Source organism: Streptomyces sp. NPDC001732 (assembly GCF_053596315.1).
Genome location: NZ_JBSFFY010000015.1, coordinates 1 through 57,671, shown reverse-complemented (window position 1 = coordinate 57,671; position 57,671 = coordinate 1). Strand labels below are relative to the sequence as shown.

The 57,671-nt window shown below is 70.9% G+C and carries 46 protein-coding genes and 2 pseudogenes; 30 read left to right on the top strand and 18 right to left on the bottom strand.

The window, feature by feature from the left end; all coding sequences use genetic code 11:
* The first annotated feature begins 285 nt into the window (after positions 1-285).
* The 6 genes from ctaD to ACWCXX_RS17345 all read left to right on the top strand — a co-directional run bounded on the left by ctaD (position 286) and on the right by ACWCXX_RS17345 (position 7,274).
* Complete coding sequence (ctaD, locus tag ACWCXX_RS17370; RefSeq protein ID WP_451128182.1) at positions 286-1,980, top strand: aa3-type cytochrome oxidase subunit I; 1,695 nt, start codon at positions 286-288, stop codon at positions 1,978-1,980.
* A 50-nt stretch (positions 1,981-2,030) separates the two neighbouring features.
* Positions 2,031-2,390, top strand: coding sequence for a hypothetical protein (locus ACWCXX_RS17365; protein ID WP_397797916.1), 360 nt, complete (start codon positions 2,031-2,033; stop codon positions 2,388-2,390).
* Positions 2,391-2,762: 372 nt separating this feature from the next.
* Entirely contained in the window at positions 2,763-4,172 is a 1,410-nt protein-coding gene (locus tag ACWCXX_RS17360) for a hypothetical protein (RefSeq protein WP_451127997.1), read from the top strand.
* 22 nt (positions 4,173-4,194) lie between these two features.
* Positions 4,195-4,461: a hypothetical protein gene (locus ACWCXX_RS17355; protein WP_450311397.1), complete on the top strand. Its 267-nt coding sequence runs from the start codon at positions 4,195-4,197 to the stop codon at positions 4,459-4,461.
* Positions 4,462-4,831: 370 nt separating this feature from the next.
* The gene (locus ACWCXX_RS17350; protein WP_451127995.1) at positions 4,832-5,455 is read left to right on the top strand and encodes a lasso peptide biosynthesis B2 protein; all 624 of its coding nucleotides are present in this window, start codon (positions 4,832-4,834) and stop codon (positions 5,453-5,455) included.
* 1 nt (position 5,456) lies between these two features.
* Entirely contained in the window at positions 5,457-7,274 is a 1,818-nt protein-coding gene (locus ACWCXX_RS17345; RefSeq protein WP_451127993.1) for an asparagine synthase-related protein, read from the top strand.
* Here the strand turns inward: ACWCXX_RS17345 and ACWCXX_RS17340 are convergent.
* Positions 7,258-8,457 (bottom strand): hypothetical protein, encoded by a 1,200-nt coding sequence (locus ACWCXX_RS17340; RefSeq protein WP_451127991.1) that lies wholly within the window; start codon positions 8,455-8,457, stop codon positions 7,258-7,260. The two genes, ACWCXX_RS17345 and ACWCXX_RS17340, sit on opposite strands and share 17 nt — an antisense overlap.
* Before the next feature lie 582 nt (positions 8,458-9,039).
* Between ACWCXX_RS17340 and pcaDC the strand changes: the two genes are divergently transcribed.
* Genes pcaDC through ACWCXX_RS17325 form a run of 3 tightly spaced genes read left to right on the top strand, consistent with a single transcriptional unit; the run spans position 9,040 to position 11,813 of the window.
* Positions 9,040-10,317: a bifunctional 3-oxoadipate enol-lactonase/4-carboxymuconolactone decarboxylase PcaDC gene (gene pcaDC, locus ACWCXX_RS17335; RefSeq protein ID WP_451127989.1), complete on the top strand. Its 1,278-nt coding sequence runs from the start codon at positions 9,040-9,042 to the stop codon at positions 10,315-10,317.
* Positions 10,318-10,329: 12 nt separating this feature from the next.
* Positions 10,330-10,986, top strand: coding sequence for an MBL fold metallo-hydrolase (locus ACWCXX_RS17330; RefSeq protein WP_451127987.1), 657 nt, complete (start codon positions 10,330-10,332; stop codon positions 10,984-10,986).
* A gap of 47 nt (positions 10,987-11,033) precedes the next feature.
* Positions 11,034-11,813 (top strand): exodeoxyribonuclease III, encoded by a 780-nt coding sequence (locus ACWCXX_RS17325; RefSeq protein WP_451127985.1) that lies wholly within the window; start codon positions 11,034-11,036, stop codon positions 11,811-11,813.
* Between the two features lie 196 nt (positions 11,814-12,009).
* Here the strand turns inward: ACWCXX_RS17325 and ACWCXX_RS17320 are convergent, their stop codons facing one another.
* The gene (locus ACWCXX_RS17320) at positions 12,010-13,185 is read right to left on the bottom strand and encodes a Cmx/CmrA family chloramphenicol efflux MFS transporter (protein ID WP_451127983.1); all 1,176 of its coding nucleotides are present in this window, start codon (positions 13,183-13,185) and stop codon (positions 12,010-12,012) included.
* A 572-nt stretch (positions 13,186-13,757) separates the two neighbouring features.
* Between ACWCXX_RS17320 and ACWCXX_RS17315 the strand changes: the two genes are divergently transcribed.
* From ACWCXX_RS17315 to ACWCXX_RS17295, 5 genes are all read left to right on the top strand, one after another.
* Positions 13,758-14,198 (top strand): DUF6278 family protein, encoded by a 441-nt coding sequence (locus ACWCXX_RS17315; protein WP_451127981.1) that lies wholly within the window; start codon positions 13,758-13,760, stop codon positions 14,196-14,198.
* A gap of 123 nt (positions 14,199-14,321) precedes the next feature.
* Positions 14,322-15,065: an amino acid ABC transporter ATP-binding protein gene (locus ACWCXX_RS17310; protein ID WP_451127979.1), complete on the top strand. Its 744-nt coding sequence runs from the start codon at positions 14,322-14,324 to the stop codon at positions 15,063-15,065.
* Between the two features lie 10 nt (positions 15,066-15,075).
* The gene (locus ACWCXX_RS17305; RefSeq protein WP_451127977.1) at positions 15,076-15,993 is read left to right on the top strand and encodes a glutamate ABC transporter substrate-binding protein; all 918 of its coding nucleotides are present in this window, start codon (positions 15,076-15,078) and stop codon (positions 15,991-15,993) included.
* Between the two features lie 17 nt (positions 15,994-16,010).
* Entirely contained in the window at positions 16,011-16,655 is a 645-nt protein-coding gene (locus ACWCXX_RS17300; protein WP_451127975.1) for an amino acid ABC transporter permease, read from the top strand.
* The gene (locus tag ACWCXX_RS17295) at positions 16,652-17,524 is read left to right on the top strand and encodes an amino acid ABC transporter permease (RefSeq protein WP_451127973.1); all 873 of its coding nucleotides are present in this window, start codon (positions 16,652-16,654) and stop codon (positions 17,522-17,524) included. The genes ACWCXX_RS17300 and ACWCXX_RS17295 overlap by 4 nt, the downstream gene beginning before the upstream one ends.
* Positions 17,525-17,779: 255 nt before the next feature.
* On the opposite strand, the gene ACWCXX_RS17290 is transcribed toward ACWCXX_RS17295, so the two are convergent.
* Positions 17,780-18,988: a L,D-transpeptidase gene (locus ACWCXX_RS17290; RefSeq protein WP_451127971.1), complete on the bottom strand. Its 1,209-nt coding sequence runs from the start codon at positions 18,986-18,988 to the stop codon at positions 17,780-17,782.
* Between the two features lie 230 nt (positions 18,989-19,218).
* The gene (locus ACWCXX_RS17285; RefSeq protein WP_451127969.1) at positions 19,219-19,962 is read right to left on the bottom strand and encodes a hypothetical protein; all 744 of its coding nucleotides are present in this window, start codon (positions 19,960-19,962) and stop codon (positions 19,219-19,221) included.
* Between the two features lie 105 nt (positions 19,963-20,067).
* Between ACWCXX_RS17285 and ggt the strand changes: the two genes are divergently transcribed.
* Entirely contained in the window at positions 20,068-21,876 is a 1,809-nt protein-coding gene (gene ggt / locus ACWCXX_RS17280; protein WP_451127967.1) for a gamma-glutamyltransferase, read from the top strand.
* Between the two features lie 234 nt (positions 21,877-22,110).
* Positions 22,111-22,857: a glycoside hydrolase family 75 protein gene (locus tag ACWCXX_RS17275; RefSeq protein ID WP_451127965.1), complete on the top strand. Its 747-nt coding sequence runs from the start codon at positions 22,111-22,113 to the stop codon at positions 22,855-22,857.
* 127 nt (positions 22,858-22,984) lie between these two features.
* Here ACWCXX_RS17275 and map read toward each other — a convergent pair whose 3' ends face one another.
* A complete protein-coding gene (map, locus tag ACWCXX_RS17270) occupies positions 22,985-23,752 on the bottom strand; it encodes a type I methionyl aminopeptidase (protein WP_451127963.1) in 768 nt (255 codons plus the stop codon).
* A 41-nt stretch (positions 23,753-23,793) separates the two neighbouring features.
* On the opposite strand from map, the gene ACWCXX_RS17265 reads away from it, so the two are divergent.
* Entirely contained in the window at positions 23,794-24,063 is a 270-nt protein-coding gene (locus ACWCXX_RS17265; protein WP_451127961.1) for a helix-turn-helix domain-containing protein, read from the top strand.
* A 111-nt stretch (positions 24,064-24,174) separates the two neighbouring features.
* Here ACWCXX_RS17265 and ACWCXX_RS17260 read toward each other — a convergent pair whose 3' ends face one another.
* The gene (locus ACWCXX_RS17260; protein WP_451127959.1) at positions 24,175-25,275 is read right to left on the bottom strand and encodes a Rieske 2Fe-2S domain-containing protein; all 1,101 of its coding nucleotides are present in this window, start codon (positions 25,273-25,275) and stop codon (positions 24,175-24,177) included.
* Positions 25,276-25,424: 149 nt separating this feature from the next.
* Positions 25,425-25,853, bottom strand: coding sequence for a DUF6223 family protein (locus ACWCXX_RS17255; protein WP_451127957.1), 429 nt, complete (start codon positions 25,851-25,853; stop codon positions 25,425-25,427).
* A gap of 220 nt (positions 25,854-26,073) precedes the next feature.
* On the opposite strand from ACWCXX_RS17255, the gene ACWCXX_RS17250 reads away from it, so the two are divergent.
* Both ACWCXX_RS17250 and ACWCXX_RS17245 read left to right on the top strand, forming a co-directional pair.
* On the top strand, positions 26,074-27,201 hold the full coding sequence (locus ACWCXX_RS17250; protein WP_451127955.1) for a sensor histidine kinase: 1,128 nt from the start codon (positions 26,074-26,076) through the stop codon (positions 27,199-27,201).
* Entirely contained in the window at positions 27,198-27,872 is a 675-nt protein-coding gene (locus ACWCXX_RS17245; RefSeq protein WP_451127953.1) for a response regulator, read from the top strand. The genes ACWCXX_RS17250 and ACWCXX_RS17245 overlap by 4 nt, the downstream gene beginning before the upstream one ends.
* A 90-nt stretch (positions 27,873-27,962) precedes the next feature.
* Here ACWCXX_RS17245 and ACWCXX_RS17240 read toward each other — a convergent pair whose 3' ends face one another.
* On the bottom strand, positions 27,963-29,231 hold the full coding sequence (locus ACWCXX_RS17240) for an aminotransferase class I/II-fold pyridoxal phosphate-dependent enzyme (RefSeq protein WP_451127951.1): 1,269 nt from the start codon (positions 29,229-29,231) through the stop codon (positions 27,963-27,965).
* Positions 29,232-29,553: 322 nt separating this feature from the next.
* On the opposite strand from ACWCXX_RS17240, the gene ACWCXX_RS17235 reads away from it, so the two are divergent.
* Both ACWCXX_RS17235 and ACWCXX_RS17230 read left to right on the top strand, forming a co-directional pair.
* Positions 29,554-30,396, top strand: a complete 843-nt coding sequence (locus ACWCXX_RS17235; protein ID WP_451127949.1) for a nitrilase-related carbon-nitrogen hydrolase — start codon at positions 29,554-29,556, stop codon at positions 30,394-30,396.
* Entirely contained in the window at positions 30,393-31,676 is a 1,284-nt protein-coding gene (locus ACWCXX_RS17230; protein ID WP_451127947.1) for an aspartate aminotransferase family protein, read from the top strand. The genes ACWCXX_RS17235 and ACWCXX_RS17230 overlap by 4 nt, the downstream gene beginning before the upstream one ends.
* A gap of 96 nt (positions 31,677-31,772) precedes the next feature.
* Here the strand turns inward: ACWCXX_RS17230 and ACWCXX_RS17225 are convergent, their stop codons facing one another.
* The gene (locus ACWCXX_RS17225) at positions 31,773-33,659 is read right to left on the bottom strand and encodes an alkaline phosphatase family protein (protein ID WP_451127945.1); all 1,887 of its coding nucleotides are present in this window, start codon (positions 33,657-33,659) and stop codon (positions 31,773-31,775) included.
* A gap of 527 nt (positions 33,660-34,186) precedes the next feature.
* Between ACWCXX_RS17225 and hydA the strand changes: the two genes are divergently transcribed.
* The 3 genes from hydA (at position 34,187) to ACWCXX_RS17210 (ending at position 38,424) form a co-directional block, all read left to right on the top strand.
* The gene (gene hydA / locus ACWCXX_RS17220) at positions 34,187-35,578 is read left to right on the top strand and encodes a dihydropyrimidinase (RefSeq protein ID WP_451127943.1); all 1,392 of its coding nucleotides are present in this window, start codon (positions 34,187-34,189) and stop codon (positions 35,576-35,578) included.
* 146 nt (positions 35,579-35,724) lie between these two features.
* Positions 35,725-36,744 carry a TIGR03842 family LLM class F420-dependent oxidoreductase gene (locus ACWCXX_RS17215; RefSeq protein ID WP_451127941.1) on the top strand — a complete coding sequence of 340 codons (1,020 nt, stop codon included), beginning with the start codon at positions 35,725-35,727 and terminating at the stop codon, positions 36,742-36,744.
* A 129-nt stretch (positions 36,745-36,873) separates the two neighbouring features.
* Complete coding sequence (locus ACWCXX_RS17210; protein WP_451127939.1) at positions 36,874-38,424, top strand: NCS1 family nucleobase:cation symporter-1; 1,551 nt, start codon at positions 36,874-36,876, stop codon at positions 38,422-38,424.
* A gap of 54 nt (positions 38,425-38,478) precedes the next feature.
* Here the strand turns inward: ACWCXX_RS17210 and ACWCXX_RS17205 are convergent, their stop codons facing one another.
* A complete protein-coding gene (locus ACWCXX_RS17205) occupies positions 38,479-39,255 on the bottom strand; it encodes a hypothetical protein (RefSeq protein ID WP_451127937.1) in 777 nt (258 codons plus the stop codon).
* A 267-nt stretch (positions 39,256-39,522) separates the two neighbouring features.
* Between ACWCXX_RS17205 and ACWCXX_RS17200 the strand changes: the two genes are divergently transcribed.
* Positions 39,523-39,876, top strand: a complete 354-nt coding sequence (locus tag ACWCXX_RS17200) for a hypothetical protein (RefSeq protein ID WP_451127935.1) — start codon at positions 39,523-39,525, stop codon at positions 39,874-39,876.
* Here the strand turns inward: ACWCXX_RS17200 and ACWCXX_RS17195 are convergent.
* Both ACWCXX_RS17195 and ACWCXX_RS17190 read right to left on the bottom strand, forming a co-directional pair.
* Entirely contained in the window at positions 39,860-40,954 is a 1,095-nt protein-coding gene (locus tag ACWCXX_RS17195) for a nucleotidyl transferase AbiEii/AbiGii toxin family protein (RefSeq protein WP_451127933.1), read from the bottom strand. The genes ACWCXX_RS17200 and ACWCXX_RS17195 overlap by 17 nt on opposite strands.
* Positions 40,951-41,613: a hypothetical protein gene (locus tag ACWCXX_RS17190; protein WP_451127931.1), complete on the bottom strand. Its 663-nt coding sequence runs from the start codon at positions 41,611-41,613 to the stop codon at positions 40,951-40,953. Before ACWCXX_RS17190 ends, ACWCXX_RS17195 begins: the two co-directional genes overlap by 4 nt.
* Positions 41,614-41,907: 294 nt before the next feature.
* Here ACWCXX_RS17190 and ACWCXX_RS17185 point away from each other — a divergent pair, with 294 nt between their 5' ends.
* Together ACWCXX_RS17185 and ACWCXX_RS17180 are read left to right on the top strand one after the other, a co-directional pair.
* The gene (locus ACWCXX_RS17185) at positions 41,908-43,371 is read left to right on the top strand and encodes an amidase (RefSeq protein ID WP_451127929.1); all 1,464 of its coding nucleotides are present in this window, start codon (positions 41,908-41,910) and stop codon (positions 43,369-43,371) included.
* Positions 43,372-43,484: 113 nt separating this feature from the next.
* The gene (locus tag ACWCXX_RS17180; RefSeq protein ID WP_451127927.1) at positions 43,485-46,193 is read left to right on the top strand and encodes a SpoIIE family protein phosphatase; all 2,709 of its coding nucleotides are present in this window, start codon (positions 43,485-43,487) and stop codon (positions 46,191-46,193) included.
* A gap of 81 nt (positions 46,194-46,274) precedes the next feature.
* On the opposite strand, the gene ACWCXX_RS17175 is transcribed toward ACWCXX_RS17180, so the two are convergent.
* The 3 genes from ACWCXX_RS17175 to ACWCXX_RS17165 all read right to left on the bottom strand — a co-directional run bounded on the left by ACWCXX_RS17175 (position 46,275) and on the right by ACWCXX_RS17165 (position 49,570).
* Positions 46,275-47,339: a lipoate--protein ligase family protein gene (locus ACWCXX_RS17175; protein WP_451127925.1), complete on the bottom strand. Its 1,065-nt coding sequence runs from the start codon at positions 47,337-47,339 to the stop codon at positions 46,275-46,277.
* Positions 47,340-47,586: 247 nt separating this feature from the next.
* On the bottom strand, positions 47,587-48,357 hold the full coding sequence (locus tag ACWCXX_RS17170; RefSeq protein WP_451127923.1) for an alpha-ketoglutarate-dependent dioxygenase AlkB: 771 nt from the start codon (positions 48,355-48,357) through the stop codon (positions 47,587-47,589).
* A complete protein-coding gene (locus tag ACWCXX_RS17165; RefSeq protein ID WP_451127921.1) occupies positions 48,341-49,570 on the bottom strand; it encodes a hypothetical protein in 1,230 nt (409 codons plus the stop codon). The genes ACWCXX_RS17170 and ACWCXX_RS17165 overlap by 17 nt, the downstream gene beginning before the upstream one ends.
* 123 nt (positions 49,571-49,693) lie before the next feature.
* Here ACWCXX_RS17165 and ACWCXX_RS17160 point away from each other — a divergent pair, with 123 nt between their 5' ends.
* Positions 49,694-49,891, top strand: a complete 198-nt coding sequence (locus ACWCXX_RS17160; RefSeq protein WP_451127919.1) for a hypothetical protein — start codon at positions 49,694-49,696, stop codon at positions 49,889-49,891.
* 176 nt (positions 49,892-50,067) lie between these two features.
* Entirely contained in the window at positions 50,068-52,296 is a 2,229-nt protein-coding gene (locus ACWCXX_RS17155) for an MMPL family transporter (protein ID WP_451127917.1), read from the top strand.
* A 245-nt stretch (positions 52,297-52,541) separates the two neighbouring features.
* Here the strand turns inward: ACWCXX_RS17155 and ACWCXX_RS17150 are convergent, their stop codons facing one another.
* Positions 52,542-54,089, bottom strand: a complete 1,548-nt coding sequence (locus ACWCXX_RS17150) for a hypothetical protein (RefSeq protein WP_451127915.1) — start codon at positions 54,087-54,089, stop codon at positions 52,542-52,544.
* A 783-nt stretch (positions 54,090-54,872) separates the two neighbouring features.
* Positions 54,873-56,204 (bottom strand): PP2C family protein-serine/threonine phosphatase, encoded by a 1,332-nt coding sequence (locus ACWCXX_RS17145; protein WP_451127913.1) that lies wholly within the window; start codon positions 56,202-56,204, stop codon positions 54,873-54,875.
* Between the two features lie 536 nt (positions 56,205-56,740).
* On the opposite strand from ACWCXX_RS17145, the pseudogene ACWCXX_RS17140 reads away from it, so the two are divergent.
* Positions 56,741-57,019: pseudogene (locus ACWCXX_RS17140) on the top strand (lytic polysaccharide monooxygenase); the annotation flags it as partial.
* Positions 57,020-57,231: 212 nt separating this feature from the next.
* On the opposite strand, the pseudogene ACWCXX_RS17135 reads toward ACWCXX_RS17140, so the two are convergent.
* Positions 57,232-57,432: pseudogene (locus ACWCXX_RS17135) on the bottom strand (response regulator); the annotation flags it as partial.
* Between the last annotated feature and the right edge of the window lie 239 nt (positions 57,433-57,671).

The following is a 57,671-nucleotide window of genomic DNA, read 5'->3' as shown; positions in this document are numbered from 1 at the left end:
GGCAGCCACCGGGCCGGGTCCCGGGCCGCACCTCTGGACCGGGGCCGGTCGGTGGGGCCGGTCGGCCGCCCGGGGCAGCGGCGAGTGGGGCCGGTCGTCCCGGCGAACGGTGCCCGTCGGTCCCTGGAGGGCCCCGAAGGGCACGGCCAGCATGGTGCGGCCGGAAAGGTCCGGCCCGTCCCCCCTGATCCACCGGACCTTTCCGGCCGCTCCCCTCCGCCCCCCGCGCGGCCGGGGAACGCTCGTGGAACCGCAAGAGCTGGAGGACACGGTCCGGTGGACGCAATGGAAAAGCAGGGCAACAGAGCCGCCCCCGCACAGGGGCCCCTGCCCCCCGGTCCCGGCCGGCCGGGACGCTCCTCCCGCGGGCGGATCGTCGTCTCGTGGCTCACCACGACCGACCACAAGCAGATCGGCACGCTGTACCTCGTCACCGCCTTCGTGTTCTTCCTCGTCGGCGGCGCGATGGCACTCGTGATGCGCGCCGAGCTCGCCCGGCCCGGCACGCAGATCATGTCCAACGAGCAGTTCAACCAGGCGTTCACCATGCACGGCTCGGTGATGCTGCTGCTGTTCGCGATGCCGCTGTTCACCGGATTCGCCAACTGGCTCATGCCGCTCCAGATAGGCGCACCCGATGTGGCGTTCCCGCGGCTGAACATGCTGGCGTACTGGCTGTTCCTCTTCGGCTCGCTGATCGCCGCCGGAGGATTCCTCACCCCGCAGGGCGCCGCCGACTTCGGCTGGTTCGCCTACGCCCCGCTGTCCGACGCCACCCACTCACCGGGAATCGGCGCCGACATGTGGATCATGGGCGTGGCGCTCTCCGGGTTCGGGTCCATTCTCGGGGCGGTCAACTTCATCACCACCATCATCTGCATGCGAGCCCCGGGAATGACCATGTTCCGGATGTCGATCTTCACCTGGAACGTGCTGCTGACCGCCGTGCTCATCCTCCTGGTCTTCCCGGTCCTGGCCGCGGCGCTCTTCGCACTGGAAATGGACCGGAAATTCGGCTCGCACATCTTCGACCCCGCCAACGGCGGCGCGCTGCTGTGGCAGCACCTCTTCTGGTTCTTCGGCCACCCCGAGGTCTACGTGCTGGCCCTGCCGTTCTTCGGAATCGTCTCCGAAATCGTCCCGGTATTCTCCCGGAAACCGATGTTCGGCTATATCGGTCTGATCTCCGCGACGATCGCGATCGCCGGCCTCTCCGTCACCGTCTGGGCCCACCACATGTATGTGACCGGCGGGGTGTTGCTGCCCTTCTTCTCCTTCATGACCTTCCTGATCGCCGTACCGACCGGAGTGAAGTTCTTCAACTGGATCGGCACGATGTGGAAGGGATCGCTGTCCTTCGAGACGCCGATGCTGTGGACCACCGGATTCCTGATCACCTTCGTCTTCGGCGGACTGACCGGAGTCATCCTGGCATCGCCGCCGCTCGACTTCCACGTCTCGGACTCGTACTTCGTCGTCGCGCACTTCCACTACACGCTCTTCGGCACGGTCGTGTACGCGATGTTCGCCGGATTCCATTTCTGGTGGCCGAAATTCACTGGGAAAATGCTCGACGAGCGACTGGGCAAGATCACGTTCTGGGTGCTGACGGTCGGATTCCACCTCACGTTCCTCGTCCAGCACTGGCTCGGGGCCGAGGGAATGCCGCGCCGGTACGCGGATTATCTCGCCGCCGACGGTTTCACCACTCTCAACACCCTCTCCAGCATCGGATCGTTCCTGCTCGGACTGTCGTTCCTGCCCTTCTTCTACAACGTCTGGAAGACCAGCCAGTACGGCAGGAAGGTCACCGTCGACGACCCCTGGGGCTACGGCCGCTCCCTGGAATGGGCCACCCCCTGCCCGCCGCCCCGGCACAACTTCACCGCCCTGCCCCGCATCCGCAGCGAGTCCCCGGCCTTCGATCTGCACCATCCAAAGATCGCCGCACTCGAACTCGACCCCGCCGTGTCCCGCTGACCCATCCGGACCTGCCCCGCAAGCCCCGCCCTCAGGAGAGTGTGCTGCCGATGTCCCACGGTGTTCTGGCGGTCGGGGTCGTCGTGCTCCTCGCGTCCGGCAACGTCTGGTACCTGCCCGCCTATGTCGACCTGCGGGCGGGCCAGGACCGGCCGCGCTCCCGGCGGCCGGCCGCGGCCGCCGTGCTGACCGGGTGGGGGTCGGCGGCCCTCACGCTGTTGCTGCTGCTCATGCCGGTCGCTCCGGTCCTGGCCGCGCTCGCGGCGGTGGCGGGCACCACCGCCGTGGTGTCCCTGGCCGTCCAGGCGCGGTTGCGGCGGGGTCAGGAGCAGCGTGAGGAGGAAGCACGCTGGTCCACGCTCCTTGCGGTACGGACCGCCGGCCGGGCCGGGACCGCCGAGGACGAGTAACGGGTCGCTCCCGCAGGCTCGCGTCGAAGTGCGCACACATGGGCGCCGAGTGGCGGCGGGTGCAAGGCGGAGGGATCCTGTTCCAACAGCGTTTGACAGGCACTGCGCAGCGGCGCGTACTGGAAGAGGGCCTGGGCTACGAGCGCACCGGGCCTCCTGCCCCGAGGCCCGCCGACGGAGCGGACCGCCGACAGGGCGTGCCAGCGGAGTGAGGGACGGTCATGACGCCCCGGGCCGCAATCAGGCCGAAGCCTCCGGCGACCATCCCGGCCCCTGAATCGCCCCACCCGCGTGGCCGAGAGCGGTACAACTCGAACCGGCGGGGAGCATCCAGGGCCCCGACGGCCGGAGGCACGGTCCGATGGAGTCACCATGAAATTGCAGACCAAATTGGCCAATGTCCAAACGTGGCAGGATGATCCCGGCGAGCCGCCGGTCGAGCGCACCCCGATCCAGCGGCAGACGCCGGAGATGGGCAGGCCACCACTGCCTGTAGCCGTCGCAGGAGAAGTGCCCGCAGAGAGCGGGGACTACCCTGGCAGCACCGAGTTCCGCTACTGGGTGGCCGCGGACGCCATGAGCAGAGCCTCCGAATTCTGGGGTCCGCTGATGCCGGTCGGCACCACCTGGAACCGCAACATCGAAAGGGTTCTGACAGCACAGCTGGACAGTGGTGACGATCTCAACGCCTACTATGACGGGCAAGGCGTCCGCTTCTTCAAGCAAAGCGTCGCGGGCGTGACCGTGTACTCCGGCGAGAGCCCCGACGTGGTCTGCCACGAGGTGGGCCACGCCGTCCTCGACGCGCTCCGACCGCAGTTCTGGGGCGTGCTGAGCGCGGAAGTCGGCGCGCTCCATGAGTCGTTCGGAGACATGAGCGCCATCCTGGCCTCGCTCGACGTGGGGGCCGTGGCGGACGAGGTGCTCATCGAGACCCAGGGCAACCCGGCACGCTCCTCGCGACTGTCCCGGCTGGCTGAGCAGTTGGGATGGGCGATCCGCCAGATCGCTCCGTCCGCCGTCGATCCGGACTGCCTGCGCAACGCGGCGAACAACTACTTCTACCGCGATCCGGTCACCCTGCGGCCCAACGAACCCGCGAGCCTGCTGTCGAGCGAAGTGCACTCCTTCTCACGGGTGTTCACCGGAGCATTCCTCGAAGCGCTGGCAGGAATCTACTTCCAGCAGCCGGGCCGCGACGGCAAAGCACTGGTGGAGGCCGGCCGCATCATGGGCAGGCTCCTCGTGGACGCCCTGCTCGCCACCCCGGTGGTACCCGCCATGTACGCGCAAGTAGCCGCTCATGCACTCGCCGCCGACAAGGCCGACTACGACGGAGCGTTCGGCATGGCACTGCGCTCGGCGTTCATCCGCCATGGGATCCTCTCGCCCTCGGACGCGGTGGCTGCCACCGAGGCGGCGCCGCAGCACATGGCGGCAATCACCGGCGCGGCCCCCGGGCACGGTACACAACTCGCCACCATCACGGTGCCCGCAGAACGCTACGGACTCACCGAGTCCTTCGCGGTGACCACACCGGCGGAGCAACCGCGGTTCGCCGTGGCCGGCGCCGATCCGGCCATCGGCTCACTGACCCCGGTGGATCCCGAGCGGTCCGCGGAGACCTTCGTCGAGGACCTTTTCCGGCAGGGCCGTGTGGCCGTGGCCGAAGAATTGCTCACCCCGAGCGCCGCCGTGGTCGACACCACCAGGACCCGGACCCACGCGATCACCCGCGAATCCTCCGGCGCACTGTTCCTCGACCGACTGCTCTTCATCTGACCGAAGCGGACAGGCTCCTGCGATGGCCACGGAAGAGCACGACGAGAAACCCACAGCCTCCGGCGCCGACGAGGGCACCCGCCAAAAGTTCCCCGGCACCGACGAGGCGGAGTACGCAAAGCAGGCCGAAGAGCAGTTCATCGATGACCTCATCGCGTCCGGAGCGGCTGTTCCCGAGGGCGAGGAGCTCCCACCCCGCGCTACGCACGTCATCAGCTACGACGAGAATGGCCGGCGCACCGTGCGCCGTGTGCGCTTCGCCGGGCACCACCCGCCGAGCAAGGAGTGAGACGCACTCGGCTGTGGCGAACCCGTCGGCGTCCCTGGCAGAGGGACACGGTGACGGCGTGACGGACAAGGCAGTCCGACGGACCGCTGGTGCTTGGAGGCGCGGGCCTTGACAGTCCGGTTGCGGGGCATTAGGGGCGGAGTAGCCTGAAATTGACCGACGCTACCTGATCCTGGAGGTAGGCAATGTTTCTCCGACTGCTGCGGCACCGTATGCCGCATGGGCTTGTCCTTCTCGGCAACGGCCGCCTGATCGGGGGCTTCAGCGGCGGCCACTACGACGGTCACGGATACATGGCCTGACACCGTCCACAAGTCGAACCGGGCCTGCCGCAGAGTCACTGCGGCAGGCCGACCTCGGAGGATGCGCCGTGGCAGAGGACACCGATGACCTGGTAGCCGTAACACGGATCCTGTCACCGCACTGCCGTGTCATCAGGATGTCCGGCGGAGCGCTGATTGCGGACTGGAGGCGGACGCGTTTTCTTGGAATGGCGACGGCAGACATCCAGAAGTTCGCTGACGGAAGCCCCGAGGAACGCGCCGAACTCGTCACCGGACTCATTCGTGCCGGCTGCGCGACTGGCCGCCGTAAGGAGTATGCGAACGTCGAGGTCGGGCTCTGGCTGCGCGCAGTGCACCTGCTCATCCGGACCATGGGATTCGGGCGTGTCCTGCGGCTCCTGTCCTTGGCGGCCCCGGATTACACCCGTGCAGACCCGCCTTCCGCGCAGGAGGTCGCACGAGTCAAACGAGCGGTGCAATCACACAGCCGCAGAAGCTGGTTCGTCAACGACGACTGCAAGGCCGAGGCCGTGACGGCTTTCGTGCTGCTGCGGCGGTGTGGCCTGGAGGCTGTGCTGCACGTCGGTGCGCGCGAGCACCCGTTCGCCCTGCACGCCTGGACGTCTTCCGCCGGCGTGTGCATCCCTGACGCCGATCCGCGCGGGCATGCGTTCGCGCCGGTTCTCTCGATCGTCGGGGGAGGGCGGTGACGTGGAAGCACTCCGCCTCGAATGGGCCGGGGGCGTACCGAAGCTATCGGCGGCCGGGGCCATGGCGCAGCAAGGACTGGTGACGACGGTGTCCTCACGAGCCGGCACCGCGGCGGTGGTCGGCTGGGTCGGCTCGGTCCGCGACCGCGCGACGGGCGCGCGCAGCCTCCTCGACGATTTCAGCCGACCGGGAGCCACACCGCGCCTGCCGACCGGCGACTATGCCGCTGTCCTGGTGTGCCGCGATCGCATCCTGCTGATGCGGGACGAGCATGCACGCATCCCCCTGTTCTTCAGGGAGTCCGGTGGCCGGGTGAGCGCGGTGAGTACCTCGGCGCGCCGCCTGGGCGGTGCAGCAGAGCTGGAACGTCGCTACTTCTGCCGGTACCTGACCGGGAACATGGCACAACAGCACTGGGAACTCACCCCCTTCGCCGGGGTGCACCGGATCCTTGGCGGCGAGGTGGTGGAACTTTCGATCACTGGGCAGATTCGCGGTCGGGTATTGCGACACGTCCGTCAGGCCCACGACCCGTCGGTACCGGCGGCAGACGGCCGCCGCCTCAGCGGCGCGGCGAAGGACCTGCGCCTCGCACTGGAGAACGCTGTCGGCCGTCGTATGGGCAGGATGACGGCATGCCATGTCTCGGGTGGTACCGACTCCACCAGTGTCGCGTTGCTCGCGGCACGTCTGCCGGACGCAGGACAGGGCCACCCGGGGGACCTTGTTCTCCTCGCGGGGCGCTTCAGCACAGGAGAACTGGCTGGAGAACAGCCGTATCTCGACGAGGCGATGGAGGAGATCCGCCGTCATGCACCCGCAGCCCGCCCGGTGATGGTGGATGTCGACGACGTGGCGGACTTCGACGACTTCCAGAACCATGCGGGAGACGCGGACGAGCCTCATGCGCATGCCTTCCGCGCGCCGTTCTGGAGCAGGCTCCATGCCGCTGCGGCGGAACTGGGCTGTGACACCCTCATGACCGGTTGCGGGGCGGATCCGATCGTGGACGCCAACCCGTTTCACCTGCACAGGCTGGCGCGCACAGGACAGCTCCGGCAGATGACGAAGCAGGCGCGTGCCTGGGCCGCGGGCAGCGAGCGTGGCTTGTGGGACGTCATCTCCGCCTGCGTGGTGCGGCCGACTCTTCCGCTGACAGCCGAACGGATCACAGCGCTCCGCCGCCGAGGAACGGTGCTCGGCGGCCTCGGAAACTTCGCCCGCCCCCGATGGCTGCGATCCGGATTCGCGCAGGCTCACGGCTATCGTGAGGCCGGCATCGAGGAGAGCCGCTTCATGTTCGGGCGGAGACCGGAACAGTCCCTCTACGACGCGGCCAATTACATCGCCGCTCCCGACCCGCTGTCCTGGCGCCGCGCACGGCAGGACGGTTTCTTCCTCTCGCACCCCTTCCTCGACCCGGAGGTCATCGCCACGATGCGCCGCCTCCCCGCCGGAACCACGTTCCATCCGGGGCGTCCGAAGACCGTTCTGCGCGAGGCGATGGCAGATCTGCTCCCGTCCACGATCCGCAACCGAGCGGTCAAGATCCCCTTCAATCAGCTCTACGCCCGCGGTCTGCGGACACACGGCGACGAGCTCATCGACCTCTGCCGCTCCGCGAGGCATCCGCTGATTGCGGAGATGTTCGGCGTCGAGACGCTGTGCCGGGCGGTGCGGGAGGCGCAGCTCGGCATCGGGGACCCCTACTCCTGGGATCGTTTGAACAGCTCTCTGGCCCTTGTGGTGTGGCTGGAGCAATTGGACCAGCGCTTCCGCCCGCTCGGTGCGGCCATGCCGGTCATCGCCGACTCTTGACGTCCCACAGCGTCCGTTCGATCGGGCCCGTCATGGCGTCGACAAGGCCGTACCGGCTCAGCGAGTCCGACGGGGTGTCTTCCTCGCCCTTTCGCGCAATGACTGACGCCATGTATGCGCCATGCGTGCCGAAATTCCAATAGACAGTCACGTAGCGGGGGGCCCTCGTACGATCGTCGATCGCATTGTTCTCGTGCACCCTGGCACGGTAGACGAGGAAGTCGACGTCTTTCTCCTTCCAGGAGGGCACCTTGCCGCCGTCCCAGGAGTACCCATCAAATCTCAGCGACTCCAGGCCGAGCCGGTCCTTGCGCGCGAAGCTGGCCGTGGCGTAAAAGGCAACCTGGTCGTACGGCGTGTCGATGGGCATTTGCACAACCACTCGGGTGGCGAAGGTGTCGTTGGCCTCGATCCACCCTCCGTACGGCATCCATGGTTGCGCCTCCACCAACTCGCCGGGCTGGTGGATCTCCCTGCGGGAGAGCGGGTTCAGCTCCCCGAACTTCGTCCACTGCTCGGCATCGGCACGCCACTGCTGGCGGAGCCGGTCCTTCGGGCTCAGCAATACCTGTTCCCCCATGGCGTGGATTTCGGTGCCGAGGACATAGAAACCCACATCGTTGTGGTTCTCGAGCGTGATGTCGACCGGAAGGGAGAACGCCTTACGGTCCTTGCTCAGAACAGGTGTTCCCACGTCCAATCTGATGAGAGGCCTGGCCCCGCGATGGGACGGCTGATAGAGGTTCTGGTAGCCGAAATTGGCTACCGCGATGACCGAGGAGACGATCAGTGCCGCGGCCACCCGCTTCGGAGCGGGGATCACGACCGATGTCCGCCACACCGCGAAGACAGCCCATGCCGAACCCGCCGTGAGTATGCCCAGCACCGTCGAGTAGAAAGCGGAATCTCCGTTCTTCCACGTCTCGACCATGAGCATGGCGTTGGTCAGCAATGCCGCGAGCGCGCCGATCAGCGCGACCACCCCTGAGTAGGCGAAGCTTTTCCAGAACCAGTGGTCCAGGGCCGCGGCAGCACCCAGCAACGTGCTGAGCGAGACCACGAGGAGCACGGCACCGGTGATACGGCCGGGGAAGGTCAGGGCCTTCCCCAAGTCATCGATGCCGAACGAACCCAGCACCAGCGTCGTCAGGAGAAGGACCAGCAGGACCGATACCACGGTCACCGGGGATCGTCTGGTTCTCGTCGGCACACGTCGCGCCCGCGGGTGCGAGGCGGCGCCCGACCCGGGCGGAGTCTTCACGCGATCACCTCTCGACGTCGTGGACCGTGCGCGATGTGTCGACGGTGACGGCGACCGGACACACCCGATGCCGACCGGAAGGAGTCCCGCCGGTCGGCACTCGTATCCCGCAACAGGACCTGAGCCACGAGGTGTCTCCTTCGGCCGTCACCAGGGCATGCACGGGTGAGGCGCCGCCTGACGAGCCTCCGTCGACCTCCTGCGGCATACCTCGTGCCGGCGTCGCGGATCATCCGAACCCTGCAGCGGACCCAGGAGACCTGGCGCTGCGCCGGGGGCTCGAGCACCATCGTGCGCAGGGATCCGCCGGATCACCATCCGGGTGCCTCCGGACGGCCCAGCCCCGCCGTTCCGGCTTCCGTGACGGGACGCCGGCCGTCGTCAACCGGACGGCGGTTGCCTCGGCCCGCCCGGCGTCTGCGGGGCCTGTCGCCGGGAGAGGGGCGGAGACCGCTCGGTTCCCCCGACGGTGTGAGCTCTCGTGACATATGGGAGCGTGGGCGGGTGAGTGAGACGACGACTGAAACCCTGCAGTACCGCTTCGACGGGCCCGAGGACGCACCGATCCTGGTCCTCGGGCCCTCCCTCGGCACCTCGTGGCACATGTGGGACCGCCAGGTACCGGAGCTCACCCAGCACTGGAGGGTCTTCCGCTACGACCTCCCGGGCCACGGCGGCGCCCCCGCGCACCCCGCCACCGCCATCGGCGAACTCTCCGACCGGCTGATCGCCACCCTCGACGGCCTCGGCGTCCGGCGCTTCGGGTACGCGGGCTGTTCCATCGGCGGCGCGATCGGCGCCGACCTCGCGCTGCGCCACCCGCACCGGATCGCCTCACTGGCCCTGGTCGCCGCCTCGGCCCGGTTCGGCAGCGCCGACGAATTCCGCCAGCGCGGAGTGGTCGTCCGCACCAACGGCCTGGAGCCGATGGCGCGCAGCGCGCCGGAGCGCTGGTTCACCCCCGGGTTCGCCGCCGCGCAGTCGGCCATCGTCGAATGGGCCGTCCAGATGGTCCGCACCACCGACCCCGGCTGCTACATCGCCGCCTGCGAGGCCCTCGCCGCCTTCGACATCCGCGGCGAACTCGGCCGCATCACCGTCCCGACCCTCGCCCTGGTCGGCTCCGAGGACCGGGTCACCGGACCGGGCGACGCCCGCACCCTGGTCGCGGGCATACCGGACGCCCGGCTCGCCCTCGTCCCCGGCGCCTCCCACCTCGCGCCGGTCGAGCAGCCCGCGGCCGTCACCGACCTGCTCCTCACCCACTTCTCCGCGGCCTGGCAGGACACCCTCGCCGCCATCCCCGTCCCGCCGGACGTCCCGCAGCTCTCCGCCCCCGTGCTGCCCGTCGCGGAGATCACCGCCGCCGCCCCGCAGCCGCAGCCCGACCCGGCCGGACGCGCCGACCCGTACGACGCCGGGATGAAGGCGCGCCGCGAGGTGCTGGGCGACGCCCATGTGGACGGGGCCATGGCCGCCGCCGACGACTTCACCGGCGACTTCCAGGAACTGGTCACGCGTTATGCCTGGGGAGAGGTGTGGACCCGGGACGGGCTGGACCGCCGCACCCGCAGCTGTGTCACCCTCACCGCGCTGATCGCCTCCGGCCGCCTGGAGAGCCTGGCCGCGCACGTCCGGGCCGCCCTGCGCAACGGCCTCACCCCGCCGGAGATCAAGGAGGTGCTGATGCAGACCGCCGTCTACTGCGGCGTGCCCGCCGCGAACGCCGCCTTCACCATCGCCCAGGGCGTCATCCGGGAAGAAACGACGCCCCGCCCGTAGCAGGATGGGCTCATGAACGCGGAGAACCCCACACACCTGACCCTGACCAAGAAGACGCACTCCTGCATCCGCCTGGAGAAGGACGGGCGGACGCTCGTCATCGACCCGGGCGGCTTCTCGGAGCAGGACGCAGCCGTCGGCGCCGAGGCGGTCCTGGTGACGCACGAGCACCCCGACCACTTCGACGAGGGGCGGCTGCGCGCCGGCCTGGAGGCCGATCCGGCGGTCGAGGTCTGGACCCTGCGCAGCGTCGCGGAGCGGCTCTCCGCCGCCTTCCCCGGCCGCGTCCACACCGTCGGCAACGGCGACACCTTCACCGCGGCGGGCTTCGACGTCCAGGTGCACGGCGAACTGCACGCGGTGATCCACCCGGACATCCCGAGGATCACCAACATCGGCTTCCTGGTGGACGGTTCGCTGTTCCACCCGGGCGACGCGCTCACCGTCCCCGACCGGCCGGTCGACACCCTGATGCTCCCGGTGATGGCCCCCTGGAACAAGATCTCCGAGGTCATCGACTACGTGCGCGAGGTCGGGCCGCGGCGCGCCATCGACATCCACGACGCGCTGCTCACCGACCTCGCCCGCCCGATCTACGACAACCAGATCGGCGGCCTCGGCGGCGCCGACCACGGCCGGCTGGCTCCGGGGGAATCGACCGGCCTGTGACCGTCGCCGGTCCGGCGACTGTCGGTGGCAGCCGCTAGGTTTACCCCATGCGCATCGCCACCTGGAACGTCAATTCGATCACCGCCCGGCTCCCGAGGCTGCTGGCCTGGCTGGAGAGCACCGGCACGGACGTGCTGTGCATCCAGGAGACCAAGTGCGCCGCCGAACAGTTCCCGGCGGACGAGCTCCGCGAACTCGGCTACGAGTCCGCGGTCAACGCCACCGGGCGGTGGAACGGCGTGGCGCTGGTCTCCCGCGTCGGCCTGTCCGACGTCGTCACAGGACTGCCGGGCGGCCCCGACTACGAGGGCGTGCAGGAGCCGCGGGCCGTCTCGGCCACCTGCGGCCCGGTCCGCCTCTGGTCGGTGTACGTGCCCAACGGCCGCGAGGTCGAGCACGCGCACTACGCGTACAAGCTGCGCTGGTTCGAGGCGCTGCAGAAGGCCGTCGCCGCGGACGCCGCGGGCGCGCAGCCGTTCGCCGTCCTGGGCGACTTCAACGTGGCCCCGGCCGACGAGGACGTCTGGGACCCGGCGCTGTTCGAGGGCGCCACCCACGTCACCCCGGCCGAGCGCGCCGCCCTCGCGGCACTGCGCGAGGAGGGGCTGTCGGACGTCGTGCCGCGCCCCCTCAAGTACGACCGTCCGTACACCTTCTGGGACTACCGCGAGCTGCGCTTCCCGAAGAACAAGGGCATGCGGATCGACCTGGTCTACGGCAACGCGCCCTTCGTCGCGGCGGTCGAGGACAGCTACGTGGACCGCGAGGAGCGCAAGGGCAAGGGCGCGTCCGACCACGCCCCGGTGGTCGTGGACCTCGGCCTCTGACGGCCCCCGCCCCGGTGGCCGCGGGGCGCGGTTCCCGACGGCCCCGGGGCCGGGGCGACCGGTCGCCCCGGCCGGCGTTGTCAGTGGTCGCCGTTAGCGTGGTTCCCGTCCTTATCCCGCTTGCTGGCTGCTTGCAGAGAACAGGACGGCCCCGCCCGTTCAGCGCCGGGCGGGGCCTTTGGACCACCCCGGCTCGTCAGAGCGCGGCGACACCGTCCCGGCCGCGTTCGGCGACCCGTCGGATGCCCGGCGCCGCGGCGGTGCCCAGCGCCAGGACCATCAGCAGCGCGCTGACCCACAGCGGGGACCTGAAGCCGAGCCCCGCGTCGATCGCCAGCCCGCCGAGCCACGGCCCGAGCGCACCGCCCACGTTGAACGCGGCCGTGGCGAACGAACCGGACAGGGTCGGCGCGTCGGCCGCCAGCCGGAACACCCACGAGATCAGCGCCGTCCCGGTGCCGAACGCGAGCGTCCCCTGGACGAGGACGAGCACGACCGTGCCGAGCGGGCTGCCCGCGGTCAGCGCGAACCCGGCCCAGCCGACGGTCAGCGCCACCAGCCCGGCGGCGGTGAAGGCGACCGGCCGCGCGTCCACGTACCGGCCGGTGGCGGTGACGCCGAGGAACGACCCCAGCCCGAACAGCGCCAGCAGTCCCGGCACCCAGGCGTCCCCGAGCCCGGTGACCCGGGTGGCGAGCGGTTCGAGGTAGGAGAACGCGCAGAACGTCGCCCCCTGCACCAGGGCGCTCGTCAGCAGGGTCAGCAGCAGGGGCCGCCCGGTCAGGACCCGCAGCTCGGCACCGGCGCGGACGGGAGCCGGCTTCGGCCGCGCCGCCGGGATCGCCGCGGCGATCACGACGACGGCCGGTACGCAGACCAGGGCCACGGCCCAGAAGGCGGCCCGCCACCCCCAGTGCCCGCCCAGCGCCGCACCGGCGGGTACCCCGGCCACACAGGCGAGGGTGACGCCCCCGACCACCACCGAAGTGGCGCGGGCACGGGCCTCGGGCCCGACCATGGAGACCGCGGTCACCAGGGCCACGGCCCAGAAGCCCGCGTTGGCCAGCGCCCCGACGACCCGGGTCGCCAGGAGCACCCCGTAGCCGGGGGTGAGTGCGCCGACCACATGGGCGGCGCCGAAGACGCAGAGGAAGAACAACAGCGCCCGACGGCGCGGCCAGCCACGGCTGAAGAGCGCCGTCAACGGCGCCCCGACGATCATCCCGATCGCGAAGGCCGAGGTCAGCAGGCCCGCGGCCGGGATGGAAACGTGCAGGTCGGCGGCGATGTCCGAGACCAGACCGGACAACATGAACTCGGATGTGCCCTGGGCGAAGACGGCGAGCCCGAGCGCGTATACGGCAAATGGCATGAAGGAACCCCATGGACGGCTGACGGATGGACCGGGCAGGGGGTGCGGGCCCGCGCCCGCCCGTCATGACGGGCGGCGACGCGGAAGAACGCCGGGGAATCCCCGGACGTGATCCGGCGGGACGGCACGACGGCAGACGCCGGAGCCGGAGCCGGGGAACGCGCGCCTCGTCGTGTCGCGTACGGATGCGTCACGTACATACGTGTCGTGTACGGACGCACCCGCGCACGGAAGCGGTCACGAGCGCGTCGGGAAAGCGCGGCCCACACCGTGGTGGTCCTGCGGCGGCAGCCGGACGGAGACGGTCCGGGGCCGGTGTCCGGCCCCACGGGATCGATTCGACGACGGATCGGCCACCGGCGGACCGGTGGCTAGCCTCTGTCGGACTCGGGGCTGGACATGATCGCGAAACTATCAGCCCGGACCACCCGGCCTCCACCCCTTTTCGGCCGGGACCCGGAACGGGCACCGGGGCGGCGGCACGCGGGCGGGGCCGGGACCGGCCGGGTACTCGGGCGACGGGCCGCGCGCCCTGTGGTGCGCGACACGGGAGGGATGCGACCCTGAGTGGTATGAACATCCCTTTCCTGGACAACTGGCGTAAGCGTCACGACGGCACGCGGGGGGCGGGGCTCGCCTCCGCGGTCGCCGCCGATCCCGAGGGCGCGGCCGAGCTCCTCGCCGAGTGTGAGCTGCTGCGTGTCCGGGCGGGGCAGCGCGGCCTCCAACTCGACGACACCCCTGCCTCGTTGGCGGCCCTCGACCAGTTGCCGCCGCGCTGGCGCGACGATCCGGAGGAGCTGCCCTGGCTGGGCAATGACGCGGGTCTGTACCTCGGGACGGTGCTGGTGCGGAATGTCTCCGGCGCGGCCTGGAGCATCAGGCCCAGCGGGCAGCCCGTCGTGCGGCTCGCCTCGGGGCGGGAGATCGACGTGGTCGAGGCGGGGCTGGACTGGGCGATCTCCGGCAGCCCCGAGCTCTCGCAGGTGTACTCGGAGTCGGCCGAGGGCTGAGGATCTCCCTACAACCGAACAAAAAGCCTTATGTACCATTTGTGCGTGTCGATGTCGAAGTCCCTTTTCGGGCTGGTTAGTTTGCGCTGACTTCGACACAGCGAAAAGTGGGTAGGGCAGCGTATGGCCGTCGATCCGTTGATCGAACTGCGGGACGTCAACAAGTTCTATGGGCAGTTGCACGTACTGCAGGACATCAATCTCACCGTCGGCCGCGGGGAGGTGGTGGTGGTCATCGGCCCCTCCGGCTCCGGCAAGTCGACGCTCTGCAGGACCGTCAACCGCCTGGAGACGATCGAGTCGGGGAGCATCACGATCGACGGCAGGCCCCTCCCCGAGGAGGGGAAGGGGCTGGCCGAGCTCCGGGCCGAAGTGGGCATGGTCTTCCAGTCGTTCAACCTCTTCGCGCACAAGACCGTGCTGGCCAACGTCTCGCTCGCCCAACTCAAGGTCCGCAAGCGGAAGAAGGACGAGGCGGACCGGCGCTCCCGCGAACTGCTGGAGCGGGTCGGGCTGGCCACGCACGCCGACAAGTACCCCGCCCAGCTCTCCGGCGGCCAGCAGCAACGGGTGGCCATCGCCCGCGCCCTCGCCATGAACCCCAAGGCGCTGCTCTTCGACGAGCCCACCTCGGCGCTCGACCCGGAGATGATCAACGAGGTGCTGGAGGTCATGCAGCAGCTCGCCCGGGACGGCATGACGATGGTCGTCGTCACGCACGAGATGGGCTTCGCCCGCTCCGCGGCCAACCGCGTGGTCTTCATGGCCGACGGGCGCATCGTCGAGGACCGCAGTCCCGAGGAGTTCTTCACCGCTCCGGAGAGCGACCGCGCCAAGGACTTCCTGTCCAAGATCCTCAAGCACTGACGGGGGCTCCGTGTTGCGTACGAGAAGAGTTCTGGGCGCCCTGGCCGGCCTCCTGCTGGCCGCCCTCGCCGCCGCCGGGTGCGGCCGGGAGGGCAGCCCGCCGGTGAAGGGCCCCAAGGCCGAACAACTGCCGGTGTACAAGGTCGAGACCGGCTTCCGACTGCCCGCCTCACCGACCTGGACGAAGGCGAAGAAGCGCGGATACCTCCGGGTCGGGGCCAAGGAGGACCAGCCCTACCTGGGCGAGAAGGACCCCGCCACCGGCATCTACTCGGGCTTCGACATCGAGATCGCCAAGATGATGTCGGCCTCGCTCGGCTTCGACCCGAAGACGATCCGCTTCCAGACCATCGCCTCCGCCAACCGCGAGACGGCGCTGCAGAACGGGCAGATCGACTACTACGTCGGCACCTACACCATCAACGCCATGCGCAAGAAGCTCGTCGGCTTCGCCGGGCCGTACTACATGGCCGGGCAGGGCCTCCTCGTCCGCACCGACGAGAACGACATCGACGGCCCGCAGGACCTGGCCGGCAAGACGGTCTGCTCGGCCGCGGGATCGACCCCGTACCAGCGCATCGCCGCCGACTACCCGAAGGCGATCCTGGTCTCCTACGACACCTACTCGATCTGCGTGGACAACCTGCTGACCTACCAGGTCGACGCCGTCACCACCGACGACGCCATCCTGCTGGGCTTCGCGGCCAAGGCGCCCGACGAGATGAAGGTGGTGGGCAAGCCGTTCTCCCAGGAGCCGTACGGCATCGGAGTCCCGCGCGGCGACAACGCGTTGCGGTTCGCGCTCAACGACGCCCTGGAGGCCAACGAGAAGAACGGCAACTGGAAGAAGGCGTTCGAAGCCACGCTCGGCCTGTCCGGGGTCCCCGCGCCGACACCGCCGCCCATCGACCGCTACCCGGCGACCTGAAAGGGCGGACCACGACCATGGACGTACTCACCGAGAACTTCTCGCTCTACGGCAAGGGATTCCTGGGCACGGTCGAGCTGACCGTCTACTCCTCGATCCTGGCCCTGCTCCTCGGCTTCCTCATGGCCTCCTTCCGGGTGGCCCCCGTCGGCGCACTCCGGACGCTCGGCACGGTCTGGGTGACGGTGCTGCGCAACACCCCGCTGACACTGCTCTTCTTCGCCGTCCTGCTCGGACTGCCCCGCTTCGGCCTGGTGCTCCCCTTCGAGGTCTTCGCGGTCCTCGCACTCGGCTGCTACACCTCCGCGTTCATCTGCGAGGCGCTGCGCTCGGGCATCAACACCGTGCCGAAGGGACAGGGCGAGGCGGCCCGCAGCCTCGGCATGACGTTCGGCCAGACCCTGAACACCGTGGTGCTGCCCCAGGCGTTCCGGTCGGTGATCCCCCCGGTCGGCTCGACACTGATCGCCCTCGCCAAGAACTCCGCGATCGCCGGCGCGTTCAGCGTCACCGAACTGCTCGGCACCTACAAGACCCTCAACGAGCTGGGCTACAACATCATCTGGAGCTTCGTCTGGATCGCCGTCGGCTACCTGATCATCACCCTGTCCATCAGTGCGCTCTTCAACGTGATGGAGAAGCGCTGGGGAGTCGCCCGATGACCACCCACACCGCCCCGTCCGCCACCGCGCTCTACGACGTTCCGGGCCCCATGGCCCGCAGACGCCACAGGGCGTACGGAATCGTCTCGACGGCACTGATCCTCGCCCTGCTCGGCTGGATCGTCTATCTGCTCTTCGACACCGGGCAGTTCACCAGTGCCAAATGGACCCCCTTCACCTACAAGGGCATCCAGGAACTGCTGCTGCGCGGACTGGGCAACACCCTCAAGGCGTTCGCGTACGCCGCGGTGCTCTCCCTGCTGCTCGGCGGGGTGCTCGCCCTCGGACGGCTCTCCGACCACCGGATCGTGCGGTGGATCGCGACGCTGCTCGTCGAGTTCTTCCGGGCCATGCCCGTACTGGTGATGATCTTCTTCGTCTTCGTGGCGCTGAAGGTGCAGCCCCTGCCCGCGCTGGTCACCGGGCTGACCCTGTACAACGGCTCGGTGCTCGCCGAGGTGTTCCGCACCGGGGTCAACTCGGTGGAGCGCGGCCAGCGCGAGGCCGCGTACGCCCTGGGGATGCGCAAGACGCACGTCATGACCCACGTACTGGCCCCCCAGGCGGTGCGGGCCATGCTGCCCGCCATCATCAGCCAGCTGGTCGTGGCGCTGAAGGACACCTCGCTCGGCTTCCTGATCACCTACGAGGAGTTCCTCCACGCGGGCAAGCTCATCGCGTCCAACCTCGACTACGATCTTCCCTTCATCCCCGTGGTGATGGTGATCTCACCGATCTACATCGGGATGTGCATGCTGCTCTCCTGGTTCGCGACCTGGGTGGCCAAGCGGGAGAGGCGCAATCCGAAGATGAAGGCCGTGCAGGTCGCACCGGCCGAACCAGGAACGCTGCTGCCGGGAGTGCAGTAGCCGGGGCCCGCCGCGAGGCGGTCCCCGAGGAGCAGTGCCCCGTCCGGCAGCAGCCGGTGATCACTTCTCGCGCAGGACGACGGATCCGTGCGACGGGCCCTTCCCGGGCGAGAAGAAGGTCAGCTGCGCGCCGGCCGGGCTGCGCCCGGTGTTGTGCGGCGGCCGACGGCGTCGCCCTGCAGCCCCGACGCTTCCACGACGGCCCCGACCTCGTGGGCCGGGCCGTCCGCCCGGCGGCCCGGCCCGGCCGTCCCGCTACAGTGCGCTCTTCGCCCGCCAGTCGGCCCACGACACGTTCCACGCCCCGTAGCCGTTGCCCTCCGCGACCGTTCCCTTGGCGTCCGCGCCGGTGATCTCGAACGGGTCGCCGACCCGCACCTGCCCGTACAGCGCGCCGGCATTGGCGTCGCTCATCCCGATGCAGCCCGAACTGCGGTTCGCCGAACCGAAGTAGGCGGCGTTCCACGGCGCCGCGTGGGCGTACATCCCCGACCAGGTCAGCCGCATCGACGAGTCGACCATCTTGTCGTAGGCGTTGCCGAGACCGACCGTCTCGGAACGCATGTTGATCGTGCCCTCCTTGGCCATCAGCACGGCCGTGCCGCGCCAGGACGCCTTCTCGCCACCGGGGGTACCGGCCGACATGGGCACGTCCATGACGGTCTTCCCGCCCCGCTGCAGCGCGAGCCGGTGGCGGTCGAGATCGACCTTCACCACCTGCTCGTCGCCGATCGTGAAGGTGGTCCGGTAGTCGCGGACGAACCAGCCGCCGGACGGGCCCGAGTCGATGCCGTCGAGGTCGGCTTCGAGCGTGACCTTCGTGCCGGACTTCCAGTACTCCTTGGGCCGCCAGTCGATCCGGTCCTTGCCGGAGTAGTCCTGCAGCCAGCCCCAGGAGCCCTCGGTGTCGTTCGAGGTGGAGACCTTCAGGGCCCTCTCGACCGCGGCCCTGTCCTTCACCGGGTTGTCGAAGACGATCGACAGCGGCTGGGCGATGCCGACCGTGGTGTTCTTGCCGGGGGCCAGCGTCAGCTTGTTGACCTTGTCTGCGGCCGCGGTGGTGAAGGCGGCCCTGCCGCTGCCGCCGTCGGTGTTCTTCGCCTCGACGCGGTACGCGGTGCCGGGCGCGGCCACCCGGTCCGAGGTCCAGGTCCTGCCGTCGGCGGATATCCGGCCGGTGAGCGCGTTCCCGCCGTCCGCGCGCACCGTGACCGACTTCAGCTTTCCGCTGTCGAGCGTCACCTTCACCGGCTTCCCCGGGGCGGCGCTGTCGCCCCGGAGGTTCACCGAGATCCCGGCGTCGCGTTCCGCCCCGGCCGTGCCGCCCGCGGCCGAGCCCGACGCGGCGGCCCCGGAGCAGGCGGTGAGCGTGAGGCCGAGCACCGCGATCCCGGCGGTCAGGGCGAACCGGACCGGGCGGTTGGGAGCGGCGGTACGACGTACGGGCCGACGTGCAGCGATCAACGGAAAAACCTCCAAGGCATTGCTTCTCGCCGAGGGAGAGGCACGCGCCGCAGGGGCAGGTTCCATGAAATGACCGGAAAACGGGAAAACCCGGTGTGATATGCACCGCAGTGCAACGGGTCACCGCCCGGCCACTCGCCGCCGCCCGGGTGCCCCGACGGGGAAGGCGGCCGTGCGCACGGCGGGGCGGAAGCGGCTGCGGCGGGCCGGGCGACCCCGGCCCGCACCGCTCAGCCCGTCGCCCGGTGGGAGTTGCGCGGTGCCGGAACGGGCGCCTGCGCGGCCCGGGTCACGTCCGCGACGAGCTCCACCACGTCGGGGCCGTACGCCTGCGAGTTGACGACCTTCAGCAGCAGGCAGAAGGTGCTGTCGCCGTACTTGCGGAACAGCTTCTCGTGGTTGCGGGCCAGATAGCGGGAGGCCGCCTGGTTGGTGATCGCCTGCTGCCCGCAGAACAGGAAGACGGGACGGGCGTCCTGACCCACCGTCAGCCTGGCCAGCAGTACGTGCTCGGTGACCCCCTTCTCCGCCCGGTAGCGCTCCGGGCCGATCTGGAAGGCGCCCCGGTCGGGCCCGGGTTCGGGGCTGGTGTTCACCTTCACCCCCGGCAGCAGGGAGTGGAGGTGCGCGGCCATCCGCCGGTTGGAGACCGGACCGCCGACACAGAATTCGGTGCGCTCGCCGAAGCCCTGCTGGGCGACGTCGTGGGACAGGATCTGCGCGTGCGCGGCGCAGTCCTTGATGAGCGCGGAGAGTTCGAGCAGGGCGAAGACGTCGTGGCGGTGGACGGAGCCGTCGCCACCCGCGTCGCGGTTGACGACGAGCAGGCACTCGGAATTGCCCGGCAGCCCGAAGAAGGCCTGTTTGCGGCGGAGTTTGCGGCGCCAGAGGTGGGTGCGGGTGATCCAGCCCAACGAGGCGCTGATGCCGGCGGCTATCACGCCCAGCACGATGTTGCGTACGTCGTCAGTCATGGGCGGGCATGTTAGCGGGCAATCGGACCCGGTTTCATGGTGGCCCTGACGGGGCAGACGAAGCGACGCTACCCTGCGCGGACGATCACCTACTTGGAGGTGCGCATGAGACGTTCCGTCGCACGGAACGCATCATTGTCGGCTGTTCTGGCGGCTGTGGTCACGGTCGGGGCGGCCGGTCCTTCCTCGTCCGCACCGGCCTTCGAGCCACCGCCCAAGTCGCCCGTCGCGGTGGGGTACGGGGGTGCGGTGGCCAGTGTCGACCCGGACGCGTCGGCCGCGGGCATCGAGGTGCTCCGCAAGGGGGGCAACGCGGTGGACGCCGCCGTGGCGACCGCGGCGGCGCTCGGTGTGACCGAGCCCTACTCGGCGGGCATCGGCGGGGGCGGCTACTTCGTCTACTACGACGCCCGGGAACGCACGGTCCGGACGATCGACGGCCGGGAGACCGCACCGCTCGGCGCGGACTCCTCGCTGTTCGTGGAGAACGGCAAGCCGATCCCCTTCGACGACGTCGTCACCAGTGGACTGGGTGTGGGCACCCCGGGCACCCCGGCCACCTGGGACGCCGCACTCGACGCCTGGGGCAGCAAGTCGCTGCGGCAGGTGCTCAAGCCGGCCGAACGGCTCGCCCGGGACGGCTTCGTCGTCGACGAAACGTTCCGTGCGCAGACCAGGAACAACCAGGCCAGGTTCTCCGACTTCCCGGCGACCAGGGAACTCTTCCTGCCGGGCGGTCAACTGCCGGTGGTGGGGTCCCTCTTCAAGAACCCGGACCTGGCGCGCACCTACGAGAAGGTGGGCCGCAAGGGCGTCGACGAGCTGTACCGGGGCGAGGTGGCCGAGGACATCGTGCGCACCGTCCGCAAGCCGCCCGTCGACCCGGCGGCCACCCGTGTGGTGCGGCCCGGCGACCTCACCGCGAAGGACCTGCGGTCCTACCGGGTGCTGCGGCAGGCCCCGACGAAGGTCGACTACCGGGGCCTCGACGTGTACGGCATGGCGCCGTCCTCGTCGGGCGGCACGAGCATCGGCGAGGCGCTCAACATACTTGAGTCCACCGATCTTTCGAAGGTGAGCGAGGCGAAGTACCTGCACCGCTACATCGAGGCGAGCCGGATCGCGTTCGCCGACCGGGGACGCTGGGTCGGCGACCCGGCGTTCGAGGACGTGCCGACGCGGGAACTGCTCAGCCAGCGGTTCGCCGACTCGCGGGAGTGCCTGATCAAGGACGACGCGGTGCTGCCCAGCCCGCTCGCGCCGGCCGACCCGCGCCACCCGGCCGACTGCACGGCCGGTGGCACGGCCACCCCGACGACGTACGAGGGGGAGAACACCACGCATCTGACGACGGCCGACAAGTGGGGCAACGTGGTCGCGTACACCCTGACCATCGAGCAGACCGGCGGCAGCGGCATCACCGTGCCGGGGCGCGGATTCCTCCTCAACAACGAGCTGACGGACTTCTCGTTCGCGCCCGCCAGCCCCGCGGTCCACGACCCGAACCTGCCCGGTCCGGGCAAGCGCCCGCGCTCGTCCATGTCGCCGACGATCGTGCTGAAGAACGGCGAGCCGGTGCTGGCCCTGGGGTCGCCCGGCGGCGCCACGATCATCACGACCGTGCTGCAGTCGCTCATCGGCACCGTCGACCGGGGGCTCCCGCTGGTCGACGCCATCGCGGCGCCGCGCGCCAGCCAGCGCAACTCGGCGGCGACGGAGCTCGAACCGGGGCTGTGGGACAGTCCGTTGAAGGCCGAGCTGGAGTCCTTGGGGCACGTCTTCAAGCCGAGCTCGGAGCTCGGGGCGGCGACGGGTGTGCAGCGGCTGCCGGACGGGCGGTGGCTGGCCGCCGCCGAGAAGGAGCGCCGGGGCGGTGGCTCGGCGATGGTCGTGAAGCCGGCCGGGCGCCCCTGACCGTCGCCGCTGTTGCCGCTGCCCGCTGTCGGGCGCGACGGCACCGGCCGTCACGGCGGCATCCGGTCACGACGAGGGCGTCGTAAATGACATGACGTCAATCGCCTTTTGTTCAGGGCCCCTTACTCGCGGAACCTCGCGAGGAAGGGGCCCTGTGGTCTTGACGGGGGCACGGGACGGGAGCATCTTGAGCGCGTCCGTAAGGAAAGCTTCCTGTCAGAAGGGCACCCCACTGTGCGTACTCGAACGCTCGCCCTCACCGCAGTCCCGGCCGCCGTGCTGCTCGCGGCCACCGCGCTGACCCCGGCCGCCCATGCCGGTCAAGTACCGGGCGCCACCTCCGCCTCCGCCTCCCGGGCGGATGCGGGCAGCGGTGGCGCCGCGGGCAGCGAGGAGGGGTCCGTCGGCGCGGCGGACCTGCTGGCCAAGGTCACCTCGTGCTCGCAGATATCCAACGGCAAGTACCGCACGGACGAGGAGACTTCGGCGACCGTGCCGGTGTGCGACAAGAACGGCGCCGTGTTCTGGAAGGCCGACATGGACATCGACTGCGACGGCGAGATCACCGCCGCCTGCAACGAGGACACCGACCCCTGGTTCCAGAACGAGACGGCGTTCACGACCTCCACGGGAAAGCCGCTGAACGCCGAGAAACTGCCGTACGTCGTCGTGCCGAGCACCAGCAGCATCTGGAACTACGGAAATTCCGGCATCAAGGGCGGTGGCGTCGTCGCCGTCATCTACAACAACAAGGTCGAGTACGCCGTCGTCGGCGACACCGGCCCCAACAAGATCATCGGTGAGGCCTCGTACGCCACCGCCGAGGCCCTCGGCATCGACCCCGACCCCGAGACCGGCGGTGCCGAGTCCGGCGTCACCTACATCCTGTTCAAGAACTCCAAGGTGACCCCGATCGAGAGCCACAGCGCGGCCGTCACCGCGGGCGACGCCCTCGCCAAGCAGTTCATACAGAACAACTAGGGCGACCGCCGCAGGACGGCCCCTCCTCCCGCCGGCCCCCGCGGCGGCTCCCGCAGGCCCGGAAGTCGGAGGCCGGGGGAGTGGGGGCGGGGCCGCCCTGTCGATGGCTTCGCGCCCCCCTGCCCGTCTACAGCGCGGTCAGGATCCGTGGCCCGTCGTCCGTGATCGCCACCGTGTGTTCGGCGTGCGCCGCCCGGCTGCCGTCGGACGTGCGCAACGTCCAGCCGTCCCGGTCCGCGTGGAAGGCGTCCTTGCCGCTGCCGATCAGCATCGGCTCGATCGCCAGCACCATGCCGTGCCGCAACGGCATGCCGCGGCCGGGGCGCCCCTCGTTGGGGACGGCCGGGTCCTCGTGCATCGACCGGCCTATGCCGTGGCCGCCGAACCCCTCCGGAATGCCGTACCCGGCCGTGCGGCAGACCGTGCCGATCGCATGCGCGATGTCGCCGATCCGATTGCCGACGACGGCCGCCGCGATGCCCGCCTCCAGCGCTGCGGAGGCCGTCTCGACCAGCCTGGTGTCCGCGGGCCGGGCGCGTCCGACGGTGAAACTGATCGCCGAGTCGCCGGCCCAGCCGTCGAGCGTCGCACCCGCGTCGATGCTCACCAGGTCGCCGTCGCGCAGTCGCTGGTCGGTCGGGATTCCGTGCACGATCGCGTCGTTGACCGACGCGCAGATCACGGCGGGGAAGGGGGTGGGCGCGAAGTGCGGCCGGTAGTTCAGGAACGGGGATCCGGCCCCGGCCTCGCGCAGCACGCCACGGGCCACCTCGTCGAGTTCACGCAGCGAGACGCCGACCGCGGCCGCTTTTTGGACGGCGTCGAGCAGCCGTGCCACGACCCGCCCGGTTTCCCGCATCGCTGCTATGGATGTGTCTGTCTTGAGCTGCACCATGCCAATTACTATACCGGTCGGAGCGGTATTAGAATGACGGCATGGTACGAACGCCCCTGACCCCGGAAGAGCGTCGCCGCGGCGAACGCCTCGGAGTGCTGCTGCGCGAGGCGCGCGGCGCGCGCAGCATGGTCGAGATCGCGGCGAGCGCCGGAATCTCCGCCGAGACGCTGCGCAAGATCGAGACGGGCCGCGCGCCCACGCCCGCCTTCTTCACCGTCGCGGCACTGGCCGGGGCGCTCGGACTCTCGATGGACGAGATCCTCGTCCGCTGCGCCCCGGAGCCGGAAGCGGTTCCGCTGGCCGGGTAGGACGACCCCGTCCTCGTCCCCGTCCCGGGACCGGTCGCGAAACGGCGGCGCAAGGCCGGGAGCGGCGCCCCCGGTCGGGAAGCGGCCGGCTCCGAAACGGCTTCCCGGTGTTCAGGGCACCTCCGCTTCCGTGCTGCGCTTCCTGCGCTCGCCGGGCTCGGGCAGTGTCCTCCTGCCGCCCTCCGGCGGCGGGTAGAACCTGCGGGCCCAGCGCCGGAACGGCCCGATCGGGCCGTCGCCGGGCGCCAGTCGGGGCGGTTGCTGGTACTGCTTGTGGTGCCAGATCGGGAAGTCGGCGGCGGTGAACTCGCAGCTGGAACGGAAGACGGCGCCGTCCAGCAGCCGGGCCGCGGTCCGGCTCACCGCCCGCGCGAGCGGGGCCGGCAGCCGGGACGGCTCCGCGAAGGAGATCCGGTTGAGCTGGCGGAACTGCATCCGGTTGGGCGCGATGGCCGTCGGCAGCACCATCGTGCACATCCGCAGCCCGAGCCGGGGCGTGTGCACGTCGGCGTGCAGGCAGCCGAGCCCGTAGCCGTCCACCTCCACGTCGACGACGAAACTGCCCAGGAGCGGCGCCGACTCGTGGGCCCGCATGGACACGTGGAACGCGGCGTCCTCGTAGACGACGGGCCCGCCGATCTCCGCCCTGTCCCAGCCGTGCAGGGTGGCGAAGTGCCCGAGGTCCACCGAATTCTCGATGACCTCCTGGACGTTGCCGGCCAGCTCCCACGCGGCGCTGCGGGCCGGCCGGTGGCCGATCTCGTGCCAGCGGGGGACGAACCAGTCCGGGGCCCGGCCGTCGTGGTGGCGCCAGACGAAGACGGCGCCGTTGACCTCGTGCACCGGCAGTTGGGTCAGCGGCGATCTCGGCGGCGGCGTGTCGTACCCCGTCCGTACGCACGCGCCGTCGGGGCCGAACGCGAAGAAGTGGAACGGGCACACGAGATCGTCCCCGTCGACCTTCGCCAGGCCGAGATGGGCGCCGAGGTGCGGACAGTACGGGCGGACGGCGCGCAGGGCCCCCGTGCCGAGCCGGTACAGCACCACGTCCTGCCCCGCCAGCGGCCGGGTGAGCACGGTGCCGGGCCGTAGTTCGTCCGAGAAGGCCAGCGCCGACCAGCCGCTCGGATAGGGCAGGGCGGCGGCGCCCGCGGCATCGGCCGGGGTCGGTCCCTCGGTGATGGCGCGTCCGTACTCGCGTGACAGTCCCACGAATTCCCCTTCCAGGATCGGTCGCCTGGACCCTGCCCAACCCGCCCCGGAATCCTCCCGGTACGCCGCACATCACCTGAAGGGGGAGAAAAGCGACGAGGGTTGACGTCCCGGGGCGTTCGGCCGGACCGGCCGTGCGCTCGGTGCCGTCAGCCGGTGCGGCGGGAGCGCCCGAGGGCCAGGACGCCGAGGGCCACGCCGATCACCCCAAGCGCCAGGGCCAGGGCGCCACCGACCACACCGTTGCCGGTGCCGGGACCACCGTCGGCGACGGCCAGATTCAGCGCGCCGACGACCGTGCCGACCAGCCCCGCCACGAGGGCCACGACAGCCCTGCTCCGTTTGCGGCCGGTGCCGGTGCCGGTCCGGTCGGTGGGGCGGGCCAGGGCCAGCCTGCCGATGACCACGCCGGCCAGTGCCACGAGCGCGGCCGTGGTGCCCACGAGCCGTCCGGTGGTCAGGGCGTAGGTGTCGACGGCGGCCGAGTGCGTCGAGGCGTGTGCGACCGCCGGTGCGGCAAGCCAGATGCCTCCGGGCACGGCGGCCGCGGCGGCGGCGAGCAGGCGGCGAACAGACATGTGGGGTACTCCTTCTCTTCCTGCGACTGGGCGTTGCCCGAGCATGTCCGCCGCCCCCGTCCGCGGTCGTCCGGCGGGCGCAGACACTTCGCACTGCCGCCGGTGCCGCATCCGGCTGCCACGGACGCCGCAGGAGGCGGGGAAGTACCGCGGGTGCGGTAGTCGGCCGCTCGTTCACGAGGGGGACTCGCCCCTGGCGGCAGCCGGTTAGGGTGCGCGCATGGATGCAGGTGAGTCCGGTGTTCGGGCCCGGTTCGGGGATTGGGGCATCGCCGTCGGTGTGATGGCGGCGCTGCTGGTCACAGGGCTGTCCGGACAGCGTTCGGATCCGGACCTCGCCCTGCCCGGATACGCGCTGTTGACGACCGGCGGGCTGGCGCTGGGCGTACGCCGCCGGGCTCCGGTCGCGGTCCTGGCCGTCACCGGGCTGTGCGCGGTGGGGTACCAGGCGGCCGGGTTCGACCTGCCCGCTGTCGCGTACCTGGTCGCGGTGTACGCGGCCGTCAGGGCGGGACACCGCACCGTCGCGGTGGTGACGAGCGTGGTCACGCTGGCCCTGCTCCCGCTCGCCGTCCTGGCCTCGGGGCCGCACGACACGGGCGAGGCCTTCGCACAGGCCCGGGGCGCCCTCGAAATCGCCTGGCTGATCGCGGCCGGCGCCGCGGGAGAGGCGCTGCGGCAGGCCGAGCGGCGGGCGGACGAGGCCGAGCGCACCCGGGAGGAGACCGCGCGGCGCCGCGCCGACGAGGAACGGCTCCGTATCGCCCGGGAGCTGCACGACTCGCTCACCCACCAGATCTCGGTCATCAAGGTGCAGGCGGAGGTCGCCGTGCACGTGGCCCGCCGCCGGGGCGAGGAGGTGCCGCCCTCCCTGCTGGCGATCCAGGAGGCCGGGCGCGAGGCGAGCCGGGAGCTGCGCGCGACGCTGGAGGCGCTGCGCGACGACGACACGGCCCCGCCGCGCGGCCTCGACGACGTCCCCGAACTGGTGGCACGGGCCCGCGCGTTCGGCCTGGACGCGACGCTGACGATCGAGGGACGGCGGCACGACGTGCCGGCCGCGGTGGACCGGACCGTCTACCGGATCGTTCAGGAGTCGCTCACCAACGTCGCCCGGCACGCGGACGCGGCCACGGCGTCGGTGCGGATCGACTGTCGTCCGGACACCCTCGTGGTACGGGTCGACGACGACGGCGGGGCGACGCCGGCCACCGCCCCGGCGCCCGGTCTCGGGCTGCTCGGCATGCGTGAACGCGTCACCGCCCTCGGCGGCCGGCTGCGCGCCGCACCACGGGGCGAGGGCGGCTTCACCGTCCGGGCCGAACTGCCCGTGGACCGGACGCCGTGATCCGTGTCCTGCTGGTCGACGACCAGCCGCTCATCCGCAGCGGGTTCCGGGCCCTTCTCGATCTCGAGGACGACATCGAGGTGGTGGCCGAGGCCGCCGACGGCGGCGAGGGTCTGGAGCTCGCCAGGGAGCACCTGCCCGATGTCGCGCTCGTCGACATCCGGATGCCGGTCGTCGACGGCATCGAGGCGACCCGGCGCATCGCCGCGGATCCGGCACTGAGCGGGGTGCACGTCGTCATCCTGACCAACTACGGCCTGGACGAATACGTCTTCGACGCGCTGCGCGCCGGTGCCGCCGGATTCCTGGTCAAGGACGTCGTGCCGGAGGACTTCCTGCACGCCGTACGCGTCGCCGCTCGCGGCGACGCCCTGCTGGCGCCCTCGATCACCCGCCGACTGATCAACCGCTACGTCGCTCAGCCGCTCCCCACCGAGACCCGCGCCCGCACCGGGACGGGACTGGAGGAGCTGACCACCCGCGAACGCGAGGCCGTGGCCCTGGTCGCGCGGGGCCTGTCCAACGACGAGATCGCCGGCCGCATGGTGATCAGCCCGCTGACCGCGAAAACCCACATCAACCGGGCCATGGCCAAGCTCCGTGCCCGCGACCGGGCCCAACTCGTGGTCCTCGCCTACGAATCCGGCCTGGTGACCCCGCATGACCCTTGATCACGCCTCGTGCCGTACGAGGCCGTCCCGGAGCCCCTCGTCCGGACCGGGCCGGGGTTGCGGGGCCCGGCCCGGTCCGGACGGAAGACCTCAGCCCGCCTGCTGCTCGTAGCCCACGAGCCTGACGCAGACGGCGAGGCCCGTGATCGCCTGCTCCAGCTCCGGGAGGCCCGGGTAGCTGGGCGCGATGCGGATGACCGCGTCGCGCGGGTCGTCGCCGTACGGGTGCGTGGCGCCGGCCGGGGTCAGCACGATGCCCGCCTCGGCGGCGCGGCGCACGACCTCCTTGGCGCAGCCGTCCGGAACCTCCAGCGTGACGAAGTACCCGCCCCTGGGCGAGGTCCAGGACGCCAGTCCGGTGCCGCCGAGCTCGGCGTCCAGGATCCGGGCCACCGTCTCGAACTTCGGCTGCAGCACGGCGCGTTGGCGCTCCATGTGCCGACGCACGCCGTCGGCGTCCCGCAGGAACATGACGTGCCGCAGCTGGTTCACCTTGTCGGGGCCGATCGACCGCTTGGAGTTGTTGCCGAGCAGCCACTGCACGTTCGCGGACGAGGAGCCGAAGAACGCCACGCCCGCACCCGCCGCAGTGATCTTCGAGGTGGAGCCGAACACGAACGCCCGGTCGGGATTCCCCGCCTTCTCGCAGGCGGCGAGCAGATCGGCGATCTCGACGGGCTCGTCGGTGAGGTGGTGGGCGGCGTAGGCGTTGTCCCAGAAGATCCGGAAGTCGGGGGCGGCGGTGTCCATCGAGGCGAGCCGGGCCACGGTCGCGTCGCTGTAGCAGACGCCGTCCGGGTTGCTGTACTTCGGCACGCACCAGATGCCCTTGACCGCCGGATCCTCGGCGACGAGCCGCTCCACGGCCTCCATGTCCGGGCCGTCGGCGGTCATCGGCACCGGGATCATGTCGATCCCGAACCGCTCGCAGAGCGCGAAGTGCCGGTCGTAACCGGGCACCGGGCACAGGAACGCGATCCGTCCCTGCTCCACCCAGCGCGACTCCGCGCCCGGCAGTACGCTCAGCAGGGCGTGCACCAGACAGTCGTGCATCAGCTCCAGGCTGGAGTTGCCGGCCGCGAGCAGCCGGCCCACCGGCACCTGGAGCACGTCGGCGAAGATCTCCCGCAGCTCGGGCAGCCCCTGCAGACCGCCGTAGTTGCGCACGTCCGTGCCGTCGGCGGAGGTGTGCCGGCCACCGGGCAGGCTCAGCAGGTCCGTGGAGAGGTCGAGCTGCTCGGGCGCCGGCTTGCCCCGGGTGAGGTCGAGGGAGAGCCCGAGCCCCACCAGGTCCCGGTAGTCCCGGCGGGCCCGGTCGAGGAATCCGGTGAGGGCGTCGGGGCACAGCTCGGTGGTCATGGTGTTTCCTCTCGCAGGTGCCGCACGCACGGGCTCCTGCCGAGAATGCAAACCGCGCGGGCTCCGCCGGCCGGGCCCCGTCGGCACGGCTCCCGCCCCCGGCCCCCGGCCCCGCCGGGCAGGTGGGAACAGCACCTGCTTCCCAAGGGTGAGGCCGCAGGAGCATGTGGACCGCACGGGTGTGAAACATGATCGACTCCGCCGGTTCACGGCGATGGTCTTGCCCCGCTGTGTGGCGGGGCTTACGTTCTCCTCTACGCACGTGTCTACGGGCGTAGAAAAAGCGTTGAGGCTCTCTGACACCGTGTTGAAGGAGCAGCTCATGTCCCAAGTCGTACGCGCCGCACTCGTCCAGGCGACCTGGACCGGCGACACCGAGTCCATGATCGCCAAGCATGAGGAGCACGCACGCGAGGCCGCCCGCCGGGGTGCGCAGATCATCGGCTTCCAGGAGGTGTTCAACGCCCCCTACTTCTGCCAGGTGCAGGAACCCGAGCACTACCGCTGGGCCGAGGCCGTGCCGGACGGGCCGACCGTCCGCCGGATGCAGGCCCTCGCCCGGGAGACCGGCATGGTGATCGTCGTGCCGGTCTACGAGGTCGAGCAGTCGGGCTTCTACTACAACACCGCCGCCGTGATCGATGCCGACGGCTCCTACCTCGGCAAATACCGCAAGCACCACATCCCGCAGGTCAAGGGATTCTGGGAGAAGTACTACTTCAAGCCCGGAAACGTCGGCTGGCCGGTCTTCGACACCGCCGTCGGCAAGGTCGGCGTCTACATCTGCTACGACCGCCACTTCCCGGAGGGCTGGCGTCAACTCGGGCTCAACGGCGCCCAGTTGGTGTACAACCCCTCGGCCACCTCGCGCGGCCTCTCCGGTTATCTCTGGCAGCTGGAACAGCCCGCGTCCGCCGTCGCCAACGAATACTTCATCGCCGCGATCAACCGCGTGGGCCAGGAGGAGTACGGCGACAACGACTTCTACGGGACCAGCTACTTCGTCGACCCGCGCGGCCAGTTCGTCGGCGAGGTCGCCAGCGACAAGGAGGAGGAACTCGTCGTCCGCGACCTCGACTTCGGCCTCATCGACGAGGTCAGGCAGCAGTGGGCGTTCTACCGGGACCGCCGCCCCGACGCGTACGAGGGACTGGTGGAGCCGTGAGCAGTCTGCACGACCGCCACCTCGCCGTCTGTCCCGACTGGCTGGCGCTCTACTACAAGGAGCCCCTGGAGATCACCCACGGCGAGGGCCGTCACGTCTGGGACGCCGACGGCAGGCGCTACCTCGACTTCTTCGGCGGCATCCTCACCACCATGACCGCCCACGCCCTGCCCGAGGTGACCAAGGCGGTCAGCGAGCAGGCGGGGCGGATCATCCACTCCTCCACGCTCTACCTCAACCGGCCGATGGTCGAGCTGGCCGAGCGCATCGCCGCGCTCTCCGGCATTCCGGACGCCCGGGTCTTCTTCACCACCTCCGGCACCGAGGCCAACGACACGGCCCTGCTGCTCGCCACCGCGTACCGCAAGTCGAACCAGATCCTCGCGATGCGCAACAGCTACCACGGCAGGTCCTTCTCCGCGGTCTCCATCACCGGCAACAACGCCTGGTCGCCCACCAGCCTGTCGCCGTTGCAGACGCTGTACGTGCACGGTGGCGTCCGCACCCGGGGCCCGTACGCGCACCTCGGTGACGCGGAGTTCGTCGCGGCCTGCGTCGCGGACCTGGAGGACCTGCTCGGCCACACCCGGACACCGGCCGCCCTGATCGCCGAACCCATCCAGGGCGTGGGCGGGTTCACCTCACCGCCCGACGGGCTGTACGCGGAGTTCCGCCGGGTCCTCGACCGGCACGGCGTCCTGTGGATCTCCGACGAGGTGCAGACCGGCTGGGGCCGCTCCGGCGAGCACTTCTGGGGCTGGCAGGCGCACGGCCGGAACGGGCCGCCGGACATACTCACCTTCGCCAAGGGCATCGGGAACGGCATGTCGATCGGCGGTGTCGTGGCCCGCGCCGACGTCATGAACTGCCTGGACGCCAACTCCATCTCGACCTTCGGCGGTTCCCCGGTCACCATGGCGGCCGGTCTCGCCAACCTCTCGTACCTGCTGGAACACGACCTCCAGGGCAATGCCCGGCGCGTCGGCGGGCTGCTGATCGAGCGGCTGCGGGCGGTCGCCGCGGGGTCGGAGCACGTACGGGAGGTGCGCGGCCGGGGCCTGATGATCGGCATCGAGCTGGTGCGACCCGGTACCGACGAGGCGGACCCGCAGGCAGCCGCGGCCGTGCTCGAAGCGGCCCGGGAGGGCGGTCTGCTCATCGGCAAGGGCGGCGGCCACAACACCAGCGTGCTGCGGATCGCGCCCCCGCTCTCGCTGACCGTCCGGGAAGCGGAGGAGGGTGCCGAGATCCTGGCCGAGGCCCTTCGGTCGGTGGCCTGAGACCGGGGCCGGGCCGGTGCGCATCGCACGTGCCCGGCCCCGGTGGACCGAGTGGCGGACGGGCCCCGGCCGGTGGCTCCGGGGCCGTCCGGCCGGTCAGTCCCGGTGGCCGGTGGGCCGGGTGAGGTCCAGGGCGCGGACCGGGTCGAGCTCGCCGTGGTACGCGAGGTCCCGGTAGCGCACGTCGGTGACCTTCAGCGTGGCCCCGGCGACGCCCCGGCGCACGGTCGCCCCGAAGCGGACCGAGCCGTCCTTCTTCGTCGTGCCGGTCAGCCGGTGGACCGTGCCGTCGGCCGTCAGCTCGGCCGTGACCTGCGCGCCCTTCACCGGCTCGCCCTGCGCGGTCCTCACGACGCCGTGCGCGGTGACCTTCCAGGCCGCGTCGGAGCCGGGTCGGCCGAGGAGCCGGGCGTCGGCCGCCAGCGAGGCCACGGCGAGCTGCGACGGCGGGGCGGGCTGGTCGAGGGCGACCCGGTCGACCGTCCAGAAGGCGCTGTTCGTACCGGTGTAGCGGAAGCTCAGCCGGGCCGTCCGCGCGCCCGCCGGGACGGTGAGCGCAAGGTGCTCGGCGGTGTTGCTGTCGGCCCGGTAGGACTTCACGAGCTGCGGGGCGCCGCCGTCGTACGAGACGTGCACGTCGCCGGTCTGCGGACCGTCGACCCGGTAGTCCGTCGCGTACGAGACGGTCGCACCCGCCGCGCCGTTCAGTCGGTAGACGGGGCTGATCAGGGTGGAGTCGAACTGTCCGGCGCCGTGCGCCTTGTCGTCCCACTCGTCGGAGTCGGCGACCGCGAACACGTCGCGGGCGCGGACGTTCGTCTCGCGCCCCTGGCCGCGCTCGGCGTTGGACCAGAACTCGTCGGTGGCGAAGGCCCAGCCGCGCCACTCGGTGACACCGCCGGCCGGCATCTTCGAGTTGTCGACGGTCCAGCCCTCGGGCGCGGTGTTCGTCCAGCCCTTGGCGTCGGCCGGGAGCTTCGTCTCGTCGACGGGCCCGCGCAGCGAGGGGCGCAGGGCGTCGAAGTCGTCCGGCTCCGGTTCGGAGAGCGAGGTGCCGTCCAGGTCCCAGGCGGGATCGGTGACGACGCCCTCGTGGCGCAGGACCGTGGGCGCGATGTCGGTGATCTTGACGTCGTCGCGCACCGAGCCGGGCCGGATGGCCTTGCCCCTGGCGATCACGAACGTGCCGCGCTCCAGCGGGGTGTTGCCGCCGTGCCCGCCGGTGGGGGTGTGGCCGTGGTCGGCGGTGACGACGACGAGCCAGTCCTCCTGTGCGTACGTCGGCCGCGAGGTCACGGTGTCGAGCAGCCGGCCGACCCGGGTGTCGGCGGCGTTCAGGGCCTTGAGGTAGGCGTCGCTCGCGGAGCCGGTGCTGTGACCGGCGCCGTCGACCTCGTCGAGGTGGACGAAGGTGGAGTCGGGGTTGCCGTGCGCGAGGAGGTCGGCGGCCTTGGCGGTGGTGCCCTCGTCGTTGCCGCCCGCGATCCGCAGATCGGTCTTCGCGCCGAACACGGTCTGGGGGATCGGGGCCCAGGTGCCGACGACCAGGGTGGACGTGACCGGGTCCGCGGCCTCCAGCCGGGTCGCGTAGTCCGGGTACCGGTCGTAGTTCGGGTTCGTGAAGTCGTTGTCCTTCACGTTGTGCTTGTCGGGCCAGACGCCGGTGGCGACGGACGACCAGCCGGCGCCGGAGACGGTCGGGGCCATCGGGTTGGCGTACAGGTTGCTCCGGGCGGTCAGCCCCTCGGCCATCAGCCGCTCGATGCGCGGTACGTCGGCGCGCGAGAAGGCGTCGAAGGTGGCGCCGTCGATGCCGATGACCAGGGTCTTGGCCTGCTTGGTGCCGGACGGCAGACCGGCGTACGGGGCGGCGGACGGCGCCGCGGGGCTCTGGGCGCGGGCGGCGGTGGGGGCGAGCGGCAGTGCGACGGCGGCGACGGTGGCGGCGGCCAGCACCGTACGCGCGGAGCGCGACAGGGACACGTGATCCTCCGGGATCGGTCGATGGGCACCGGGCAACGGGGGCGTCCGGTGACGTGTTCGAGGCTGGTGGCCGGTGGTGAGCGGATCACACCGCGTACGGGACGAGCGCGTGAACCGGATTCGACATCTGGACCAGACCCGTCATCAGTTCGTTATCCAGGGGTGGCTCCACGGCTCGTCCCCGCACGTGTCCGCGCCGCCCGCGAACGGTGCCGGGCCGCGACCGGCTGTGGGCCGGTGGAGTGTCGGGCGGATGAAACAGAAACGTCTTCAGCGGTTGGCGGCAGCGGTATTGCCACAGTGGGTAACCCACTTCTACGTTCTTCATCACGCACCTCATCTACGTGCGTAGACCCATTCCGCCACAGTGAGGAGGGGTACATGAGCCGCGCCGTCTTCCACGGCGGTCCCGCCGGCCGGCCGTTCCCCGGATGCCCGTGTGTTCCGACCGGCCGGGCCGTCCGCCGCGGTGCGGCCGGAGGCAGCCGTGTTCTTCGGCGGACGCGATGTGAAGGGACTTGTGAGGTATGACTCGGACTCTGATTACCGGTGGCCTTGTGATCACGGCCGCCGAGGAGCTGCACGCGGACGTGCTGATCGAGAACGGCCGGGTGGTGGCGCTGGCGACACCGGGCAGCCAGCAGTGGACTGCCGACCGGGTCATCGACGCGTCGCACAAGTACGTGATCCCGGGCGGGATCGACGCGCACACGCACATGGAGATGCCGTTCGGCGGCACCTTCGCGTCGGACACCTTCGAGACGGGCACGAGGGCCGCGGCGTGGGGCGGCACGACCACCATCGTCGACTTCGCGGTGCAGTCCAAGGGGGCGGCGCTGCGGGCGGGGCTGGACGCCTGGCACGCGAAGGCCGACGGCAACTGCGCGATCGACTACGCGTTCCACATGATCGTGGCGGACGTGAACGAGTCGACGCTGAAGGAGATGGACGGGCTCGTCGAGGAGGGCGTGAGCTCGTTCAAGCTGTTCATGGCGTACCCGGGGGTCTTCTACTCGGACGACGGGCAGATCCTGCGGGCGATGCAGCGGGCCGGTGAGAACGGCGGCCTGATCATGATGCACGCGGAGAACGGCATCGCGATCGACGTGCTGGTGGAGCAGGCGCTGGCCCGCGGCGAGACCGATCCGCGCTACCACGGAGAGGTCCGCAAGGCGCTGCTGGAGGCGGAGGCGACGCACCGCGCGATCAAACTGGCGCAGGTCGCGGGCTCGCCGCTGTACGTGGTGCACGTGTCGGCACAGGAGGCGGTGGCCGAGCTGGCCCGTGCCCGGGACGAGGGCCTGCCGGTCTTCGGGGAGACCTGCCCGCAGTACCTGTTCCTGTCGACGGACAACCTCGCCGAGCCCGACTTCGAGGGCGCGAAGTACGTGTGCAGCACACCGCTGCGGCCCAAGGAGCACCAGGCGGCGCTCTGGCGGGGGCTGCGCACCGACGACCTGCAGGTGGTGTCGACGGACCACTGCCCGTTCTGCTTCTCCGGCCAGAAGGAAATGGGCCGAGGCGACTTCTCCAGGATCCCGAACGGGATGCCGGGCGTGGAGAACCGGATGGACCTGCTGCACCAGGCGGTGGTGGACGGGCACATCTCGCGGCGCCGCTGGATCGAGATCGCCTGCGCGGCACCGGCCCGGATGTTCGGCCTGTACCCGAGGAAGGGCACCATCGCGCCGGGCGCGGACGCCGACATCGTCATCTACGACCCGACCGCCGAGCAGACCGTCTCGGCCGAGACCCACCACATGAACGTCGACTACTCGGCGTACGAGGGCAAGCGGCTGACGGGCCGGGTGGAAACGGTCCTGTCGCGCGGCGAACCCGTCATCACCGAGCGGGAGTTCACCGGCCGTGCCGGACACGGCGTGTACACCCCGCGCGGCCTCTGCCAGTACCTGGACTGACCGGTCCGGCCCGCCGGGTGCCGCGGACGGCACACCGCCGTCCGCGGCACCCGGTCCCGGCAGGCAATCAGTACGCGTGGATCGTTCGGCGGCCCGCGGCGCGACCGCACACCGCCGATCCGGACTCGACCAGTAAGGGGCTTCACATGGACTTCGGACTCGTCCTGCAGACCGACCCGCCCGCCTCGGCCGTCGTCGGCCTGATGCGCCGTGCCGAACGCAACGGCTTCAGCCACGGCTGGACCTTCGACTCCGCCGTGCTGTGGCAGGAGCCGTTCGTCATCTACAGCCAGATCCTCGAACACACCGAACACCTCGTCGTCGGCCCGATGGTCACCAACCCGGGCACCCGCACCTGGGAGGTGACCGCCTCCACCTTCGCCACCCTCAACGACATGTACGGCAACCGCACCGTCTGCGGCATCGGACGCGGCGACTCCGCGATGCGCGTCGCCGGGCGCAAACCGAACACGCTCGCCCGGATCAGCGGAGCGATGAAGGCGATCCGGGCCCTGGGCCGCGGCGACGAGGCCGACCTCGGCGGCACGGTCATCAGGTTCCCCTGGGTGCGGGAGGGCGCCGAGGTCCCCGTCTGGATGGCGGCGTACGGGCCCAAGGCGCTGAAGATGACCGGCGAGGAGGCAGACGGATTCATCCTCCAGCTCGCCGACCCGTTCCTCACCGAGTACATGGTGAAGGCGGTGCGCGACGCGGCCGTCGCCGCCGGACGCGACCCGTCGGAGGTGAAGATCTGCGTCGCAGCGCCCGCGTACGTGACGCGGGACGACTCGCCCGAGGCGCTCGCCCACGCCCGGGAACAGTGCCGCTGGTTCGGCGGCATGGTCGGCAACCACGTCGCGGACCTGGTGGCGAAGTACGGCTCGGACTCGGGCCTGGTGCCGCAGGAACTGACGGACTACATCAAGGCGCGCGACGGGTACGACTACGCGCACCACGGCCGCTCCGGGAACCCCGACACCAAGTTCGTGCCGGACGAGATCGTGGACCGCTTCTGCCTGATCGGCCCGGTCGAGACACATCTCGAAAGGCTGCGCGCGCTGCGGGACCTGGGCGTCGACCAGTTCGCCCTGTACGCGATGCACGACGCGAAGGAGTCGGTGATCGACGAGTACGGCAAGAACATCATTCCCGTACTCGACGCATGACGGGCGAGTTATCCCGCCCACCGGTCGCACCCCGACCGGGCAAGGCAGTTCACGGCACCCGCACGGCCATGTTCCCCCGTCCCCCGTGAGCCCCGGCGGGCCCGCGGCACCTCATCGAACGGACTGCCCATGACCAACACCGCCCCACCCCCGCCTCCGCCCTCCCCGATACCGGCCGGAGGGGCGGGCGTCGAACTCCCCGCCGACGCCTACCCCTCCGGCAGCCGCTACGCCAACGAGGACCTGCGCCCCGTCCCGATCGCCGAGCGACGCTGGACCACGTACAACTTCGTGGCCCTGTGGATCGGCATGGCCCACTGCATCCCGTCCTGGACCCTGGCCTCCGGCCTGGTCGCGCTCGGCATGGACTGGAAGCAGGCGGTCCTCACGATCGCGCTGGCGAACGTGATCGTGCTGCTGCCGATGCTGCTGACCGGGCACGCCGGACCGAAGTACGGCATCCCCTTCCCGGTCCTGGCCCGCGCCTCCTTCGGGATACGCGGCGCGAACCTGCCCGCCATGGTGCGTGCCGCGGTGGCCTGCTGCTGGTTCGGCATCCAGACCTGGATCGGCGGCCAGGGCGTCTTCGTGCTCCTGGGAAAGATCTTCGGGGGCTGGGCCGACGCGGCGGAGGTCGGCGGCTACCCCTGGACGCTGTGGCTCTGCTTCGTCCTCTTCTGGGCGCTCGAACTCGCCATCATCTACCGGGGGATGGAGACCCTGCGCCGCTTCGAGAACTGGGCGGCGCCGTTCGTGCTCGTCGGCGCGGTGGTGCTGCTGGTCTGGATCGCGAACAAGGCGGGCGGCTTCGGCCCGCTGCTGCACGAGCCGTCGAAGGTCGGCTGGGGCGCGGACTTCTGGAAGATCTTCTTCCCGGGCCTGATGGGCATGATCGGCTTCTGGTCGACGCTGTCGCTGAACATCCCGGACTTCACCCGCTTCGGCAAGGGGCAGCGCGCCCAGGTGTGGGGCCAGACCCTCGGCCTGCCGACCACGATGACGGCGTTCGCGCTCATGTCGGTGCTGGTGACGGCGGGTTCGGAGAAGGTCTACGGGGCGGCGATCTGGGACCCGGTCGAGCTCGCCGCCAAGACGGACAGCGTCTTCGGGCTGCTGTTCGCCCTCGTCACCGTGTTCGTGGCGACGATCTCCGTGAACATCGCGGCGAACGTGGTCTCTCCCGCGTACGACCTCGCGAACCTGGCGCCGAAGCTCATCAACTTCCGCACGGGCGCGCTCATCACGGGGGTCGTGGGCGTGCTGATCATGCCGTGGAAGCTGACGTCGACGCCCGAGCTGTACATCTTCACCTGGCTGGGCGTGGTCGGCGGACTGCTGGGCACGGTGGCCGGCATCCTGATCGCGGACTACTGGATCATCCGCCGGACCGTGCTGCACCTCGCCGACCTGTACGTGGCTGGAGGGCGGTACTGGTACGCGCGCGGCTGGAACTGGCGGGCCGTCGTCGCCTTCGTCGTCGGGGGTGTGCTCGCCGTCGGCGGGTCCTACTCGACGCTCGACGCGAAGGGGAACAAGGCCGGACCGTTCCCCACCGACGGGCTCGTCCCGTTCCTCAAACCCCTCGCGGACTACGGCTGGGCCGTCGGGCTCGGCGTCTCACTGCTCGTGTACGTGGCACTGACGGCGGGAGCGGGGCGGCGGCCGGCCGACGGCGGCTGAGGGCGCGGGAGGCCGGTCCCCACCGGCGGGTGGGGGTCGGTGGCCGGCCCGGGGTCACGTCGGGGCGATCGAGCGGCCCAGCAGGGCGCTGATGTCGTAGGACTGGTCCGGCGGCGGCGTGGCCGTGGGCACCGGCTTGTCGAAGGCCGAGAAGCCCACGACCGCGTCGGCCCCGCCGCCGCGCACCGTGATCCTCAGCGGGTACGGCTTGCCCGTGGCCGCGACGTACATCGTCAGCGTCCGGTCGTCCTGCGTCCGGGTCAGCGGGACCACCGGAGCCCCGGCGAGGGTGGTCTTCCGGCCCTTGTCCAGCGTCCCCCGTTCGTTGTCCGCGTTGTCCCTGACCAGCTTCTGGAACGTGTCCAGGTCGCAGCCGTCCGCCAGGCCGCGCAGCCGGGGATCGTCGGCCGAGCCCTTCATGTAACGCCCGTCGAGGATCGCGGCGAAGGCCGAACCGCCGCCCGGGACCTGGTTCTTCCAGAAGTTCGCGTCCGGCTTGACCCAGACGGCTTCGCCGCGCTTCACGATCCGGACCGAGCCCTGGTTCCTGCCGAGATCCACCGAGCCGTTGCAGTTGCCGTCCCGGTCCAGGGTGAGTTCCAGCCTCATCGGCGGGCTGTCGGTGCCGAGATCGCCGCGCGTGCTGAGGTGCAGGGAACGGGCGCTCAGCAGGGCGTCGCGGGAGCGGTCCGCGATCTGCTGCGCGGGGAGGTCGTCGATGCCGTTGTCGGCCCGCGCCGCGCCACCGCCCAGGACGCTGCCGCCGGTGATACCCAGGAGGACGACGGCCGTCCAGGCGGCCCGGCACGTGCGGATGCGTCGACCGGTCACGTCGCCTCCCTCGGGGAACCCGTCGGGCCTGTTCCCGTCGGGCCTGTTCAGGCGTGCGATCCGATGGTTCCGAGCGTACGCCGGGAGCGGGCCGGTCGCACGGGGGAGGACACCGCGACCCTGCGCACGCAGCGTGACGTTCTGCCGCGTTTTGGGTGACGGGGAGTGGGGGACGGTTGTCGGCGCACCGGGTCCGCCGTCGCCGGGGCCGCCCTCGGCGAGTCCGTCGGCGCCGGGCCCGCCACCCACGAGAAGGAACGGGAAGACATGAAGCTGTCGACGGGAAATGTGTCCAGGACGGTGCTGCGGGGCCTCGTGGTGACGGGGGCGGCCGCCGCGCTCGCGGTGCCCGTGAGCGCCGCCACCGCCCTGGCGCCCCCGGCCACCCCGCCGGGCCTGTCCTGCGAGACCGGAAAGCACGAGATCGACGACTACACCGGCTTCGCGCTGTGCCGGAACAACGGCAGCACGGCGCAGACCTTCTGGGTGCACCTGGTCTGCGGCTGGTCCCCGGACGTGGACGGCGAACACGTCACGCTCAACCCCGGCCAGTCCGGTCAGTCCACCGCGCACTGCGGCAGCCTGGGCACCGGCATCGGGGAGATCACCGTCCAGCCGTAGGGTCCGGCCGCGGCGCGCCGTCCTCCAGCAGACGCGGCAGCGCGCCCGCGAGCCGCTCCCGCAGCCGGTCGGGGCCGCCGTCCACCCACGGGTGGGCGGCGTGGAACGCGGCCCAGTCCACCGGCCAGTCCAGCACCGTCCGGGGCGTGAACCCCTCCGCGTGCGGGCCGAGCACGGTGCGCAGCAGGCGGGGCGGGAGCCGCGTCCCGGGGTGCTCCGCGAGCAGCACCGCGTCGTACAGGTCCTTGGCCGCCGACCGGCCCTCCGCCTCCTGGTCCTCGGCGAGCCACAGCAGTTTCCAGGCCAGCGAGAGCCCCGGGTCCGCGGTGCGCACCGGCGTCGGCGGACCGCCGTCACCGCGCGGGCAGGCCGTCCACACCGGGGTCCGGGGCAGCCGCTCGTCCTGGGCGAAGTCCATCCCCAGCTCGCCCGGCGGCAGCCCGTCGGCCTGCCAGGGCACGAGGACCCGCACACCGGGCGTCTCGTACTCCCGGTACATCCACGTGTCGTCCGCCCTCACCCGGTCCGGATCGATGCGTATCCCCTCGGGCGGCGGCGGCCCGGCCGCCAGGGCGGCGACGACCTCGGCGAGGGTGGAGCGAGGCGTGTACATGCCTCCGAAGTCCTCGCACTCCCCGGACTCGTCGGAGTCGTCGAGGTCCTCGGACTCGATCCAGTGCAGCCCCTCGGGCGCGATCAGGGGCCGGGCACCGGCGGTCTCGTGGGACTCCTCGTCCGTCCACAGCTCGGGAACGGCCGCGCCGTGCGCGGCTTCCGGCCAGTGCTGGACCGTTTCGATCCCGGAGACGTACGGGTAGGGATCGAGAGGGTCGACGAAGTCCTCCGCCGACGGCCCGAACACCATCCAGTCCAGGTCGCCCGGCTCCCGCGCCGCCGCGCCCACCCACGCCCGGAGCGGGAAACTGCCGCGCAGGACCAGTTGGCCGCCCCACGGCGACCCGGCGATCACGCGCAGCAGATGGTCCTGGGCGGCGCGCCGGGCGGCCCGCCAGCGCGGGGCGAGCGCCGGGTCGTCGAACACCGGTTCCCCGGGAACGGGGCGGTCGTGCGTGGTCACGGCGACACCTCGACCCGCTCGTCGATCCAGCCCGCGTCCACCGCCGGATGGTCGTCGTGCACCACGAACTCCTCCTCGACCTCCAGGACTTCGAGCCCGGCACCGGCCAGCGCGCGCAGGAGCGCTTCGAGCCGGGCCCGCGCCCCGGGCCGGCCCACCGCGCGGCAGCGCTGCGTGACGAACCGCTCGTGGCGCCCCCGGCCGTCGGTGCGACGGGCGTTGCGCGACAGGTGCGCGCCGTGGCGCTCGGCCGCGGCCCGTGCGGCGGCGAGGTCGGACTCGCCGGAGAGCAGCAGCTTGACGTGGTGCTCGAAGTGGCAGTCCGGGGACAGCGCGGCGGCCTCGTCGACCGTCCCCGGCACGTCCTCGTTCCACGGCGCGGCCTCGATCTTCACCCGGACGACGGGGAACCCCGCCGCGCTCAGCGCCTCCGCCCGCAGCCCCGCGGCGGCCCGCTGTCCGGAGAGCGAGCCCCGGCCCCGTTCGGTCAGCATGGGCTGGTCCGGCACGGCGCCGCGGTCCAGGACGATGCGGGTGAGTTTCAGGCCGTGCAGCCGGGCCCAGCGCGCCAGCCGGGCGTCCTCCTCCGCGTCGTCGGCGCGGGGATCGAACCGCACCGTCAGATGCGTCTCGAACTCGCCCTCGAACTCCGCTTCCACACGCCCTCCATCCGTGCCTTCGCCATCCGTGCCTTCGCCATCCGTGCCCGGGTCGCACCGGACCACTGCCCGGCCCGTCCCCGTCGGCAGAACTTAACAAGCAGCACTGACACTGCCCGGCGCGCCGCCCGGCCCCTCCTCCCCGGGCCGCCCGGCCCCCTCCACGGCGCGCTACCCCGCCACTTTCCGCCGAACGGTTGAGCGGACTGCTCACTACTCGTTACCCTCCGGTAAGTTCGTTCGGACCACAGACGCGTCGCGCGCCTCTGCCGATACGAGGAAGGCGGTCAGCCCATGTCCTCAACGCAAGCCGTGGAAACCACCGGTCCGGCCGGTCCGGCCGGACTGGCCGACAGCGCACGGGAGCTGGCCGAGGGCACCACCACCTCGACCGAGCAGGTGTCCGCCGCGCTGCGCCGCATCGAGGCGAGCCGGAGCACCCTCAACGCCTTCCGGCACCTGCGCGCCGAGGCCGCGCTCGCCGAGGCCGCCGAGGCCGACCGCCGGCTCGCGGCGGGGGAGCGGCTGCCCCTGCTCGGCGTACCGGTCGCGGTCAAGGACGACACCGACGTCGCCGGGATGCCGACCCACTTCGGCTGCGACGGCGACCTGCCCGTCGCCGCCGCCGACAGCGAGGCCGTACGCAGGCTGCGCGCCGCCGGAGCCGTGATCGTCGGGAAGACCAACTCCTGCGAACTCGGCCAGTGGCCGTTCACCGAGGGCCCCGCGTTCGGCGCCACCCGCAACCCGTGGCACACCGGCCACACCCCCGGCGGCTCGTCCGGCGGCTCGGCGGCGGCCGTCGCGGCCGGTCTCGTGCCCGCCGCGCTCGGCTCGGACGGCGCGGGCTCCGTCCGCATCCCGGCGGCCTGGACCCATCTCGTCGGCATCAAGCCCCAGCGCGGCCGGATCTCCGGCCACCCGCACCGCGACTTCCAGGGCCTGACCGTCAACGGACCGCTCGCCAGGACCGTCGCCGACGCCGCGCTGCTGCTCGACGCGGTCGCCGGGGCCCACCCCCACGACCCGCACCGGCCGCCGCCCGTCGACGCCTCGGCCGCCGCCCGCCGCGACCCCGGCAGGCTGCGCGTGGCGCTCGCCTGGCGCCCCCCGTTCACCTTCACCGGCTCCGAACCCCACCCCGACGTGCGCCGCGCCGTCACCGCACTGGCCGAAACCCTCGCCCGGCTCGGCCACGACGTCGAGGAGGCCAGGCCCCGCTACGGGCTGATCGGCCTCGGCTTCGTCCCCCGGGCCACCGCCGGGATCGCCGAACTCGCCGCCCGCCACCCCGACCCCGCGCTCCTCGACCCGCGCACCCGCAGCGCACTGCGCACCGGCACCCGGCTCGGCGGCCGGGTGGTGCGGGCGGCCAGGGAACGCGAAGTGCGCCAGCACCGCAGAATCGGCGCGTTCTTCCACGGCTCCCGCACCGGCACCGGCTACGACGTGCTGCTCACCCCGACGACCGCGCTGCCGCCGCCCCCGATCGGCCGGTTCGACGGGCTCAGCGCCTGGCGCACCGACCTGGCGATGACCGAGGCGTGCCCGTACGCCTGGCCCTGGAACGTACTGGGCTGGCCCGGCATCAACGTACCGGCGGGCTTCACCGGCGCCGGACTGCCGGTCGGCGCCCAGCTGCTCGGCCCCTCCCGCAGCGAGGAGCGGCTGATCTCCCTCGCCGCGCAGCTGGAGGCGGACCGGCGGTGGTACGAGCTCCGGCCGCCCGCCGCCACGGCCGCCCCCGGGGTCGGCTGACCGCCCGGGGGCCGGCCGACCGCCCCACCCCCTTCCGCCGCCCGGCCGCGGTCGCTCGCACCGGAGCGGGAAAACCGGGACCATGGATGTGGAGTGGATGGGTGGTGAGCGGTATGGCGCGCGCAGGTCCGCAGTCGGAGCCCGGCCCCGAACCGCCGCCGCCCAGCGCTCCCCGGCACACCCACGACGCGGCGAACGACGCGACCGCCGTGGTCGCCGGCACCGGCACGGTCGTCGGCTGGACGCACAGCGCGCAGGAGCTGCTGGGGTACCGCGCCGTGGACGTGGTCGGACGGTCCGCGGGCTTCCTGCTCGCCATGCCCGAGGACCCGGTCCGGGTCGCGGGGATCGCCGAACGGTGCCGGGCCGGCGTGGGATGGAGCGGCGTCGCCGAGGTGCGGCGGAGCGACGGCTGCCGGATCGAGGTGGACCTGCGGGTCTCGGCCGCGTTCCACCTGGACGGACGGGAGTGCTTCCTGGTCTCGGGACGCGAACGGCGCCCGGAGTGGACGGTCGGGCAGTCCGTGCTGGACGCCTTCCTGACCAGCTCGCCGATCGGCATGGCCGTGCTGAGCCCGAACCTGCGCTACCTCTGGATGAACGACACCCTGGAACGCTTCGGCGGCGTGCCGCGCGAACAGCGCCTGGGCCGCCGGCTGAACGAGGTGCTCCCGGGGCTGGAGGCCGACGCCATCGAGACGCTGATGCGCAGGGTGCTGGACACCGGGGTTCCCGTCATCGACTACGAGTACCTGGGCTGGAGCTGGGCCGATCCGCACCGCAAGCGCGCCTACTCCACTTCGTTCTTCCCGCTGACCGACGGCGACGGCAACGTCACCGGGCTGTGCTACATGGTCCTGGACGTCACCGACCGGTGGAAGGCCCAGCAGCGCCTGGCCCTGGTCAACGACGCCGGAGCCGCGATCGGCTCCACCCTGGACGTGATGCACACGGCCCAGGAACTGGCCGACTTCGCGGTGCCGCGCTTCGCCGACTTCGTCCTCGTCGACCTGCTGGAACCGGTCGCCAGCCCCGAAGACCCCGCCCCCTGGCCGCTGGGCCCGGGACTGACCCGCGCGGACCTCGCCCGGGCCGGCGCCTTCGACCCCCCGCTCCGGCCGATGATGCGCCGGGCCGGGATGAGCTCGGTACGGGAAGGCTGCCCGGAGGCGGTCGGCCGGATCGGGGACCAGGTCGACTTCATGCCCCCGCCCCACGACATCCGGTTCCTCACCGACGGCGAGCCCGTCCTCGTCCCGGTCCTCGATCCGGACAGCCACGCGTGGACGACCGAACAGCCCGCCAGGACGGCCAGCATCCGGGAGTTCGGGCTCCACTCCCTCATCTGCGTACCGATGCGGGCCCGGGACACGGTGCTCGGCCTGGTCACCTTCGTACGCTCGGTGAACCTCTCCCCCTTCGAACCGGACGACGTGCTCCCGGCCCGCGAAATGGTGGCACGGGCCGCGGTGTGCGTGGACAACGCCCGCCGCTACACCCGCGAGCACGCCGCGGCCCTGACCCTCCAGCGCAGCCTGCTCCCGCACACACTGCCCGGCGGCATGGCACTGGACGTGGCCTCCTCCTACCTCCCGGCGGACGTCAAGGACGGTGTCGGGGGAGACTGGTTCGACGTCATTCCGCTGTCCGGCGCCCGGGTCGCCCTGGTCGTCGGAGACGTCGTCGGACACGGCATCGCCGCAGCCGCGACCATGGGCCGGCTCCGCACCGCGGTGCACACCCTCGCCGACATGGACCTGCCCCCCGACGAACTGCTGGCCCACCTCGACGACCTCGTGCTCCGCCTCAGCGAGGAGGAACCCGAGACCGGGGCGCGCGGCACCCCGGTCCTCGGCGCCACCTGCCTGTACGCCGTCTACGACCCGGTCACCCAGCGCTGCACCATGGCGCGCGCCGGCCACCCGCCGCCCGTCCTCGTCTCCCCGGACGGGCGCGTCACCTTCCTCGAACTGCCCCCCGGCCCCCCACTGGGCCTGGGCGGGATGCCCTTCGAGACGGCGGAGGCCGAACTGCCGGAAGGGAGCCTGATCGGCCTCTACACCGACGGACTGATCGAGGGCCGGGACCAGGACGCCGAACTCGGCATGTCCCGCCTCGGCGGAGCCCTGGCCCAGCGCGGACTGTCCCTCGACGCCCTGTGCGCGGCGGTCGTGGAACAGCTGGTCCCCGCGCCCCAGCCCGACGACGTCGCCCTGCTGCTCGCCCGCACGCACGAGCTGGGCGCCGACCACGTCGCCTCCTGGGAGGTGCCCGCCGACCCGGCCGCCGTCGCCGGTGTCCGGGCCCGGACCGCCCGTCTGCTGAGCACCTGGGGCCTGGAGGAGCTGCAGATGACGACCGAGCTGATCGTCAGCGAACTCGTCACCAACGCGGTGCGCTACGCCACCGGCCCCATCCGGCTCCGGCTGCTGCGCCAGTCCGTCCTGATCTGCGAGGTCTCCGACACCAGCAGCACCTCACCCCGGCTCAGGCACGCCCGGACCACGGACGAGGGCGGGCGGGGTCTCTTCCTCGTCGCCCAGCTCACCCACCGCTGGGGCACTCGTTACACACCCGAGGGCAAGGTCATCTGGACCGAGCAGGAAATCCCGCCCGAAGGAGAGGAAATCGGCCCGAACGAGGGAGATTTCCGCATTGACGGAGAGGAACTCCGCGTGGACGAGGGAGAGTTCCGCGTCGAAGGAGAGGAACCCCGCACGGGAGAAAGAGATTTCCGCGAGGGCGGTGGGGAACTCCCTGCGGGCGAGCGGCAAGTCCCGCCCACCGAGCAGGAGTTCCCACCGGACCGGCCGGAGTGCTGAGCCCCGGCCCGCACAGGCGCCGGGGCCGGCCCCCCGGCGCCCGTGCGGGCGGACGGGACGCCGGCCCCCGGGCCCGTACCGTCACGGCACCCGGGCGGTCCACTCCTCGGTGCCGAACTTCGTCTGCACCAGCTTCTCCGCCCGGCTCATCTCTTCCGTCGTGACCTCGCCGGTGGTCAGCCCGTAGCGGTTGCGGAAGGAGTCGATCATGTTCTCGATCACCTGTTCCCGGGCCAGGCCGGTCTGGCGGCGGAGCGGGTCGACACGCTTCTTGGCGCTCCTGGTGCCCTTGTCGGAGAGCTTCTCCTTGCCGATGCGCAGCACCTCCAGCATCTTGTCGGCGTCGATGTCGTACGACATGGTCACGTGGTGCAGGACGGCTCCAGGGCCACCGTCGGGGCCGACGATCCGCTTCTGGGCGGCGCCGGCGATCTTTCCGGCGTCGGTGGCGATGTCGTTGAGGGGCTGGTACCAGGCCTTGATGCCCATGTCGCCGAGCGCGCCGAGCACCCAGTCGTCGAGGTAGGCGTAGCTGTCGGCGAAGGAGAGGCCCGACACCAGCGACTCCGGTACGGACAGGGAGTACGTGATGGTGCTCATGGGCTCCACGAACATGGCTCCACCGCCGGAAATGCGGCGTACCACGGTCATCCCGTGCTTCGCCGCCCCCCCGGGGTCCACCTCGTTGCGCAGCGACTGGAAGCTGCCGATGACCACGGCGGGCGAGGCCCATTCCCAGACCCGCAGGGTGGGAGCCCGCCGCCCGGCGGCCACCTCGGCGGTGAGGACCTCGTCCAGTGCCATGTGCAGGGCCGGGGCCTGCGGCTCCATGTGCACCAACTGCCAGGCGTAGTCGCTCCACTCGGTCGCGTGGGCCAGCGCTCGCCGAACGGCGATGCCGACCCCCTCGGCGGTCAGCCCGAACATGACGGTCGACTCCGGCAGCGCTGCAGTGATCCGGGCCGCCAGGCCTGCGGCGTCCGTCGAGGAGGGGGCACCCTCCAGGGCCCTGTCGATCGAGAGGATCGCCTCGTCGGGCTCCAGGAAGAAGTCCCCGGCGACGCGCACATTGCGCAGTACGCCTTCCTCGACATCCAGATCCACGACGACAAGCTTGCCGCCGGGCACCTTGTACTCGCCATGCACGGTTTCGTTTCCTTCCGGTTCAGTGCGCGGCACGGTCCCTGAGCCCGTTGTTCCGGCACGGGACGGACGCGCACATGATCGCATCGCACTTCAATGCTCGTTCGTGATGATCGGCTGCGCAGCCTCGATTCTGCTGGAGCGGCACCGGACATGCGGCGGCCGTTCCTGCCGGACTTCTGCCGGCTCGAACAACTCGGCGTGCAACCTGGAGGGTTGTTCAAAAGTCCTGCGGGACAGCCCTTGGACGTCAGACGGGCGGCAACAGATCGCCCTCGCTGATGGTGTACGTCAGCGGGGGGTGGACGAAGTCCGTTTCATTGTTCTCACGGCGTCGCAGTCGATAAAACTCTTTCCTCTGCTCATCGTCGGCCGACACGAGGCGCGCACCCTGCGGGAGGTACATATGTCCGTCGCGAAACCGAACGAAGGTCTTTGATGTTCGAAACGTTACGCCCAGCCATTGGTTGTCCGCCGTCCGGGCGGGCGCGTCCAGGACGATTTTGTGCCTGAGCCGTCGATTCGATTCGACGGAGAACGCGACGACACTGTTGTGGGCGAGGGGGATCTCGAACCTCTCGCCACCGGACTCCTTCGACTCGAAGACCAGCTTCCTCGGCGGGCTCGCTTCGGGATGTCGGTAGCAGGAGAAGACGGCGATGAACGACTCGTCGGCCAGATCGAGGGCTTGGTCGGAATGGCTGCCCATGGTTGTGCAGGCGTTCGTGTAGCTCTCGACGAGGGCGTTGTTGAAGCCGACCGGAAGCGCCGCACGTTCTTGAATCTGTTGCGCCAGCCGTTCGTGCACCGCCCGGAAACGCTGCGCCGGGCCGCTGTACCGAGTGGTGGTGCGTACGAGAGGCACACCGCCCGCCTCGTCGATCTTGGTGAGCACGGCGCCTCGCCGGCCTTTTCCCACGTCTTCCAAGCGAGCCGACGCGGACAGCTCCGAAAAGAGATTCTCCTCGATCGGCAAAGAGTACGAGAGGATACCGTCCGAGACCCTAGACCCGAGGGGCAATGTAATCTCCCGTATTCATGCTGAAGAGAAATTTGTCGCCGTAATCGATGAAGGACGAGGTCCTGTTCTCCTCGGCGTACAGCCTGCGCAGCTCGTCCATGCCGACCGGTGTGGGTGGTCCCAGCTTCACCAAGTCGCCGGCCACTTCGAGGAACGTGCTGCCGTTCCTGTGAACGGCTTCGGTGCCCGAACAGCGCACCACGTATCCCAGGCGGGTCGGGAGCAACTCGGCGTCCAGTGCCGAGGGCCGGATTTCGTGCGTATACAGACGGTTGGTGGACAGCGGCATGAAGAACACGGAGCCGGGGTGGAGGGTCAGGGTGAACTGCGGGGGGAGCGCGACCCCGTCACGTTCTTCGATCGGATCCTTGAGGCGAAAGTGGAGTCTGGTCAGCCCGCTGGCACCTTTCACGCCGTAGTCGAAGGCGTCTTCGGCCAGGGGCTGCAGCTTGTCGAGCCGGTCGTAGAAGGTGCAGAAGGCCATGATGCCGTTGACGGGCATGTCCTTGGTCTTGTCGGCATGGGCCGAGATCTTGGCCTTGGACTGCTTGCGCTCGGCCGTGGCAAGGGTGTTGTGGTAGATCTGGGCGAGGACGTGATTCAGCGGTGCCTGGTTCCGGAAGACGGCGGCGGCCTCGTGGTTCAGGGCCTCGACGATGTGCGTGTCGGTCGGGCGGAAGTTCTCGGTCGGCCCCGAGAGATTCGTGGAGCACCGGAGCAGGCGGAAATGCAGTTCGTCACCGTTCCGTGTGACGGGCGTCAGATAGATTCCGCTGCGATGGGCCGTTCCGGGTTTGGTGGACTCCGTCAGGGACTGGAACGCGTGCTCCGCACGGATCCGTCCGAAGAGATCGGCGTCGAGTCCGAAGAAGCGGCGGTAGTACACGCCGACGCCGTGTACGCGGACGGGAACTCGGCCGACGTCGACGAGGGTCCACGGTTTGTCGGCGTCCTCACGGTAACCGTGTGACAGCTCCCGGATGACGAACACCCGGTCAGCCGAACGAAGTTGGCGGTCGCCGATCCCGGATATGTCGCCACACAGGTAGACGGTCCTCTGCGCGAGGTCGGTCGAACCGGAGGCCAGGTCCTCCGGGGTGAGCACGGACCCGAAGAAGTCCCTGATCAAGTCATGGTCCTGCAACGTCGAAGGCGCAACCAAGATGTTGCTCGCATCTTCGATGCAGGCTTCTGTCAGCTCTGGTGTGTGCATCAAGCGGTACCTGTCATTCGCAGACCCTGATGAATTGTTCAAAACCGTGGACATGGCAAAGGCCCGCATCCTTTCATTCGCGTTGCGAAGCACAAACGAAAGGAGACGGACCGTTGAGCCTCGATGCTCTCACGGGGCTCGACAGCGGGCAACGGGTTCCGACCGGCCGACGGCATCCACGGCCGGCAGCTCTTCGTCCCGCCCGGCCTCGGCCTCGTCGCAGTCCACTCCGGCCCGCAGGTCGTCTCCCCGGACGTGCCGGTCGCCCCGCTCGTCCAGGCGCTCCCGCGGATCGGGACCCGCCCCGGGTCGACTCGGTGAACGTCCTGTGAATCGGGCCGCGAGGACAGCGGCCCTGCCGGGGACCCGAGGCTTCGACCCCGCCGTGGTGCTCGGACCTCTCAGGAAGTTCCCAAAATCTCTCCGGAGGTGATCAGGGCGGGCTGGCAGCGTCGGCGCCTGTTCCGATACGCCTCGACCGACGTGGAGCGTCTGCTGTGGCCACATTCCTTTCCCGGCTGGGCCGGTTCTCCTTCCGGAGGCGCCGGCCGGTCGCGTTGCTGTGGGTGGTGCTGCTCATGGGGACGGGGGTGCTGGCGGGGAGGGCTCCCGCCGCGCCGCCGAACGACTTCTCCATGCCCGGGACGGAGGCGCAGCAGGCGTACGACCTGCTGGAGGAGAGCTTCCCGGGGCTGAACGCCGACGGCGCGACGGCCCGGGTGGTGTTCCGGGCGGAGGACGGCAAAGTCACCGACCCCGAGGCGAAGAAGGCCGTCCAGGAGACGGTCCGGGCACTCGGTACCGACCCCCCCCAGGTCGTCCGGGTCACCGACCCGTACGCGACCCGGTCGGTGAGCGAGGACGGCTCGACCGCCTACGCGCAGGTCTCCTACAAGGCGTCCGCCTCGGAACTGGAGGAGAGCTCGCGCACCGCGCTCCAGGACACCGTCGAGCGCGCGGGCTCGGCCGAACTGAGGGTCGAGGCCGGCGGCAACGCCGTCACCGCGGCCGCCGGCGGGCACTCCTCCGAGGCCCTGGGCCTCGCGGTGGCCGCCGTGGTGCTCGTCCTCACCTCCGGTTCGCTGCTCGCCGCCGGACTTCCCCTGCTCACCGCCATCCTCGGCGTCGGCATCGGCGCACCGGCGATCAAGGTACTCGCGGAGCCGCTCGGCCTCGGCTCGATCACCAGCGGCCTCGCCACCATGATCGGCCTCGCCGTCGGCATCGGCTACGCCCTGTTCGTCGTCTCCCGCTACCGCGCGGAACTCGCCCGCGGCAAGGACCGGGAGGAGGCGGCCGGGCATGCGGTCGGCACCGCGGGCTCGGCGGTCGTGTTCGCCGGTCTGACCGTCGTCATCGCCCTGGCCGGGCTGTGGGTGGTCGGCATCCCGCTGCTGACGCAGATGGGTCTCGCCGCGGCCGGCACGGTCGTCATCGCTGTGCTCATCGCCGTCTCGCTGATTCCCGCGCTGCTCGGGATCTGCGGCCGCCGCCTCGGTCCGGCCCGCGCAAGGCGGCGCCGCGCCGACGACGACCGGCCGAAGCCGGGCACGGGTGTGCGCTGGGCCCGGTTCACCGTCCGGCGGCCGGTCGTCGTCCTTCTGTGCGGGGTCGCGCTGCTCGGGGTGATCGCCGTGCCCGCGGCATCGCTGGAGATGGGGCTGCCGGGCGACGAGAGCAAGCCGGCGTCGACGACGCAGCGCCGCGCCTACGACCTGCTCGCCGAGGACTTCGGACCGGGCTTCAACGGCCCGCTGACCGCGGTCGTCCGGACCGAGGACGGCGGCAGCGCCGAGAGCGCCGTCCAGGACGTCGCCGAGGAGATCCGCGGCAGGAAGGACGTCGCCGCCGTCGGGCAGCCCCGGCTGAGCGAGTCCGGTGACACCGCCGTCCTCAACGTCGTCCCGGCGGCCGCGCCGACGAGCACCGGGACGGCCGACCTCGTCGGCGAGCTGCGCGCCCCGCAGCTCGCCGACGAGAACGACGCCCGGGTCCTGGTCGCCGGATCGACGGCGATGAACGTGGACGTCTCGCAGAAGCTGTCCGACGCGCTGCTCCCGTACCTGGCACTCGTGGTCGGCCTGGCGTTCCTGCTGCTCATCGCCGTCTTCCGGTCCCTCCTCGTGCCCCTCAAGGCAGCCCTGGGCTTCCTGCTGTCCGTCCTCGCCGGCCTCGGCGCGGTGGTCGCCGTCTTCCAGTGGGGCCGGCCGGCCTCCCTCTTCGGGGGCGCCGAACCCGGTCCCGTGATGTCGATGATGCCGATCCTCATGGCCGGCGTGGTCTTCGGCCTCGCCATGGACCACGAGGTCTTCCTCGTCACCCGGATGCGCGAGGCGTACGTCCACGGGACGGCGCCCTCTCCCGCCGCCCCGTGCCCCACTCCGAACCGCGTCCACAGGCCGAACAGGTGCACACGGATACTGTCAACTGCGCAGGCCCCATGCCTTCGGTACGACCAGGCCGCCGTCGACCGTCTCGCCTTCGGCGGCACCGACATCGAGACCGGAACCCACTCCTGCCGCCTCGCCACCACCCGAGCCCGCGCCGAACAGCAGCAGGCGGTCGGCTGGGCGGCGAGGGACCATCCGGCCCCTCAAACAGCCGGAGAGCAGGTCACCACGTCGTTGTACGAGGCGGTCGACGCGCTGCCCGTCGCGGACGAGGACCGCACCGGCTACGTGCGCACCGCTCCAGGGTCTTTCGTTCGGATCGGGCCGGACCGGTGAGCGTGCGTGCCGGGGTACGCGAGCCCGGCATGATCCGAACGAAACACGCCCCAGGGCGTGTTTCGAAAGTCCCGTCTGGCCGGGAACGCCCGGCACTTCCCCGAGTTCTCGCCTTCGCTCCAGCGGGGGAGACCCCATTGCTCGCGGCGTTGTCGGTCGTCGGGGCAGCCCGCTGCGCTCTCCTCCCTCCGCCTTGCGATCGCACGCACCGGACGCCCCCGGCCCCGCCCTCCGGGCGGACGACGCTACTTTCGAAACACGCCCTGGGTGAGGGGGCAGGTGAGCGGCAGGACCCGCTCGGTCAGCCGGCCGGTGAGACGGGTGGTGGTGACGGAGGCTTCGGCGAGCCAGTCCGCTGCGGTCAGCTGGTCGGCCAGGTGCGGCAGTTCATCGGGGCCGATGGCGCACCAGGAGAAGAGCCGGTCCAGGTCGACGCCCTGGCCGTCGGGGCCCAGGTGGCCGTCGTCGCTGCTGTGGGTGGCCAGGACCAGGGCGAGCAGCCGGGTGGCGGCGATGGTCTTGGTCTTGCGGAGCTTCTTGTCCGAGACGGCTCTCTGGGCCCACCCGGAGAGCTTGGGCCGCAGTTTCCCGCCGAAGGTGAACGGTCCCGAGCTGCCCTCATCGGGGACCAGGGAGGGGACGGTGATGGAGGTGGGGTTCTCGGGCCGGGAAGCGAGCAGGTCAGCGGGGGTGCAGGGGAGACGGAGCCAGCCGCAGTCGGCCAACTGCGCGACCAGGTCTTCCGGCTCGCCCAGGCCCAGGCCGGTGAGGTCCTGGCCGACAAGATTGCCCGTGCCGGTGTGCGCGGTGCGCAGCGTCAGCATCACCACCAGCAGGCGCGCCTCCGGACCGGGCAACGGGGCGGTGTCGGTGACGTGGGCCAGGACGGACCGGACATGGTCCCACTGGGCGGGGCGGGTCAGCAGGCGGGCCACGCCCGAAGTGTTGCTGCTCGTGCCCTGGCCGGTGCGCTGCTGGTGCTGGAGGCGGACGGTGGTGGCGGCCTGCTCGGCACGCTGGGCGTCCAGGCGCAGGCTCGTGTCGCCGGTGGCCTCGGCCCAGGCCGCGAAGGCGCTCGCCTTGCGGCTGTGGAGGTCGGCCAGGAGCGCCAGGTCGGGTTCGTCGCGTTGTTGGTAGGCGCGGAAGAGGTCGCCGAGTTCGACGAGTTCATCCCGCAGGGCGAGGGGTCGCAGAGTGTGCGGGACGACCCGTTGGGCGATCTTCCCCTGCCGTGGACGACGCCGCACCGGCACGGAGCGAGGAGCCGGAACCGGGTCGGTTGTGGCCTGGCCGGAGTGGGAGAACTGCGGTGCACCCGCGCCCGCCGTTGTCGCTGCGGGGGCCGGGCGGTCGGCGGGCCGGGGCCCGGAGGCCCGGGAGGCGGCTGCGGTCCTCGCTCCCGGCGTGGCGGCCGCACACCGCGAGCAGCACTCCATGGCCTGCCACCAGCGTCCTCCGCGGTCGGTGACCACGGCCAGGACGACTGGCCCGCCGCACTGCCATTCGGTATGTGCGTGGCGGCCGGTTTCGGGCAGATGGGTGCGGCAACCCGCAGCCCGGCACGCGCAGTCCGCCCCGGGCCCGGGGGCGGGGGCGGCGCGCAGGTGGGCCTTGATGTGGGCGACAGCGGCCGCACGGCCGGCGGCCGCGGAAGGAAGGCGCTGCTCGGCGCAGGCGGGGCGGCTGCACGAGACGCGCACCGCCGTGCTGCCCCGGCCTGCGGCGTCCAGCCGCACCGTCCACCGGCGTTCCGGCATTCGCTCGTCCGGCTCGCTCTCTGCGGCCTGCATCATCCTGCTCTTCCTTCCGCTTCCTGGCCTCGATGCCCGTCGCCGCTTCCCGCCGTGCCGGGCGGTGTGCGGGCGACGAGCCCACCGTATGCAGACGCAGGGGCGAAGGCCGGTGAAATCGCCCTTTTTCCCGGCACGCGGCGACAACGCACGCGTCGTGTGGCTGGTATCCGCCCCGGGCCAGGCGTCCTTCGTGGGTGCAGGGGGCGGCGGTCCGGATCGGTGCAGCCGCCACCCGGCTCCGGTGTCCGGCCCTGGGGCGGTGTGTCCGGCCGCTCGCGCGCATGCCCCGGAGCCGCCCGATGCCCCGGGCGAGTTCCGGCACCCCGGCCCGCAGGTCCGGACCGCCCGGCAGCGGACCGCCCGGGGGACCTGAGGGGAAATCACCCCATCGTGGCCACCGTGGCGTTGACGGCACGGGCCGAGTGCGACACCGACCGGCACGTCTACGGCCCGCTCGGCTGCTGTGCCGGCGCCGGGCACGACAAGGATTTCGCCTCCGATGCCCTGCTCGGGCCCTGAAGCGGGGCGGATGGCGGCTCACCGGCTCCCGGACTCAGGACTCGTCGACGGACGAGACGTTGTTCACCGCGATCGTCGAAGAGGCTGTCCCCTGCTGAAGCCGTGGACGCTCGCGGGCCGCGCAGCGACGCCCGACCCGGGCTCGAACGTCCGGAGCCGGTCTCGCTGCTCGTGGCGGAACCCTCTCGTGCACCACTGGCCACGGCGCCCCCCGGGGGAGCAGTCCCGTATCAGTCCTCGACTGCTCGCGCCGACGTGGGCTCGTCAGCCGGCGGGTGGGGTGCGCAGGGCGAGAATGGCCAGGTCGTCGTGGCCGTCGCTGGGGTGGTGGTCGGCGAGGAAGCGCACGAAGTCGTCCAGGGGCAGGCGGACACAACTGGCGGCGTGTTCGGCGAGTTGGGCCAGGCCGTGGTCGATGGGGTGGCCGGGATGTTCGACGAGCCCGTCGGTGAAGAAGACCACAGTGGCTCCGGCGGGCACGGGGTGGGTGTGGTCGGGACGGTGCTGGTCGGTGTCGACCGCGAGCGGCAGGCCCGGCTCGGCATGGAGATACTCCGTGTGCCCGTCGGGGCCGATCAGGAGCGGGGGGAGGTGGCCGGCCGTGCTCCAGTGCAGCCTCCAGCCGTCTTCTGCGGGCTCGATGCGGGCCAGGCAGGCGGTGGTGACGGGCAGATCGGTGATGTCGTCCAGGGTGCGGTCGAGCTGGGCGAGGACGGAACTGGGCGGGGCGAGGCGGTCGTAGAGCAGGGCTCGCAGCATGCTGCGGGTCTGGGCCATGGCGGCGGCTGCGCGCAGGTCGTGGCCGCCGACGTCGCCGATCACGACGGCGCACGTGTTGTCGGGCAGCCACAGGGCGTCGTACCAGTCCCCGCCGAGGTGGCCGGGACTGGGAGCCGGGCGGTAGATGGCGGCGCCGGTGAAGGGGCGCAGGTCGGGCAGGGTGGGCAGCAGGAGGCGCTGGAATTTTTCGGCGCTGGTGCGGAGCTGCTCGAACAGGCTGACGTTCTCGATGGCGATGCCGGCGGCGCCGGCCAGGGCGACGACGATGTCCTCGTCGTCGCGGTCGAAGGGCTGCCCGTCACGGCGTTCGGACAGGTAGAGGTCGCCGTAGATGGTGCCGCGGACACTGATGGCGACGCCCAGGAGGGTGCGCATGTGCGGATGGCCCGGTGGAAACCCGGCCGAGGCGGGATGGGAACGGATGTCGTCGACGCGCAGGGGCTCGGGGTGGTGAATCAGATGTCCGAGAACGCCGCGGCCACGGGGGAACTCGATCCCGGCCAGGTTGTCGCGCTCGGACTCCGACAGACCCGCCGTGATGAACTGCCCCAGTTGCCCGCCGGACTCGTCCAGCACGCCCAGTGCGCCGTAGTGGGCGTCGACCAGGTCCTTGGCGGTGGTCACGATGCGGTGCAGGACCGCGGGCAGATCCTTTTCCTGACTGATCGCCAGCACAGCGTTCAGCAGCCCCTGCAGCCGGTCCTTGGCGGTGGTCAGTTCCCGCAACTGCGCGGCGATCTGGTCCAGCTGGCGATTCAGCCGCAGGGACACGTCAATGCGGGACTGCTCGGGTTCTTCCTGCCTGCCTGCCGTCATGACCGCTCGGCCACCGAAGCCGCACCGCGGTCACGCATCGACTCACACAGCCACTCGCACGAGCGGTACACGCCCAGCCTCCTGACTCCACCGTTGTCGGACGAGACCTCAGCGTGACACTGCGAGGTGGTCCACCCCGGCCATTACTCCTGCGGCAGCATGCCTCCAGTCGGCTCCGGCGGTTGGGACTCAGGGCCGTCCCGCAATGCCTGGCGGGCGCACGACGACAGCTGCTTCCCCGAGCTCTCGGCTGCGCCCGAGCAGGGGAGACCCCATCCTCGCCGCGTTGTCGGAACGCCCGAATGCATCCAGCATGCGGGCGCGCCTCCGCCTTGCGATGCACCGCATCCGACGCCGCGCGCCGATCCACCAGGCATTGCGGGACAACCCCTGGGTTGTTGATCGCCGGACCGCAGGGACTCCGTACCGGGAGGCCGCCCGGTCCCCGTCCCCGAACACCACCGCAGGGTTGAGGAGTTCGTCCCACGACCGTTTACCGCAAGGCCGCAGCATGCGCCGGAGCCGGTTCCGCAGCATTGTTCCTGGTCGTTTCGTCGGGTGTTCCGGCGGCGGCGCACGGCTCGATGACGGACCCGGTGAGCCGTGTTTCCGCCTGCTGTGCGGAAGGCGTGGAGTCGCCGCAGTCCGCGGCCTGCAAAGCGGCTGTCGCGGCGAGCGGAAATCAGGCCTTCTACGACTGGAATGCGGTCAACATGGCCAATGCGGCCGATAAGTCGAAGCAGATCGTCCCCGACGGAAAGCTGTGCGGCGCGGCCAATGAGAAGTACCGCGGGCTCGACCTGCTGCGGGCCGATTCGGAAAGGACGACGGCGCCAAGGGCCCGGCCCGGACAGCGACCGCCCCCACCGAAAAGGAGATCGCGGCCGGCGCCGGCAAGTCCTCCGTCACGTACCAGGGGCACGGCGGCGACACCCGCACCCCGGCGGGCACGGGCGGGGCCGACGCGCCCGGGGCGAACGACGCCCCCGGGCCGCTCGGTGAGAAACGCGAGCAGGTCGAACTCGCGCCGGATCAGGGAGAGTCGGGCGCCGTCCAGGTCGGGCAGCCCCAGATCCAGGACGACCACGTCGAAGCGGGAACGGGAGACTTCGCGCAGCGCCTCAAGGGCCGTACCGACACTCCATACGACATGGGACGCCTCGGTCGGGTGCCGGATGAGGGCCGAGCGCACGAAACGGTCGTCCTCGACGACGAGCACACCAGCCATGGGGGAAATCGTGTGTTATTCAATGAAGTGTTCCCCGCTGTGCCGGTCCGGAAGACGGACGGTGCAAGGTGTTCCGGATGCGACGAGGACCGGTGAACATCATGGCGTGGGTGCTCTCCACGGGAGCGGCGGTCACGCTGACCTCTTGAGTTCTAGCGGTCCTCGCAACACTCACGATGATGGGAGTTGCGAGGACCGTGGGCGGTAAGAGGATCGATCCTGCGCTGCGGAAGCGTTTC

Excerpts from the sequence above, each read along its gene's own strand:
- ctaD (WP_451128182.1), top strand. The coding sequence starts at position 286 with ATGGAAAAGCAGGGCAACAGAGCCGCCCCCGCACAGGGGCCCCTGCCC.
- ACWCXX_RS17365 (WP_397797916.1), top strand. The coding sequence starts at position 2,031 with ATGTCCCACGGTGTTCTGGCGGTCGGGGTCGTCGTGCTCCTCGCGTCC.
- ACWCXX_RS17360 (WP_451127997.1), top strand. The coding sequence starts at position 2,763 with ATGAAATTGCAGACCAAATTGGCCAATGTCCAAACGTGGCAGGATGAT.
- ACWCXX_RS17355 (WP_450311397.1), top strand. The coding sequence starts at position 4,195 with ATGGCCACGGAAGAGCACGACGAGAAACCCACAGCCTCCGGCGCCGAC.
- ACWCXX_RS17330 (WP_451127987.1), top strand. The coding sequence starts at position 10,330 with ATGAACGCGGAGAACCCCACACACCTGACCCTGACCAAGAAGACGCAC.
- ACWCXX_RS17325 (WP_451127985.1), top strand. The coding sequence starts at position 11,034 with ATGCGCATCGCCACCTGGAACGTCAATTCGATCACCGCCCGGCTCCCG.
- ACWCXX_RS17320 (WP_451127983.1), bottom strand. The coding sequence starts at position 13,185 with ATGCCATTTGCCGTATACGCGCTCGGGCTCGCCGTCTTCGCCCAGGGC.
- ACWCXX_RS17315 (WP_451127981.1), top strand. The coding sequence starts at position 13,758 with ATGAACATCCCTTTCCTGGACAACTGGCGTAAGCGTCACGACGGCACG.
- ACWCXX_RS17310 (WP_451127979.1), top strand. The coding sequence starts at position 14,322 with ATGGCCGTCGATCCGTTGATCGAACTGCGGGACGTCAACAAGTTCTAT.
- ACWCXX_RS17300 (WP_451127975.1), top strand. The coding sequence starts at position 16,011 with ATGGACGTACTCACCGAGAACTTCTCGCTCTACGGCAAGGGATTCCTG.
- ACWCXX_RS17295 (WP_451127973.1), top strand. The coding sequence starts at position 16,652 with ATGACCACCCACACCGCCCCGTCCGCCACCGCGCTCTACGACGTTCCG.
- ACWCXX_RS17285 (WP_451127969.1), bottom strand. The coding sequence starts at position 19,962 with ATGACTGACGACGTACGCAACATCGTGCTGGGCGTGATAGCCGCCGGC.
- ggt (WP_451127967.1), top strand. The coding sequence starts at position 20,068 with ATGAGACGTTCCGTCGCACGGAACGCATCATTGTCGGCTGTTCTGGCG.
- map (WP_451127963.1), bottom strand. The coding sequence starts at position 23,752 with ATGGTGCAGCTCAAGACAGACACATCCATAGCAGCGATGCGGGAAACC.
- ACWCXX_RS17265 (WP_451127961.1), top strand. The coding sequence starts at position 23,794 with ATGGTACGAACGCCCCTGACCCCGGAAGAGCGTCGCCGCGGCGAACGC.
- ACWCXX_RS17255 (WP_451127957.1), bottom strand. The coding sequence starts at position 25,853 with ATGTCTGTTCGCCGCCTGCTCGCCGCCGCCGCGGCCGCCGTGCCCGGA.
- ACWCXX_RS17250 (WP_451127955.1), top strand. The coding sequence starts at position 26,074 with ATGGATGCAGGTGAGTCCGGTGTTCGGGCCCGGTTCGGGGATTGGGGC.
- ACWCXX_RS17240 (WP_451127951.1), bottom strand. The coding sequence starts at position 29,231 with ATGACCACCGAGCTGTGCCCCGACGCCCTCACCGGATTCCTCGACCGG.
- ACWCXX_RS17235 (WP_451127949.1), top strand. The coding sequence starts at position 29,554 with ATGTCCCAAGTCGTACGCGCCGCACTCGTCCAGGCGACCTGGACCGGC.
- hydA (WP_451127943.1), top strand. The coding sequence starts at position 34,187 with ATGACTCGGACTCTGATTACCGGTGGCCTTGTGATCACGGCCGCCGAG.
- ACWCXX_RS17215 (WP_451127941.1), top strand. The coding sequence starts at position 35,725 with ATGGACTTCGGACTCGTCCTGCAGACCGACCCGCCCGCCTCGGCCGTC.
- ACWCXX_RS17210 (WP_451127939.1), top strand. The coding sequence starts at position 36,874 with ATGACCAACACCGCCCCACCCCCGCCTCCGCCCTCCCCGATACCGGCC.
- ACWCXX_RS17200 (WP_451127935.1), top strand. The coding sequence starts at position 39,523 with ATGAAGCTGTCGACGGGAAATGTGTCCAGGACGGTGCTGCGGGGCCTC.
- ACWCXX_RS17185 (WP_451127929.1), top strand. The coding sequence starts at position 41,908 with ATGTCCTCAACGCAAGCCGTGGAAACCACCGGTCCGGCCGGTCCGGCC.
- ACWCXX_RS17180 (WP_451127927.1), top strand. The coding sequence starts at position 43,485 with ATGGCGCGCGCAGGTCCGCAGTCGGAGCCCGGCCCCGAACCGCCGCCG.
- ACWCXX_RS17165 (WP_451127921.1), bottom strand. The coding sequence starts at position 49,570 with ATGCACACACCAGAGCTGACAGAAGCCTGCATCGAAGATGCGAGCAAC.
- ACWCXX_RS17160 (WP_451127919.1), top strand. The coding sequence starts at position 49,694 with ATGCTCTCACGGGGCTCGACAGCGGGCAACGGGTTCCGACCGGCCGAC.
- ACWCXX_RS17150 (WP_451127915.1), bottom strand. The coding sequence starts at position 54,089 with ATGATGCAGGCCGCAGAGAGCGAGCCGGACGAGCGAATGCCGGAACGC.
- ACWCXX_RS17145 (WP_451127913.1), bottom strand. The coding sequence starts at position 56,204 with ATGACGGCAGGCAGGCAGGAAGAACCCGAGCAGTCCCGCATTGACGTG.